At 65.4% G+C, this 55,587-nt stretch carries 55 protein-coding genes (2 of these 55 cut by a window edge); 27 read left to right on the forward strand and 28 right to left on the reverse strand.

The genetic code is table 11. The annotated features are described in order from the left end of the window. The 4 genes from mfnA to AV929_RS17740 all read right to left on the reverse strand — a co-directional run. Positions 1–893: the 5' portion of a tyrosine decarboxylase MfnA gene (mfnA, locus tag AV929_RS17725; RefSeq protein WP_064288876.1), read on the reverse strand. 160 nt of this gene lie to the left of the window's left edge; 893 of the gene's 1,053 nt are visible here — the first part of the coding sequence; it begins with the start codon at positions 891–893; the stop codon falls past the left edge of the window. Positions 894–1,037: 144 nt separating this feature from the next. Continuing rightward, positions 1,038–1,940 carry a chemotaxis protein CheY gene (locus AV929_RS17730; RefSeq protein WP_014041023.1) on the reverse strand — a complete coding sequence of 301 codons (903 nt, stop codon included), beginning with the start codon at positions 1,938–1,940 and terminating at the stop codon, positions 1,038–1,040. 58 nt (positions 1,941–1,998) lie between these two features. After that, complete coding sequence (ppsA, locus tag AV929_RS17735) at positions 1,999–4,308, reverse strand: phosphoenolpyruvate synthase (RefSeq protein ID WP_064288877.1); 2,310 nt, start codon at positions 4,306–4,308, stop codon at positions 1,999–2,001. Between the two features lie 121 nt (positions 4,309–4,429). Then, positions 4,430–5,341, reverse strand: coding sequence for a PhzF family phenazine biosynthesis protein (locus tag AV929_RS17740; RefSeq protein ID WP_064288878.1), 912 nt, complete (start codon positions 5,339–5,341; stop codon positions 4,430–4,432). Between the two features lie 142 nt (positions 5,342–5,483). Here AV929_RS17740 and AV929_RS17745 point away from each other — a divergent pair, with 142 nt between their 5' ends. After that, the gene (locus tag AV929_RS17745) at positions 5,484–6,233 is read left to right on the forward strand and encodes a 4-phosphopantoate--beta-alanine ligase (protein WP_064288879.1); all 750 of its coding nucleotides are present in this window, start codon (positions 5,484–5,486) and stop codon (positions 6,231–6,233) included. Further along, positions 6,230–8,779 (forward strand): AAA family ATPase, encoded by a 2,550-nt coding sequence (locus tag AV929_RS17750; RefSeq protein ID WP_064288880.1) that lies wholly within the window; start codon positions 6,230–6,232, stop codon positions 8,777–8,779. Before AV929_RS17745 ends, AV929_RS17750 begins: the two co-directional genes overlap by 4 nt. 7 nt (positions 8,780–8,786) lie before the next feature. On the opposite strand, the gene hutH is transcribed toward AV929_RS17750, so the two are convergent. The 4 genes from hutH to hutU are packed head-to-tail and all read right to left on the reverse strand — an operon-like array spanning position 8,787 to position 14,285. Continuing rightward, positions 8,787–10,361 carry a histidine ammonia-lyase gene (gene hutH / locus AV929_RS17755; RefSeq protein ID WP_064288881.1) on the reverse strand — a complete coding sequence of 525 codons (1,575 nt, stop codon included), beginning with the start codon at positions 10,359–10,361 and terminating at the stop codon, positions 8,787–8,789. Continuing rightward, entirely contained in the window at positions 10,358–11,620 is a 1,263-nt protein-coding gene (hutI, locus tag AV929_RS17760) for an imidazolonepropionase (protein ID WP_064288882.1), read from the reverse strand. Before hutI ends, hutH begins: the two co-directional genes overlap by 4 nt. After that, positions 11,617–12,540: a formimidoylglutamase gene (hutG, locus tag AV929_RS17765; RefSeq protein WP_064288883.1), complete on the reverse strand. Its 924-nt coding sequence runs from the start codon at positions 12,538–12,540 to the stop codon at positions 11,617–11,619. Before hutG ends, hutI begins: the two co-directional genes overlap by 4 nt. After that, positions 12,537–14,285, reverse strand: a complete 1,749-nt coding sequence (gene hutU, locus AV929_RS17770; protein ID WP_064288884.1) for a urocanate hydratase — start codon at positions 14,283–14,285, stop codon at positions 12,537–12,539. Before hutU ends, hutG begins: the two co-directional genes overlap by 4 nt. Before the next feature lie 81 nt (positions 14,286–14,366). On the opposite strand from hutU, the gene AV929_RS17775 reads away from it, so the two are divergent. Then, a complete protein-coding gene (locus AV929_RS17775) occupies positions 14,367–15,011 on the forward strand; it encodes a helix-turn-helix domain-containing protein (protein ID WP_050036910.1) in 645 nt (214 codons plus the stop codon). Here the strand turns inward: AV929_RS17775 and AV929_RS17780 are convergent. Beyond that, positions 15,006–16,427, reverse strand: coding sequence for a YjiH family protein (locus AV929_RS17780; protein ID WP_064288885.1), 1,422 nt, complete (start codon positions 16,425–16,427; stop codon positions 15,006–15,008). The genes AV929_RS17775 and AV929_RS17780 overlap by 6 nt on opposite strands. A gap of 155 nt (positions 16,428–16,582) precedes the next feature. On the opposite strand from AV929_RS17780, the gene AV929_RS17785 reads away from it, so the two are divergent. The 3 genes from AV929_RS17785 to AV929_RS17795 all read left to right on the forward strand — a co-directional run bounded on the left by AV929_RS17785 (position 16,583) and on the right by AV929_RS17795 (position 19,091). After that, positions 16,583–17,518, forward strand: a complete 936-nt coding sequence (locus tag AV929_RS17785) for a sulfide-dependent adenosine diphosphate thiazole synthase (protein ID WP_008312519.1) — start codon at positions 16,583–16,585, stop codon at positions 17,516–17,518. A 131-nt stretch (positions 17,519–17,649) separates the two neighbouring features. Next, entirely contained in the window at positions 17,650–18,138 is a 489-nt protein-coding gene (locus tag AV929_RS17790; RefSeq protein ID WP_064288886.1) for an HTH domain-containing protein, read from the forward strand. 191 nt (positions 18,139–18,329) lie between these two features. Continuing rightward, a complete protein-coding gene (locus AV929_RS17795) occupies positions 18,330–19,091 on the forward strand; it encodes a DUF7001 family protein (protein WP_064288887.1) in 762 nt (253 codons plus the stop codon). Here the strand turns inward: AV929_RS17795 and AV929_RS17800 are convergent. Then, positions 19,088–19,762, reverse strand: a complete 675-nt coding sequence (locus tag AV929_RS17800) for a helix-turn-helix domain-containing protein (RefSeq protein WP_023843374.1) — start codon at positions 19,760–19,762, stop codon at positions 19,088–19,090. The two genes, AV929_RS17795 and AV929_RS17800, sit on opposite strands and share 4 nt — an antisense overlap. An 89-nt stretch (positions 19,763–19,851) precedes the next feature. Here AV929_RS17800 and AV929_RS17805 point away from each other — a divergent pair, with 89 nt between their 5' ends. Further along, the gene (locus AV929_RS17805) at positions 19,852–20,919 is read left to right on the forward strand and encodes an ABC transporter ATP-binding protein (protein ID WP_064288888.1); all 1,068 of its coding nucleotides are present in this window, start codon (positions 19,852–19,854) and stop codon (positions 20,917–20,919) included. Further along, positions 20,916–21,788 carry an ABC transporter permease gene (locus AV929_RS17810; RefSeq protein WP_014041006.1) on the forward strand — a complete coding sequence of 291 codons (873 nt, stop codon included), beginning with the start codon at positions 20,916–20,918 and terminating at the stop codon, positions 21,786–21,788. Before AV929_RS17805 ends, AV929_RS17810 begins: the two co-directional genes overlap by 4 nt. Positions 21,789–21,871: 83 nt before the next feature. Here the strand turns inward: AV929_RS17810 and AV929_RS17815 are convergent, their stop codons facing one another. From AV929_RS17815 to AV929_RS17830, 4 genes are all read right to left on the reverse strand, one after another. Continuing rightward, positions 21,872–22,522 (reverse strand): methyltransferase domain-containing protein, encoded by a 651-nt coding sequence (locus tag AV929_RS17815; protein ID WP_064288889.1) that lies wholly within the window; start codon positions 22,520–22,522, stop codon positions 21,872–21,874. Then, on the reverse strand, positions 22,519–23,415 hold the full coding sequence (locus AV929_RS17820; protein WP_064288890.1) for a thiamine-phosphate synthase family protein: 897 nt from the start codon (positions 23,413–23,415) through the stop codon (positions 22,519–22,521). Before AV929_RS17820 ends, AV929_RS17815 begins: the two co-directional genes overlap by 4 nt. 32 nt (positions 23,416–23,447) lie before the next feature. After that, on the reverse strand, positions 23,448–24,035 hold the full coding sequence (dcd, locus tag AV929_RS17825; RefSeq protein ID WP_064288891.1) for a dCTP deaminase: 588 nt from the start codon (positions 24,033–24,035) through the stop codon (positions 23,448–23,450). A gap of 114 nt (positions 24,036–24,149) precedes the next feature. Beyond that, positions 24,150–24,872 carry a Yip1 family protein gene (locus AV929_RS17830; protein ID WP_230458906.1) on the reverse strand — a complete coding sequence of 241 codons (723 nt, stop codon included), beginning with the start codon at positions 24,870–24,872 and terminating at the stop codon, positions 24,150–24,152. Positions 24,873–24,970: 98 nt separating this feature from the next. On the opposite strand from AV929_RS17830, the gene pth2 reads away from it, so the two are divergent. From pth2 to psmB, 3 genes are all read left to right on the forward strand, one after another. Further along, complete coding sequence (gene pth2 / locus AV929_RS17835; RefSeq protein ID WP_004591375.1) at positions 24,971–25,309, forward strand: peptidyl-tRNA hydrolase Pth2; 339 nt, start codon at positions 24,971–24,973, stop codon at positions 25,307–25,309. 69 nt (positions 25,310–25,378) lie between these two features. Further along, entirely contained in the window at positions 25,379–26,113 is a 735-nt protein-coding gene (gene psmA / locus AV929_RS17840; RefSeq protein WP_008312539.1) for an archaeal proteasome endopeptidase complex subunit alpha, read from the forward strand. Then, entirely contained in the window at positions 26,113–26,805 is a 693-nt protein-coding gene (gene psmB / locus AV929_RS17845) for an archaeal proteasome endopeptidase complex subunit beta (RefSeq protein WP_014041001.1), read from the forward strand. The genes psmA and psmB overlap by 1 nt, the downstream gene beginning before the upstream one ends. Before the next feature lie 53 nt (positions 26,806–26,858). Here psmB and AV929_RS17850 read toward each other — a convergent pair whose 3' ends face one another. The 5 genes from AV929_RS17850 to tenA all read right to left on the reverse strand — a co-directional run bounded on the left by AV929_RS17850 (position 26,859) and on the right by tenA (position 30,392). Next, entirely contained in the window at positions 26,859–27,254 is a 396-nt protein-coding gene (locus AV929_RS17850) for a universal stress protein (RefSeq protein WP_050007034.1), read from the reverse strand. An 83-nt stretch (positions 27,255–27,337) separates the two neighbouring features. Next, on the reverse strand, positions 27,338–27,466 hold the full coding sequence (locus AV929_RS22835) for a hypothetical protein (RefSeq protein WP_014040999.1): 129 nt from the start codon (positions 27,464–27,466) through the stop codon (positions 27,338–27,340). After that, on the reverse strand, positions 27,463–28,971 hold the full coding sequence (locus tag AV929_RS17855) for a sodium:solute symporter family protein (RefSeq protein WP_064288893.1): 1,509 nt from the start codon (positions 28,969–28,971) through the stop codon (positions 27,463–27,465). Before AV929_RS17855 ends, AV929_RS22835 begins: the two co-directional genes overlap by 4 nt. Next, positions 28,972–29,736, reverse strand: coding sequence for a TenA family protein (locus AV929_RS17860; protein ID WP_044951964.1), 765 nt, complete (start codon positions 29,734–29,736; stop codon positions 28,972–28,974). It abuts the gene before it with no gap. After that, the gene (gene tenA / locus AV929_RS17865) at positions 29,733–30,392 is read right to left on the reverse strand and encodes a thiaminase II (RefSeq protein ID WP_064288894.1); all 660 of its coding nucleotides are present in this window, start codon (positions 30,390–30,392) and stop codon (positions 29,733–29,735) included. Before tenA ends, AV929_RS17860 begins: the two co-directional genes overlap by 4 nt. 196 nt (positions 30,393–30,588) lie before the next feature. Between tenA and AV929_RS17870 the strand changes: the two genes are divergently transcribed. Next, positions 30,589–31,512 carry a thiamine-phosphate synthase family protein gene (locus AV929_RS17870; RefSeq protein WP_064288895.1) on the forward strand — a complete coding sequence of 308 codons (924 nt, stop codon included), beginning with the start codon at positions 30,589–30,591 and terminating at the stop codon, positions 31,510–31,512. 21 nt (positions 31,513–31,533) lie between these two features. Here the strand turns inward: AV929_RS17870 and AV929_RS17875 are convergent, their stop codons facing one another. Continuing rightward, positions 31,534–32,505 carry a C-terminal binding protein gene (locus AV929_RS17875; RefSeq protein ID WP_014040994.1) on the reverse strand — a complete coding sequence of 324 codons (972 nt, stop codon included), beginning with the start codon at positions 32,503–32,505 and terminating at the stop codon, positions 31,534–31,536. A 159-nt stretch (positions 32,506–32,664) separates the two neighbouring features. Here AV929_RS17875 and AV929_RS17880 point away from each other — a divergent pair, with 159 nt between their 5' ends. Together AV929_RS17880 and AV929_RS17885 are read left to right on the forward strand one after the other, a co-directional pair. Continuing rightward, on the forward strand, positions 32,665–34,068 hold the full coding sequence (locus AV929_RS17880; protein WP_064288896.1) for a short-chain fatty acid transporter: 1,404 nt from the start codon (positions 32,665–32,667) through the stop codon (positions 34,066–34,068). A gap of 78 nt (positions 34,069–34,146) precedes the next feature. Further along, entirely contained in the window at positions 34,147–35,496 is a 1,350-nt protein-coding gene (locus tag AV929_RS17885) for an MFS transporter (protein WP_014040992.1), read from the forward strand. Between the two features lie 13 nt (positions 35,497–35,509). Here the strand turns inward: AV929_RS17885 and AV929_RS22840 are convergent, their stop codons facing one another. Continuing rightward, the gene (locus AV929_RS22840) at positions 35,510–35,638 is read right to left on the reverse strand and encodes a hypothetical protein (protein ID WP_255355537.1); all 129 of its coding nucleotides are present in this window, start codon (positions 35,636–35,638) and stop codon (positions 35,510–35,512) included. A gap of 146 nt (positions 35,639–35,784) precedes the next feature. Here AV929_RS22840 and truD point away from each other — a divergent pair, with 146 nt between their 5' ends. From truD to AV929_RS17905, 4 genes are all read left to right on the forward strand, one after another. Further along, positions 35,785–37,167 (forward strand): tRNA pseudouridine(13) synthase TruD, encoded by a 1,383-nt coding sequence (truD, locus tag AV929_RS17890; protein WP_064288897.1) that lies wholly within the window; start codon positions 35,785–35,787, stop codon positions 37,165–37,167. A 70-nt stretch (positions 37,168–37,237) separates the two neighbouring features. Then, positions 37,238–37,933, forward strand: a complete 696-nt coding sequence (locus AV929_RS17895; RefSeq protein WP_014040990.1) for a phosphoribosyltransferase — start codon at positions 37,238–37,240, stop codon at positions 37,931–37,933. A 398-nt stretch (positions 37,934–38,331) separates the two neighbouring features. Next, the gene (locus AV929_RS17900; protein WP_014040988.1) at positions 38,332–38,994 is read left to right on the forward strand and encodes a hypothetical protein; all 663 of its coding nucleotides are present in this window, start codon (positions 38,332–38,334) and stop codon (positions 38,992–38,994) included. 333 nt (positions 38,995–39,327) lie between these two features. Beyond that, complete coding sequence (locus tag AV929_RS17905; RefSeq protein ID WP_014040987.1) at positions 39,328–39,588, forward strand: hypothetical protein; 261 nt, start codon at positions 39,328–39,330, stop codon at positions 39,586–39,588. 284 nt (positions 39,589–39,872) lie between these two features. On the opposite strand, the gene AV929_RS17910 is transcribed toward AV929_RS17905, so the two are convergent. After that, the gene (locus AV929_RS17910; protein ID WP_008312566.1) at positions 39,873–42,125 is read right to left on the reverse strand and encodes an NADP-dependent malic enzyme; all 2,253 of its coding nucleotides are present in this window, start codon (positions 42,123–42,125) and stop codon (positions 39,873–39,875) included. 171 nt (positions 42,126–42,296) lie between these two features. After that, a complete protein-coding gene (locus tag AV929_RS17915; RefSeq protein WP_064288898.1) occupies positions 42,297–44,210 on the reverse strand; it encodes a methyl-accepting chemotaxis protein in 1,914 nt (637 codons plus the stop codon). Positions 44,211–44,338: 128 nt separating this feature from the next. On the opposite strand from AV929_RS17915, the gene AV929_RS17920 reads away from it, so the two are divergent. The 5 genes from AV929_RS17920 (at position 44,339) to AV929_RS17940 (ending at position 48,106) form a co-directional block, all read left to right on the forward strand. Beyond that, complete coding sequence (locus AV929_RS17920; RefSeq protein ID WP_014040985.1) at positions 44,339–44,827, forward strand: COX15/CtaA family protein; 489 nt, start codon at positions 44,339–44,341, stop codon at positions 44,825–44,827. A 64-nt stretch (positions 44,828–44,891) separates the two neighbouring features. Further along, complete coding sequence (locus AV929_RS17925) at positions 44,892–45,689, forward strand: basic amino acid ABC transporter substrate-binding protein (protein ID WP_050007031.1); 798 nt, start codon at positions 44,892–44,894, stop codon at positions 45,687–45,689. A 3-nt stretch (positions 45,690–45,692) separates the two neighbouring features. Beyond that, complete coding sequence (locus tag AV929_RS17930; protein ID WP_014040983.1) at positions 45,693–46,373, forward strand: amino acid ABC transporter permease; 681 nt, start codon at positions 45,693–45,695, stop codon at positions 46,371–46,373. After that, positions 46,370–47,122, forward strand: a complete 753-nt coding sequence (locus AV929_RS17935) for an amino acid ABC transporter ATP-binding protein (RefSeq protein WP_014040982.1) — start codon at positions 46,370–46,372, stop codon at positions 47,120–47,122. The genes AV929_RS17930 and AV929_RS17935 overlap by 4 nt, the downstream gene beginning before the upstream one ends. A 3-nt stretch (positions 47,123–47,125) precedes the next feature. Further along, positions 47,126–48,106 carry an amino acid ABC transporter permease gene (locus AV929_RS17940; RefSeq protein WP_064288899.1) on the forward strand — a complete coding sequence of 327 codons (981 nt, stop codon included), beginning with the start codon at positions 47,126–47,128 and terminating at the stop codon, positions 48,104–48,106. On the opposite strand, the gene AV929_RS17945 is transcribed toward AV929_RS17940, so the two are convergent. The 3 genes from AV929_RS17945 to AV929_RS17955 are packed head-to-tail and all read right to left on the reverse strand — an operon-like array spanning position 48,107 to position 50,282. Next, positions 48,107–49,633 (reverse strand): replication factor C large subunit, encoded by a 1,527-nt coding sequence (locus AV929_RS17945; protein WP_014040980.1) that lies wholly within the window; start codon positions 49,631–49,633, stop codon positions 48,107–48,109. Positions 49,634–49,676: 43 nt separating this feature from the next. Continuing rightward, positions 49,677–50,051 (reverse strand): PIN domain-containing protein, encoded by a 375-nt coding sequence (locus tag AV929_RS17950; protein WP_014040979.1) that lies wholly within the window; start codon positions 50,049–50,051, stop codon positions 49,677–49,679. Further along, the gene (locus AV929_RS17955) at positions 50,052–50,282 is read right to left on the reverse strand and encodes an AbrB/MazE/SpoVT family DNA-binding domain-containing protein (protein WP_014040978.1); all 231 of its coding nucleotides are present in this window, start codon (positions 50,280–50,282) and stop codon (positions 50,052–50,054) included. It abuts the gene before it with no gap. Between the two features lie 124 nt (positions 50,283–50,406). Between AV929_RS17955 and AV929_RS17960 the strand changes: the two genes are divergently transcribed. The 3 genes from AV929_RS17960 to AV929_RS17970 are packed head-to-tail and all read left to right on the forward strand — an operon-like array spanning position 50,407 to position 52,339. After that, on the forward strand, positions 50,407–50,976 hold the full coding sequence (locus AV929_RS17960) for a hypothetical protein (protein WP_014040977.1): 570 nt from the start codon (positions 50,407–50,409) through the stop codon (positions 50,974–50,976). A gap of 54 nt (positions 50,977–51,030) precedes the next feature. Continuing rightward, positions 51,031–51,579 (forward strand): type IV pilin, encoded by a 549-nt coding sequence (locus AV929_RS17965; protein ID WP_023843371.1) that lies wholly within the window; start codon positions 51,031–51,033, stop codon positions 51,577–51,579. Between the two features lie 52 nt (positions 51,580–51,631). After that, on the forward strand, positions 51,632–52,339 hold the full coding sequence (locus AV929_RS17970) for a helix-turn-helix domain-containing protein (RefSeq protein ID WP_064288900.1): 708 nt from the start codon (positions 51,632–51,634) through the stop codon (positions 52,337–52,339). A 611-nt stretch (positions 52,340–52,950) separates the two neighbouring features. On the opposite strand, the gene hmgB is transcribed toward AV929_RS17970, so the two are convergent. Together hmgB and AV929_RS17980 are read right to left on the reverse strand one after the other, a co-directional pair. After that, positions 52,951–54,288, reverse strand: coding sequence for a hydroxymethylglutaryl-CoA synthase (gene hmgB, locus AV929_RS17975; protein ID WP_008312608.1), 1,338 nt, complete (start codon positions 54,286–54,288; stop codon positions 52,951–52,953). 98 nt (positions 54,289–54,386) lie between these two features. Further along, entirely contained in the window at positions 54,387–55,073 is a 687-nt protein-coding gene (locus tag AV929_RS17980; protein ID WP_014040973.1) for a hypothetical protein, read from the reverse strand. A 181-nt stretch (positions 55,074–55,254) separates the two neighbouring features. Between AV929_RS17980 and AV929_RS17985 the strand changes: the two genes are divergently transcribed. Further along, positions 55,255–55,587 carry the start of a CAP domain-containing protein gene (locus AV929_RS17985; protein WP_064288901.1) on the forward strand. 417 nt of this gene lie beyond the right edge of the window, so the window shows 333 of its 750 coding nt (coding positions 1–333); the start codon lies at positions 55,255–55,257; its stop codon lies beyond the right edge, outside the window.

Raw genomic sequence — 55,587 nt, forward strand, 5'->3', positions numbered from 1 at the left:
GGAAGCTCGGGGCCGACCACGTCGTGGCCCCGCGCCGACAGCTGGTCGGCCAGCCAGTCGGCGTTGGCCATCGACGTTTCGTACTGCTGCTCGTAGCCAGCCGGCCACAGCGACTCCATCGCCGCGACGGCGGAGGCCACGCCAGCGCCCGAGCGCGTGCCGGTCAGCGTGAGCTGGTCAGTCGACTCCAGATATGGCGTTTCGACGGCGAGTTGATCAAGCAGTGATCGGTCGCGCGCGAGTAGCCCGCCGGCGGGGACCGCCGCCTGCCCGACCTTGTGCGGGTCAATCGTCATCGTGTCGATGTTCGCGTGGCCGAAGTGCCAGTCGTGGTCGGTGAAGGGGAGGTAGAAACCACCCCACGCGGCGTCAACGTGACAGAGTGCGTCGACCGTCTCGGCGAGGTCGGCGATGGCCGGAATCGGGTCGACGTAGCCGTACTCGGTCGAACCAGCGACGCCGACGACACACACCGTGTCCTCGTCAACGAGTTCACCCATCGCTTCCATGTTGGCGCGGTAGTCCGTCGCCGGCGCGGTCCGCAGTTCCACACCGAGTACGTCAGCGGCCTTGGTAAAGGAGAAGTGTGCGTGGACGGGCGCAACTATGTTCGGGTCGTCCGTATCGGCGCGGTTACGAGCAATACGTATCGCCTGGAGGTTGGCCTCCGTGCCGCCCGAGGCGACGTAGCCCGCGGGGTCCGAGAGCCCGGTGATGTCGCCGAGATAGTCGACGGCCTCGCGTTCCAGGTCGGCGATGGTCTCGTACGTACCGGGGTCCCCGGGGTTCGTCGCGAGGAAGCGTTCCGCCGCTTCGCGTGCCGACGGATGCGGCACCGTACACATCGACGAGAGGACGCGCTCGAAGTCCTGTGGCTCTGCCCGCTGGAGCATCTATCGCGAGTATAGAGGGGGAGCGGTTTAGCCGTTGTGCTCGGGCATGTCCGTTGTCTGCTGTTTATTCGCCCTGACGGCGAAACGGTGGCCAGAACGGGGCAGCCGTCCGTAGTTGGTCCTGTAGCGCTCGTCCCGACCGAATTACCAGTTCGACGGCCCGATCTTCTTCGTCGCCTTCGCTCGAAAGCCCGTGGGACCGATCAGCGACTCGAAGACGGTCTGGCGCTCGGTGTCGAGCGCGCCGCCGAAGGAGCCGACCCGCATCGTCCGGTACGTCTCGAACCCCTTGTCGTTGGAGTAGAAGTAGACGCTGCCGTGCAGCAGGCCGTGGATGAGTTCGTCCGAGCGCACGTCGCCCGCGGGCCGGTCGAGTTTGACGAAGGCCACGGTCCCCCAGTTGACGACCGCCTCCCGGAGCCCCATGAGGAACGCGATTTCGTGGTTCTGGGGCAGACCGAACTCCGTCGCTCGTTCGAGGTCGGTCAGCGAGTCGATGACGATGAGCGTCTCCGCGGCGTCGCTTACCCGGTCGCTGATGTCGGCGAGCAGTTTCTCGAAGGTCCCCTCGTCGGGCTCCGACTCTGGTGGCTCCGCGTCGGGCTGTTCGATTTCGGCGTCGCTCCGTCGCGCATCGAACAGCGGCTCCGGAACCGGCAACAGCTCCATGAAACGCTGGGAGAAGTCCGCGACGGTCATGTTGTCCGTGAGCGTGTCGAACTGATAGCCGTCGAGCACGGCGTCAAGTTCGCTGTAGACGTGTTCGCGGTCGTGCGAGAGCGTGATGTAGGTCACCGAGTCGGGAATCGCCTCGCTGCGCCGGGCAACGCTGTTCGGGACCATCTCGGGCCGGTGTTTCGCGAGCATCAGCGTCGCGAGACTCGTGTAGGTGAACGCATCGCCGCCCGCGTCCGACGCCCCGGCCAGCAGGACCGTGCTCCCGGTCGGAATCCCGCGGACCTGTCCGTCCAGTCCGGGGATGCCGAAGGGGATGTAGGACACACCGGAACTGATACTCTTGGCTTCCGGTGTCGATTCGGGTGCCATACCGCAACGAAGCGAACGGTGCAAAAAAATCTGCTGGCTACGTCGGGCGGCCGCGGCCTCAGCGGACCGATTCCAGCAGGAGGCGCTGCTCGACGCGCTTGACCTCGTGCTGGACGTCACGCACGGCGTCGATGTTCGGCGAGATAGAGGTGACTCCCTCGTCGACGAGGAAGTCGACCATCTGGGGCTTCGAGGCGGCCTGGCCACAGATGCTCGTGGCGACGTCGTGCTCGCGGCAGGTCCCGATGACCTGGCGCATGAGTTCGAGAACGGCCGGGTGAAGTTCGTCGAAGCGGTCGGCGACGTTGCCGTTGTTGCGGTCGACGGCCAGCGTGTACTGCGTGAGGTCGTTCGTCCCGAAGGAGACGAAGTCGATACCGGCCTCACAGATGTCTTCGATGGACAGCGCGCTCGCCGGCGTCTCGACCATGACGCCCCAGTCGCGCTTCTCGGGGTCGATGCCGACCTCCTGCATCAGCGCCTTCGCCCGCAGGATGTCCTCGGCGTCGGTCACCAGCGGGAGCATCAGTTCGACGTTGTCGTAGCCGAGGTCGTACAGGCGCTCGAACGCCCGGAGTTCGAGCTTGAACTCGCCGGGTCGGTCAAGCGAGCGCCGGATGCCCCGATAGCCGAGCATCGGGTTGTGCTCGCTCGGCTCGTCTTCGCCGCCCTGGAGCTGGCGGAACTCGTCGGATGGGGCATCGAGGGTCCGGACGCGGACCGGCCGCGGGTAGAACGCCTCGGCAACCGAGCGGACCCCCTCGACGATTTCGTCGACGTAGGCGCGCTCGCCGTGGTCCTCGACGTAGCGCGAGGGCGTCTTGTCCGTCGAGAGGATCATGTGCTCGATGCGCAGCAGGCCGACGCCGTCAGCCCCCGTCGCGGCGGCCCGTTCGGCGGCCTCCGGAATGGAGACGTTGACCTTGACCTCCGTTCCGGTCATCGGTTTGACGGGCGAGTGTGCCTCGACCGGCCCGGCATCCTCTTCCTCGCCGGTCGTCTCGGGAACCTTGGCCCCTTTCTCGACTGTGCCCTTGTCGCCGTCGAGCGTGACCGTTTCGCCGTCCCGGAGTTTCTGTGTCGCGTCCTCGGCACCGACGACGGCTGGAACGCCGAGTTCACGGGAGACGATGGCTGCGTGGCTGGTCATCCCGCCCTCGTCGGTGATGATACCGTTGGCGCGTTTCATCGCCGGGACCATGTCCGGCGTGGTCATCTCGGCGACGATGATGTCGCCGTCCTCGACCTTGTCGAGGTTGTCGAGTTTGTCGACGATGCGGACGACGCCAGTGACCCGGCCCGGCGCGGAGCCGATTCCGGAGAGCCGGACCGACTCCGACTGGCTCTCCATCGCTCCGCCGTCGGCGACACCCGATTTTGCCCCCGGCGGTTGACTCTCGGCTTCGTTGGCCGAGCCGGCGCTCCCTTCAGGATCGTCGATAGTGGTGATCGGGCGGGACTGCAGCAGGTACACCTCCCCCTCGTAGACCGCCCACTCCACGTCCTGTGGTGTATCGTAATGGTCTTCGACGCGCTCACCGATTTCGATGAGCCGGTGAATCTCGTCCTCCGAGAGGACGCGCTCGTTGCGCTTCTCCTCGGGGACGGAGCGCTCGATTGTCTCGCCGTCTTCTCCCCGAACACACATCACCTTCTTGTCGGCGACGGTCACCTCGTCGATGGTGCCCGTCTCGCGGTCGACGATGTAGTTGTCGGGCGAAACCGCACCGGAGACGACCGCCTCGCCCAGTCCCCACGCGGCCTCGGTGATGGCCGTCGGGCCACCGGTCGAGGGATGACTGGTGAACATGACGCCGGATTTCTCCGCGTCGACCATCTGCTGGACGACGACGGCGATGTCCACGGCGTCGTGTGCGAAGTCGTTCTCGTTGCGGTAGTAGATAGCCCGCTGTGTGAACAGCGAGGCCCAGCACTCCTTGACTCGCTGCAGGAGGTCCGCACGCGAGACGTTCAGGTACGTGTCCTGCTGGCCGGCGAAGGAGGCGTCCGGGAGGTCCTCGGCAGTTGCCGAAGACCGCACCGCAACGTCCTCGTCGCCCATCTCGTCGTATGCAGCCAGCAGGTCCTCGCGGACCGACGGTGGGGTGTCGGTTTCCAGGATCAACTCCTGAGCGCGTTCGGCTGCCTCGGCCAGCGCCTGCGAGTCGTCGCTGTCGACATCGACGGCCTCGAACAGCGGCTCGTCGATTCCAGTTGCTTCGATGAACGACCGATACGTGTCGGCGGTAACGACGAACGCCGACGGAACGGGCAGGCCCGCTCCGGTCAGTTCTCCGAGAGACGCCGCCTTGCCGCCGACCCGCGCCAGGTCGTCGGCACCGATTTCGTCGAGCCACAGTGTTGGCATGGACTCATTCGTACCATCTTCAACGACAATTAAGGATGTTCCGGTTGCAACCAGTGAGAGATCGCTCTTCACTCGATTTCGAGTGAATTAGGCGGTCAGGCTGCCGGTGCGGTGTGGACGGTCACGCTTCGATAATATCGTCGTCGTCAACAGCGGGGACAGTTACCGTGCCGTCCAATGCGGTCACGCCGCGACCGCCGACCCACACCTCGGTCCCGTCGGTATCGACTGACACCGTCCCGGGTCGGTCGCGGAAATGCCCGCCCTCGGCGATGATCTGTTCGACGGTGTCATCGAGCGCCCCGTAGCGGCGGACGAACGCCGCGCAGGCCCCCGATGCTGCCGCGCTTACCGGCTCTTCTGTCCGGCTCCCCGCGCGGAAGGCTCGCCCGTGGAACGTCGACCGGCGCGTTGCGTCGCCGCCAATGGTGTCGAAGGTGAACGGGTACACGCCGACTGCGTCCGCGCGGTCACAGAGCGAGGCGACGGCGGTCCCATCCACGGCGAGGGTGCTCAGATGCTCGAAGTAGTTGACCGGGACCATGAGCCACGACTCACTCGCGTCGGCTGTCACGAGCGGGAGGTCCGCGCCCACGTCCTTGAGCGTGGCCGCGTCGAGTCCGAGCGCGTCCGCGACATCGCTGTAGGGGATATCGACCTCGGTGATGTCGGCTCGGCCCTGCTCGACCCAGACCATGCCGTTCGGTTTGGTTTCGATGGCGATTTCGCCTCCAGCTGTGGCGACCGTTAATTCGGCGGCGTCGACTTCACCACGCTCGTAGAGCGCCGCGTACGCGGCGATTGTCGCCGTCTCTGCCTGCGCCAGTTCCTTTGTTGGCGAGAAACAGCGAAGCCGGCGGTCGGCGTCCGCCGCCGGCAGGACAAAGGCCGTCTCGGTGGCCCCCAGTTCGCTGGCGACGGCCTGCATCTGGTCGTCGGTCAGTCCGTCGGCTTCAGGGACGACGCCGGTCGGTGTGCCCGCCGTCGGCTCCGCGGCGAACGCGTCGACAAGCAACGCCTGTCGGGTATCCATGGCACGGAGTTGTGCTGACCCGCAGATAATCTTTTCCGGAGCTAGCCATCGTCGTCCGGTGATCGGTTCCGGTGAGACACGCAACAACGCCCGGGACGCGCCTGACGGACGACTTTAGTACAGGGAGCTATCACTGGAACGTATGAGTGAGGACGTCGACCTCCCTGAAAGCCACCCCCGCTACGAGTCGCTTTTGACCCGCCACCGAATCGAGGCGGGCGTCGACCGCGGTATCACCTCCCGCCAGGGCCTCATCGCACAGGGCCGCGGCGAAGCCTTCGACTACCTGCTTGGCGAGCGCACCATCGACAGCGCCGACGACGCCGAGCGTGCCGCCGCGGCACACCTTCTGTCCGCCGAGCACGCCGTCGTCTCGGTCAACGGCAACGCCGCCGCCCTCGTGCCCGGCGAACTCGTTGAGCTGGCCGAAGTGACCGGCGCTGACCTCGAAGTGAACCTGTTCAACCGGACCGAGGAGCGCATCGAGGCCATCGCCGACTACCTTCGCGAGCACGGGGCGACGGACGTGAAGGGGCTCACCGCCGACGGGCGCATTCCCGGCCTCGACCACGAGCGCGCGAAGGTCGACGCCGACGGCATCGGCGCGGCGGACGTGGTGCTCGTCCCGCTGGAGGACGGCGACCGCGCCGAGGCGCTGGGCGAGATGGGCAAGACGGAGCTGGTCATTGACCTCAACCCTCGAAGCCGCTCTGCCGAGGTGGCGACAGTACCCATCATCGACAACATCATCCGCGCGATACCGAACATCACCGAGCACGCCCGTAATCTCCGCGGTGAACCCGATACCCAGCGGGACGCTATCGAGACGTTCGACGCCGATAGCGCCCTGACTGCCGCCGAGCACACGATTCGGGAGGGGGACCTCGAATGAGCCTGCCGCCGTACATCTACGCCGACCGGCGGGTCCCCGACGAGGAAACCGTCAGGGAAACCCTCGACCAGCGGACGATGACCGCCTTCGGCGATACCGAGCGACTCGAACGGCTCCACCGGGTGTTCTATCCGGTGTTCAAAGTCGACTACGAGTACGAGACCGGCGAGGGGAAGCTGTTCGGCACGACGACGCGATCCGAGACCGCGTTCCTCGACGGTCTCTGGGCAGACAACGACCGGGCCGTCTCGCAGTACGTCGAGGACACTGATTCGGTGGTCCGCCGGCCGACAGGCGACTACGACTTCGGCCGTAGCGACCCGGCGCTTGGCCGCTCTGTCCTGCTGCAGTTCCAGGTCACCGACGACGACGCCCGGTCGCTACTGCCCCAGCGTGTCGCGGAGTACCGCGAACAGCAACACGACGCCGCGGGCGCGGCGAACGTGTTCCTCCGGAAGCTTCGCGAGTCCTACGGGCTCCCCGGGGATTTCGACCCCGACGGATTCGACGGCGTGACCGGCGTCGAGCGCCTGTATCTCCCCTTCTGGCTCGCCGAGTTCCACTCGCCCGACAGCACGGACGTCAAGCTCGTCACGTTCCGGGACCCAGACGCCTCGACCGAGGAGCTACAGCGCCACGGCTGGCTCGCGGAGTTTTTGAGCGCCGAACCCCGCCGGCTGGCCGAGTACGGCTACGAGGTCAACCCGGACCGCCTCGAACGGAACATCCGGGAGCGGATCGACCAGTCCGACGAATCCGGCACGGCCGGGATGGGCGGCGATTCTGGCTCCGACAGCACCGACGGCCCGCCCTCGATAAACCGCGAACGACCCTCGGACGACGGGACGGTGGTCCAGCCCGACGGCGTCGATATGCAAGCCGACGGGCTGGTCGACCCAAACCCGTCCCGGAGCTTCGCCGATGTCGGTGGGATGTCCGAGCTACTTGAGACGCTCAACCACAAGGTCGTCCGGCCGTTGCAGGACCCCAGCGCCTTCGAAGAGTACGGCATCGGCGTCGTCAACGGCGTCCTGCTGCATGGCCCGCCCGGCTGTGGGAAGACACACGTCGCAGGCGCACTCGCGGGCGAGGTCGACCACGCCTTCATCGAGGTCACGCCCGCCGACGTGACCAGCAAGTACATGGGCGAACCCGCACAGAAAGTCGAGGAACTGTTCCAGATCGCCCGCGCGAACGCCCCCTGTATCCTCTTCATCGACGAAATCGACGGCATCGCCGGCGCACGCGACGGCGACAGCAACATGAACAGCAGCGAGCAGCAACTGGTCAACCAACTGCTCACCGAACTCGAAGGGATCGCCGACGAGGACGTGGTGGTGCTGGGCGCGACGAACCTCGTCGAGGACGTGGACGACGCGATCCGCCGCTCGGGCCGGTTCGACGAGCGCGTGGAGGTCCCGCCGCCGGACCCCGCGGCGCGAACGCAGATTCTGGAGATTCACCTCGCCGGCCGGCCGACAGCGGCCGACATCGACCTCGACCCCGTGGTCGAGGAGACGGCCGGCTTCGCGGCCAGCGACATCGAACTCCTTGCCGAGGACGCCGCCCGAAAGGCGTTGCGGGCCGACGCCCCGATTGGGACGGACCATCTGCTGCAGGCCGCCACAGAGACCGACACCAGCATCCCGGACTGGGTCGACCCCGAGATGGTCGCCGAGAACGGCGTCGTCCAGCCCGACGGCGTCGACCTGCAGGCCAGTTCGCTCGTCGAGACTGACGCCGGACGCGACTTCGCCGACGTGGGCGGGATGGGTGAACTGAAGGACCGACTTGAAGACACGGTCCTCGATCCGCTTGAGAACGCCGAGGAATACGAAACGTACGGCATCGACGTGCTTTCCGGCCTGCTGCTGTACGGTCCGCCCGGCTGCGGGAAGACCCACCTCGCCGGCGCGCTCGCTGGCGAACTCGACCACAGCTTCGTCGAGATCAGCCCCGCAGACGTGACTAGCAAGTGGATGGGCGAGCCGGCCCGCAACGTCGCCGAGGTGTTCGAGGTGGCCCGCGCGAACGCGCCCTGCGTGCTGTTCATCGACGAAATCGACGGCATCGCGGGCTCGCGGCGCGGGTCGATGAACACGAGCGAGCAGCAACTGGTCAACCAACTGCTCACCGAACTCGAAGGCGCGGCGGCCGACGACATCGTCGTGGTCGCCGCGACGAACTTCGTCGAGGACATCGACGCGGCGCTGCGGCGCTCGGGCCGCTTCGACGAGCGCGTGGAAGTCCCGCCACCGGACGCCGAGGCTCGCAAACAGATTCTGGAGATTCACCTGCAGGACCGGCCCGTCGCCGGTGACATCGACTGGGACGCCATCATTGAACCGACGGCTGGCTACGCCGCCAGCGACCTCGAACTCGTCGCCGAGGACGCGGCGCGGCACGCCCTGCGAGACGGCTCGGAGATAACACAGGAGCATCTCGAAATCGCCGTCCGGGAGACCCATTCGAGTATCGCCGACTGGGACGACCGGGAGCGCTATCAGGGGGCTGAAGGGACCGCGGACCTGGGGCTTGGGTCCTGAGGCCGGGTCACTCTAGCCCTTCGTCGAGCGCCGCAGCAACCCGCTCGATGAAGGCCGGCGACTCGACGAGCGCGCCCGCGGCCTCGATGTCCTCGTGGATGGGTCGGTCCGCCGTTAGCTTCGGGACCACTGCACGGACGGCGTCGTAGGCCTCGGCCGACCCGACGCCCAGTTCGAGGGCGTCGTCGACGAAGTCGGCGGCTTGCGCCCCACAGCACAGCTCGACGCCGAGAATCGCGGCGGCGTTTCGGGCTGCTTTTCGGGCCAGATAGGCCGACTGCGCGCTCATGCTGACGTGGTCCTCCTGATTGCCGCTGACGGGCGTGTTGTCCATCGAGGGCCGGCCGAAGGACCGACATTCGTTCAACAGTGCGGCAGCAGTGTACTGTGCGATCATGTAGCCCGACCGGACGCCGCTTCGCTCGGTGAGAAACGGCGGGAGGTGTGGCTCCTGCAGATTCGGATTGAGCATTCTGTCCGTCCGGCGCTCCGAGATGGCCGCGAGTTCGGTGAGCGCGTTCGTCAGATAGTCGAGGCGCATGGCGAGCACCGCGCCGTGGAAGTTCCCGCCGGACAGCACGCCTGCGCTGTCGGACCCGGAGGCCCGGTCCCCCACCGCCTCACGGGGGAACACCAGCGGATTATCGGTCGCGCTGTTGAGTTCCACCTCGACGGCCTCCCGGAGGTGGGCGACGGCGTCGCGGACCGCGCCGTGGACCTGCGGCAGACAGCGCATCGCGTAGGCGTCCTGTACGCGGTCGCAGTTTCGGTGGGACTCGACCACGTCGGAGTCGGCCGTCAGCCGCCGGACGTTTCGCGCACTCGCGGCCTGGCCGGCGTGGGGCCGGACGTCGGTGATGGCTTCGTGGGACGGTACTGTCGAGGAGAGGGTCACCTCCGTCGTGAGCGCACCGGCGATGTCGGCGGCGGCGACCAGCCGTTCCGCGTCGGCGAGGAGGAGTGCGGCCACGCCGACGGTCAGTTGTGTCCCGTTGATGAGCGCCAACCCCTCCTTGGCCCGGAGCGTCACCGGTTCGAGGCCGACTGCGTCGAGCGCCTCGTCGCCGGGGAGTCGGTCCCCTTCGACCTCGGCTTCCCCCTCCCCGATGAGCACCAGCGACATATGTGCGAGCGGGGCGAGGTCACCGCTCGCACCGAGGCTGCCCCGCGACGGGACGACCGGGTGGACACCCGCGTCGAGCATCGCCACCAGCAAATCGACGACGGACTCACGGATGCCTGAATACCCCTTCGCCAGCGTGTTCGCCCGCGTGACCATCATCGCCCGGACTTCCTCGGTCGTCAACTCCCGTCCGACCGCGGCGGCGTGGCTCCGGAGAAGGTTCCGCTGGAGGTCGTCGAGGTCCGCGTGTGGGATGCGCTCGTCGACGAGATCGCCGAAGCCGGTAGTGACGCCGTACACCGCCTCGCCGCTGTCCAGCACGCTCTCGACGCGTTCGCGGGACTCACGGATTCGCTCGCGGGCGGTTTCGGCAACCGTGACGGTCGCGCCGTTCCGGGCGACAGCGACCACCTCGGCGGGCGTGAGCGACTCGCCGTCGAGGACAACTTCGGCGGTCATGGTTGCATATCCCGAGCGTATGACTCATGCGTTGGGGTGCTGACGACCGAGCCGTCTTTCAGGACGGTGTCGACGACGTTGGTCCCGTACTGGTAAGGAATGTGGACGTGACTCGGCGCGGCAAGGACGGCGACGTCACCGGGCGTGCCCTCGCGGAGCGTCCCCAGCCCATCGGTCCTGTCCAGCGCGAGCGCGGCGTGTTTCGTTCCAGCGACCAGCGCTTCAGCCGGTGGCAGCCCCATCTCGACGCAGGCCAGCGACAGCGCAAAGCCCATGCTGTGGCTGTGGCAGTTCGGATTGAAATCCGTCGCCACCGCGACGGGCGCACCCCGGTCGCGGAACGCCGTCGCGTCCGCGTACGTTGCGCCGAGACCGAACGCCGTTCCGGGGAGCAACACCGGCGTCACGGCAGCGTCGACAAGCGCGTCGATGTCCTCGCCGGTCGCGTGCAGGAGGTGGTCGGCACTGGCCGCGCCCACGTCCGCCGCCAACTGCGTCCCGCCGATATGGGCCAGTTCCTCGGCGTGGACCTTCGGTGTCAGCCCCGCGGCCGCGCCTGCTTCGAGGACCCGTCGGGACTGCGAGACCGAGAACACCCCTTCCTCGCAGAACACGTCGCAGAACTCGGCGATGCCCTGCGATTCGACAGCCGGAAGCTGCTCGTCGACGACCGCCGCGGTGTAGTCGTCGGCGTCCCACCCCTCGGGAACAGCGTGTGCGCCCATGAACGTCGGGACCACGTCGACGGGATGGACGTCGTCGGCCCTGTCGATAACTCGGAGCATCCGTAGCTCCGTCTCCGTGTCGAGTCCGTAGCCGGACTTCACCTCGACTGTCGTCGTCCCGTGAGCGAGCATGGTGTCAAGATGGGCCAGCAGGTTCGACAGTAGCGTTTCCTCGTCGGCTTCCCTGACCGCTCGGACCGTTCTGAGGATGCCGCCGCCTTCGGCGAGGATGTCCTGATAGGACTTCCCGCGCAGTTTGGCGGCGAACTCGTCCGAGCGGTCGCCGGCGAACAGCGCGTGGGTGTGGGGGTCGACGAAGCCCGGAACGACGGCCTGACCGTCGGCGTCGACAGCGTGGTTGGCACTCTCCGGCGGGTATTCGGCGGTCACCTCCGCGGTCGGACCGACAGCGGCGACAGTGCCGTCCACGATGGCGACTGCGCCGTCCTCGTAGGTCTCCAGTCCGCGGCCGTCCGCCGCCGGGCCCGCGACGAGTTCGGACGCGCCGTAGACCACCGCATCGAGGGTTGTCATCGGTCACCTCCCAGGCCACTGAGGAAGTGTGCGACGGCGCGGGCACCGGCGCGGGCGGTCCGGTTCCCGGCGTCCAGCGGCGGCGCGCACTCGACTATCTCGAAGCCGGCGATACGGTCGTCGGACGCCATGCGGCCCAGCATCCGGAACAATTCTCGCGTCGAGAGGCCGCCCGGCGTCGGCGCGCTCACGCCCGGCGCGGCTGCGGCGTCGAGCACGTCGAGGTCCAGACTCACGTAGACGGCGTCCACGTCGCCGAGCGCGGCGAGCGCATCGTCCACCGCGCCGGCAGGGTCGCCGGCCACCGACGCCGGCGGCAGGACTGTCCCGCCCTGCTCGGCGAGGTAGTCGTGGTACGCTGTCGAGGTTTCGAAGTGGCGCGCGCCGACAACGGCCAGTGCGTCGAGGCCTGCATCGTGGAGCTGTCGGTACGGCGTCCCGCTCGTCGGCTCGTCCCGAACGGCGCGGCAATCGAGGTGGGCGTCGAAGCTGACTGCGCCGACCGTTTCGTGAGCCAACAGCGGCGCGGCGTTCGGGAACGTCAGTGAGTTGTCGCCACCGAGAAACACCGGCACTGCGCCCGTTGCGTGAATCTCGGCCGTCATCGAGCGGACAGCGCTCTGGACCCGTTCGACGCCGCCGGCCGGAATCTCGATGTCGCCGAGGTCGGCGACCGAGCGGACCGGTCCGCGTTCGATGTGATGCGTCTTCGTTCCGCCGAGTTCGCGTCGGAGAGCCGCCGGGCCGGCACGCGCGCCCGGCCGTCCGATGACGGCCCCGTCGTACGGCTCGCCCACCAGCACCACGTCGTACTCGGCAGCGGTCGCGAGTGTGGCCGTTTCGACGACGTCACCGAACTGCTCGTCGTTCGGGTCGTCGGACGAGCCGGTCCACGGTGACGGGTCTGTCAGGTCGGTCATTGGTCGCGGTTGCGGTCGTGCATCGGGACCGCGACATCGTTTTCGTCGGCGATGTCCTGTGCGACCTCGTAGCCGGCGTCGACGTGGCGAATAACACCCATCCCGGGGTCGGTCGTGAACACACGGCGGGCCTTCTCGGCTGCGAGATCAGACCCGTCGAGGACGACGTGGTTGTTCGTGTGCAGGGAGTTGCCGATGCCGACACCGCCGCCGTCATGGACGCTGACGATGTCCGCGCCGGCGGCGCAGTTCAGCAGGGCGTTCAGAATCGGCCAGTCGGCGACGGCGTCAGTCCCGTCTTTCATCGCCTCCGTTTCGCGGTGTGGCGAGGCGACGCTCCCGGCATCTAGGTGGTCCCGCGTGACGACGATGGGTGCCGTAATCTCGCCGTCGGCGACGAGTTCGTTGATGCGGAGCGCGAGGCGGGCGCGCTCGGTCAGCCCATCCTCGGTCGCGTACCCCAGCCAGCACACTCGCGATGGCAGGCCCTGGAAAGACACCTGCTCCTGGGCGAGGTCGATCCAGCGATGGAGGTCGTCTTTCTCCGGGAACAGCTCCTTGACCGCGTCGTCTGTCCGGTGGATGTCCGCGGGGTCGCCCGAGAGCGCGGCCCAGCGGAACGGTCCTTTGCCCTCACAGAACAGCGGGCGGATGTATGCGGGCACGAACCCCGGGAAGTCGAATGCTGTGTCGAGGTCGCGCTGGTCCTCGACTTGCCCCCGGATGTTGTTGCCGTACTCGAAGGCGATGGCTCCCCTGTCCTGCAGTTCCAGAATGCCTTCGACGTGGCGCTTCATCGTATCGAGACTCTCCGCGACGTACGTCTCGGGGTCGCGTTCGCGGAGCCGGTCGGCTTCCTCGACAGTGTAGCCAGCGGGGTAGTACCCTTCGAGTTCGTCGTGTGCGCTCGTCTGGTCGGTCACTACATCGGGGACGAACCCCATGTCCAACATCTCCGCGAGCATGTCCGCGGCGTTCATGTGGACGCCGACGCTGTAGGGCTCACCGTTCGCCGCGGCCGTCTGTGCGCGTTCGATGGCCGTCGCGAGGTCGTCGGTTTTCTCCTGGCAGTACCCCGTTTCGATGCGCCGGTCGATACGGTCCTCATCGACTTCGGCCGCGATACAGACGCCGTGGTTCATCGTCACCGCGAGCGGTTGCGCACCGCTCATTCCGCCGAGGCCGCCGGTGACGACAATCTTCCCGCGGAGCCCGTCGTTGTCCGGGTAGTGTTCCCGGGCGAGCGCGGCCAGCGTCTCGTAGGTCCCCTGGATGATGCCCTGCGTACCGATGTAGGCCCACGAGCCGGCAGTCATCTGGCCGTACATGATCTGTCCCTTCGCTTCAAGTTCGTGAAAGTGCTCCCAGGTGTCCCACTTGCCGACGAGGTTCGAGTTCGCGATGAGGACGCGCGGGGCTTTCTCGTGGGTCTCGAACCGACCGACCGGCTTGCCGCTCTGGACGAGGAGGGTTTCGGTGTCGCCGAGTTCACGGAGTTCGTCGACGATAGTATCGTAGGCGTCCCACGACCGGGCCGCACGCCCCGTCCCTCCGTACACGACTAGCTCCTCCGGTTTCTCGGCGACGTCGGGATCGAGGTTGTTGTTCAACATTCGGAGCGCGGCCTCCTGTCGCCACCCTTCACACTCGATGCCGGTGCCGGTGGGTGAACCCTGGTACTCGCGCCACTGTTCCGAGGGCGTCCCGACGTCGTGGTCGGTGTCTGGGGAAGACTGCTGTGCCATACCACACCATTAGTGGAGAACCGTGTTAGCAGATCGTCACCGTTCGGAACTGTTTTTATATATCCTTGTGCACCGCTAGCTATGTACGAAGTACTGTTCCGTGTCTACGGCGACGGGGCCTACGAGGCGGCAACCGACGGGACCGGCACCCGCATCGAGCTGTGGTGTAACGACCACAGCGACCTTCTGCACGTTAGCGGCGGGGACGTCGGGGACGTTATCGAGCAGGTCCGCACCACCGTCGGTATCGGTGAGCGGCTGGAAAACGGCGACGAGCAGGTGCTGGTCACTGAGGAGTGTCTGAAAGCACAGCTCGACAACAACGTCGAACGCTTTCTGGCGAGTGAAGGCTGTCTGCTCGTCCCGCCGCTGAAATACGCCAGCGGTGGTAAGCTCGTCCGGGCACTCGGTCTCAGCCCCGACGCACTGGCCAGAGTGTACCAGTCCCTGGCAGGACAGTTCGACGTTACCGTCGAATCGAAACGTGAGATTACCTCCGTAACGCCGGACGCACCGCTTTTGACCGTCGATGCTATGCTCCCCGATCTGTCGCCGCGGCAGCGTGAGGTGTTCCTGACGGCCTACGAGCAGGGGTACTACGAACTGCCCCGCGAGACGACAACGGCGGCTATTGCGGAGCAGGTGGGCGTGGAGCGCCGAACCGCGGAGGACCACTTGCGGCGGGCGGAGAAGAAACTGGCTGAAGCGCTGGTCGAATACCTATAGGAGGCCCAGCGCGGCGAGGGCGTGAGTAATGCCGGCAATGAGTGGCACGAGGAGCACCGTCCGCATGATGAACAACGCCACGAGGTCCCGAAACCGGATGGGGACGTCACTGAACATGTCCATCATCATCGGGCCGACGCTGGAGAAGAAGATGAGTTGAGAGACGGCCAGCACGCCGACGAAGAACTTTGCCTTCGTCGCTGTCTCGCTCACGAGCAGGACGGGGACGTACATCTCGGTGATACCGACGATGGTCGCCGGCGCGACCACCTCTGCGTTCGGGATTCCGAGCGCAGCGATGACCGGCGTCAACGGGCGACCCAGAATGTCGAAGACTGGGGTGTGTGCCGAGAGCAGCGTCGCGGCGAGTCCAACAGCGAGGATGGTTCCCAGGATGAGACTGGTGAGCTTCAGGCCGTCGACGAAGCCTCGTTTGGCTGCCTGTGCGAACGTCTCGCCGTCCTTGGCCTTGCCGACGGCCTCGCTGACCGCCAGCCGGACGTAATCCGACGGCGTCCCGGAGAAGGCGAGTTCCGGGTCGGGTTCAGCGATGTACTCCTCGGGAATCCTGGAGATAGGCGGCACCCGGACCAGAATAACGCCGGTGACGACGACACAGAAGAAGTACGCCCCGAAGATGAGCGGGAACTTCGGGAGCATCCCGAGCGTGGCGGCGACGACGCCGACGAAGCCGATTGACACCGTCGAAAAGCACGTCGCGATGGTAAACACGTCGCGCTTGTGGTAGCCGCCGTCTTCGAAGACATTGCGGGTGACGTACAGGCCGACGCTGTAGGAGCCGACCCACGATGCGAGACTGTCCAGTGCGGCCCGCCCCGGGACCTTGAACAACGGTCGCATTATCGGCCTCGCAAGCGTTCCGACGAACTCCAGCCCGCCGAGTTCGACGAATATCGTGATGAAAATGGCCCCGATGGGGATGATGACGCCGACGCTGTACACCAGCGTCCCCCACATCAGCCCGCCGGTGCTGGGTGTGTGGAGCCACTCTGGACCGAGTTTGAAGAACATCACTGGCGCGACGAGCACGCCGGCGACTCGGAGCGCCCAGAAGACTCCCGAGGTTTCGAAGGATGACAGGTCGTACCCCGCGACCTCGCCGTCACTGGCCATCGCGAGCGTCGTCAGTATCCCGCCGGCGAGGATGATCGCCAGTGAGTAGACGCCGATGACGTTCGGGAACGCCCCGGTTATGTTGCTGACGACGATGTCGAACGGGACTGTTACCTCGCCCTGGTACGGGACCGGCAGAAGAAAGAACACCCCGCCGATGAGAAACGCGATCAGGAACTTCAGCACCGGCCGCGTTTCGTATTCGTGCAGGTCGATATCGTCGATGTCTCTTGCCGCCGGTTCAGTGTCGACCGTGTACGTGTTGCCTGTTTCGGTAGACATTAGCACACAATACTCTCATTTGATAGTTAGTCCTGAAACCACCGTGCGGAACCATTTTTATTACTGCCTTCCACGCCAGCGGCCGTGCGCGAGATTCAGCAAACAGACGAGGCATCAGAACGACTATGTACCACCAAAGAATACCACTAGGTGGTATGAGCGATTCAGATTCATTCGAACAGTTCAGCGACGTTGGCGAAGCAGAGGTCACACGCGCAATCGGGCAGGAGTGGACCGAGGAGTTCATGGACTTCTCGGACTCCGACGTCATCATCGTCGGCGGCGGCCCATCGGGGCTGATGGCCGCAAAGGAACTCGCCGAGCGCGGCGTGCAGGTGATGGTCGTCGAGAAGAACAACTACCTCGGCGGCGGCTTCTGGCTCGGCGGCTTCCTGATGAACAAGGTCACCGTTCGGGACCCGGCCCAGCAGGTGCTCGATGAACTCGATGTCGACCACAAGCAGTCCAAGGACAGCGAGGGCCTCTACGTCGCTAACGGACCGGAAGCGTGTTCGGGCCTCATCAAGGCCGCCTGCGATGCCGGCGCGAAGATGCAGAACATGACGGAGTTCACCGACATCGTCATCCGCGAGGACCACCGCGTCGGTGGCATCGTCATGAACTGGACGCCAGTCCACGCGCTGCCACGGGAAATCACCTGCGTCGACCCCATCGCCGTCGAGGCTGACCTCGTCATCGACGCGACGGGCCACGACGCGATGGCCGTCAAGAAACTCGACGAGCGCGGCGTCCTGAACGCGCCGGGCCTCGAAGACGAAGCCAGCGGCATGGACCAGACCGACGACGACACCTACGGCGCACCCGGCCACGACTCGCCCGGTCACGACTCGATGTGGGTCGGCGAGAGCGAGGACGCCGTCGTCGAACACACCGGCCTCGCCCACGACGGCCTCGTCGTCACCGGGATGGCCACCGCGACGACTTACGGCCTCCCGCGTATGGGGCCGACGTTCGGGGCCATGCTCGTCTCGGGCAAGCGCGCCGCCCAGGTCGCCCTGGACGAACTCGAAGTCGACGCCGAACCGGTCGATGTCACGAGCCGCGACGCGGCCTCCCCTGCTGACGACTGAAACCCTCCCACGCTCCTCTGGTTTTTAACCGACTGCTTTTCCTCTAGTTAGTTGCCCATTCAGGCCGAAATATCGCGCTGAAACCAACAATTAAACAAGAGTGGTGTTAATATGTTAGTGATTGACAATCAATGTCAGAAGAGATGCAGCGGAGCGACGAACACAGGTCTGACGAGTTAGTCGGTGGCAAGGTCGCGGTCCAGCTCTGGAGTCGGCGGCCGGTCTGTGGCCCCAGAACGACAGCTATCGACCAGTTCACGGAACTCGCCACAACGGGGGCTATCGACGATTTCGATGTCCAGACATGGCCCGAGGAAATTCCGGTGTCTCAGGAGGGCGAGCACGGTGAGGTGCTGGCGACTGTCGACCAGTACGAACAGTGGGCAAAAGAGCGCGGGCTGAGTCTTCGACCGCCCTTTGAGACGCGGACCTCGTCGCTTCTGGTCGGCGGCAGTACGGAGGTGCTGCGGCTCCCGATGATAGCCGTCGCCGTCTACGCGGACGACGATCTGGTCGGCGTGTATCCGTGTACAGACGGGGAGACGACGTGGTCCGTCACCGATTGCATCGACGCGCTCACTGCGGACTCGACGACGCTCCCGCACGAACCGGACCAGTGATTTTCACTGGACTGGCTCAGTCCGTTCGTTAGTGGCGTCCTGTACAACACTGTGGTGGGGTGTCCGCCTCCCGCCTGAAGCACCAGACTGACCTGTCTGTTCTAGTTCTCCACTCCGACAGCCCATCTTCCAATACGCGAGAGTCCCCGAGACACAAACGGTATTACTGGCTGGTACCACTAGCCAATACAATGGAGTCCGTCACGCTGTACCGCGCTCCGACGACGGTCGCCGACGCCGATGCCATCGCCGACTGGCTCGACGCGCGGGTCGAGGCCACTGTCTCCGTCCGGGACCGGTTTCTCTCCGAATATACGGATTCGACCCTGGCGGAGTCGTTCGCCGAGGCGCGGGTGCTCTCGCCGTACGACCGCGAGACCGGGAACACGATGCTGGGTATTGTCCGGTACGAGGAACGAGCGCTGGAGTCCCCAGAGCGAGGCGGCGGCGTCATCTACGACGGGCTGGCGGTCCAGCAGGCACTTCACGAGCGACTCCCCGAGTCAGAGCGGTCACTCGACCACCTTCACGTCCCGTTGCTGGACCGCGTCGTCGGGACCTGGGGCGACCACGACGGCCGCTGGCACAAGCGCGTAAACGTCCTCGGGCAGTCCGCAATCGTCTCGGTACCGGGACTCTACGAGGCCCCCGCAAAGCCCGAGCAGTACTACAAGGAACAGCAGAAACACGCCCTGTTCGGGGGCGGCGCACCGCCCCGAGAAGTGCTGGAAAACGAAGTCGAGGGCGAGTTTCTCGTCGAGGACGACCCGCGGACGACCGACGCTATCAAGGGATACGTCCTGCAGGCGTACCACTACCTCGACACCGGCGAGGCCTTCTGCGACGACGAGGGCTGTCGACTCCACAACCCCCACCGACAGCCCGGCGTCGTCGACGCCCAGTTACGGGGCACCGAGTTCTGTCCCCGCCACGCCGAGCGCTATCGGCGCTAGACCGTCGGACCGAAGTCGTCCATGACGGCGCGGACGAGTTTCGCCTCGGCGCGCTGGAGGTGGTCGCTGACCGTCGCGGGGGCACACCCCAGCTCGGCGGCCACGTCCTCGTGGGTCGCACCGCGAGGCCGGTCGTAATATCCCAGAGCGAGGGCCGTCCTCACGGCCTCGCGCTGACGCTCGCTGAGTTTGGACGACGGTCGCGCTAGGCCGTCGCTGACGGCGCTGATGCTGTCCAGCCGGACGTCGATGGGCGCTGGCGCGTCGTCGAGGGCATCCTGCAGCGGCCCCGCTTCGCCGACCACGCGACAGGAGACCGTGCCGTCGCGATAGATGAGCGGCTTGAGAACGACGATACCGAGCCGAGTGCTGGCGTCGTGTATCGCGTCGAACATCGGCATCGACAGCGGCCGGTTCTCGACGAGTGCGTACGTCCGTCGCCGCTTGGCCCCCGAGAGCGTCACCGATTCGACGCCGGGCGTCGAGGGCGCGCGGTCGACGAACCGGGTCGCGTCGCCGTCGATGGCGAACAGCACGGTATCACACCCTTCGGGGGTGCGGTTCCAGTCGACGATGCGCGACTCCTCGATTTCGGGGTCGTTCGCCAGCAGGTCGAAGAACTCCGGCGCGTAGTCGGGCGGTATGCGAGCGGTGACCCGGAGGTGTTTCATGTCCGATGTGTGCCGGAACCGCCACATAAACCCACCTCTCATACGTCACAGAACGCTCTCGGTACCGGCGAGCGACCACTCTGACGGCGATGACGAAACCGAAACAGCGACGTGTCGCGAACGATCCCGACCGGCCGGCCGCCGTGTCGACGGCGGCGATACGCGTCGACGGCCTCCGCGTCACCTACGCGGACGGAACGACGGCCGTCCGGGACGTGTCGCTCACCGTCCCTCGCGGTGAGTTCTTCGGGTTCCTCGGGCCGAACGGTGCTGGCAAGACGACCGCGGTAAAGGTGTTGGCGACGCTGCTGGAACCGACCGAGGGCGAAGTCGTCGTCAACGGTCACGACGCGACCGCGGCGCAGACGGCGGTCAGGGAGACCATCGGATACATGGCACAGGACGTGAGTGTCGACGCGGAACTGACCGCGCGGGAGAACGTCGCGTTCGCCTGCGAGGCCTACGGCGTCCCGCGTGGTCGGCGAGCAGAGCGAATCGAGGAACTGCTCGAACTCGCGGACCTCGGTGACGTCGCCGACACGCCCGCCAAACGGTTCTCCGGCGGGATGAAGAAGCGACTCGACGCCGTGACGGCCCTCGTCCACGACCCGGACCTCGTCTTCCTCGACGAACCGACGACGGGGATGGACCCGAAGGCGCGAAACCGCCTGTGGGACCACTTCCGCCGGCTCAACGAGACGGGGACCACGATATTCCTCACGACCCAGTATCTCGAAGAAGCCGACGCGCTCTGTGACCGCGTCGCGGTCCTCCGGGACGGCCGCATCGCCGCGACGGGGTCGCCCGCCGAACTGAAGCGCCGCGTCGGCGGTCAGATCCTCGAAGTCGACGTGGACGGCGGCCGTGAGACCGCCGAAACGGCGGCCGACGTGGCCCGCGAGGGAACGCGCTTCGGTCCGGACGCGACGGTCGAAACCGTCGACGACACGGTTCGGGTGACGACGACGGACGCCGCCGAGCGCGGCACGGACTACCTGCTTGCGCTCCGCGAGGCGGGCGTCGCCGTGACCGGGTTCGACGTGGACGAACCGACGCTCGACGACGTTTTCTTCGCCATCGCGGACGGGCGAACCGACGGCTTCACCGCTGGGGACGACGGCGAAACCGGGCCGGGGCCGTCCGGAGGGACACGATGAGTTCCGCGGGCGTCGACGCCGGTCCGTCGCGGTCAGCCGGAAACTCCCTCGTCGGAGACATCTGGGTCAATTTCAAGCGGTGGACCCGGAAGGCGATTCGGAATCCGACCGTCGTCTTTCTCGAACTCTTCATGGCGGTGTTCTCCCTGCTGATGTTCACGGCCGTCTTCGGCGACGTCGGCACTCTCGCTCTCGAACGGGCCGGATTCGAGGGCGTCGGCTACCTCCCCTTCGTCCTCCCCGCGGCCGTCGTCCAGGTGTCGATGTCGTCGTCGCTCTCCTCCGGCCTCGGACTGGTCGAGGACCTCCAGACGGGGATGTTCGAGAAGGTGACCGTCTCGCCGATGCGCTGGACCGCCGTCTTCGCCGGCAAGGCCGCCGCCGAACTGTTCCGCCTCGTCTGTTACGTGTTCGTCATCTTCGGCCTCGGGCTGGCGATGGGCGCCACCGTCGAGACCGGACTCGTGGGGCTGTTCGGCATCGTCCTCGTCTGTGTCCTCTTCGCGCTCTGGTACATGGCGCTCTCGAACGCCGTCGCGGTGGCGACCCGGGACGAGGAGACGCTCGACGCGGTCGGGAACCTCCTGCTGTTCCCGCTACTGTTCCTCTCCTCGGCGTTTCTCCCCGCGTCCTCGCTGCCAGAGTCGGTGCAGGTGGTCGCCACGGTCAATCCGGTCACCTATGGCGTCGACGCGATTCGAGCGCTGGTCCTCGGTCGGGACGTGCTGACAGTCGTCGAGGTGACGGCGTTCGGCGGCGTCTACGACACCCTCGTGCCGGCGCTCGCGGTTCTCTGTGCGCTCGATGTCGTCTTCGGTGCCGTCTCCGTCTGGCTCATGGGCCGTGCGACGGGGTCCGAGGTGGCGTGACCGGGCCGCCCTGCCCCCTCTCCGCCCGCCGAATCCGCTGGAAGCGTTTCGGCCCTCCCGGTGCCCGCCGGAACCCGCGTGCGCTACGCGACGGTCCCGCTGAGCAGGCCGACGAACCCGCCGGCCATCGTCTCGTAGCGGCGCGCAACCGTCCGCTCGGTGAGCCGTTCGCGGGCCGCCCGCACCCGTCGCTCGAACGCGCTGACGTGTGACTGTCTGGACAGGCGCGTTCCCGGCGCGGAGAGGCGGACGAACCCCTCGAACGCGAGGTTCAACGGTGCGGCGAGAGCGCTGGGGCTTCGCTGGAAGTTCAGCAGGGCGACACGGCCGCCCGGGCCAACGCTGTCACACCACGCGTCGACGGCCGAAGCGGGGTCTTCGAAGATACCGGCAACGAATGTCGCCAGGACGGCATCCGCCGCTCGAACTGGCGGGCGGGCGGCGTCGGCCTGCACGTAATGAACGGTCTCGCCGGTTCTCGCGGGCCGTTCGCGTGCGCGGTCGAGCATCGCTCGGGTCACATCGATGCCGACGACCCGACCCGACGGCCCGACTCGCTCGCGGAGGGCCGGCACGTTCGCCCCGGTCCCACAGCCCATTTCGACGACGGTATCGCCGAGCGCGAGCGCCAGCGAGTCCGCCGTCCGGTCGCGCCAGGACGCCACGCCGGGGGCATTCGCTACCCAGTCGTACACTCGCGCCCACCGGCCGTAGAATGATTGCGCGTCGGTCACAGGATTTCGCGCGCCGTTTCAGCGACCGACACAGCGTCGTCCCCGAGCAGGTACACCACCGGCTCGATACCCATCGCGCCGGTGTGGTAGAGCACGTCGGCCGCTGGGTCGTCAGCCAGCGCGGCCGCGACGGCGGGCTCGACGCTCTCCTCGGCGTCGAACTCGACCACGGTCCGACCGGCATCTCGTAGCGCGGTCACGACGCCGTCGTCGTACCGGACGTTCAACACCGCGCGGGCGTCGCTTCCGGCGGCCCGCGCCGCCAGCAACAGCGACGCGACGTGCTCGCTGACGCCGAACTCCGGGTCCGCCGGAATCGTTGCCCGTCCTTTCACGTCGAGAATCCGCCCCGGGACGGCGGCCACGTCCTCGATGCTATCGGCCTCGGGGAGACACTGGACGAGGTTCGACCCGACCGCCGGAATGAGCGTCGCGAACCCGCTGGTGTTTTCCAGCACGCTGAGCCCCCGCCGCACCGACGCGAGCGTCCGCTCGGCCGACCGGAGCTGTGAGTCCGGGTCGTGGACGGCGAACTCGTCGTCGTACGCGCCGAGTTCCGGAACCGCATCCTCGTGTAACTGCGCGAGGACGCCGCCCTGTTCGAGTTCGCGGATGAACACTTCTGTTTCGACCAGCGCTTGTACCGGACTCATATCGCCGTCCGCCAGCCCGTCAGCCAGTCGCTCGACCAGTTCCTCCAGCCCGCGGTGGGCCAGCAGGTCCTCCTGACGCGCCACGTCGCCGTGGACGTACTTCGAGACCGCACTCTGGCTGATGCCCAGCAGGTCAGCGACTTCGGACTGTGTCAGCCCGCGCTCTCTGAGGGCGTCGGCCAGCAGCGAGCGAAACGTCGGCAGGAAGTCGTCGACGACGATTTCCTCGATGAACCGCATCTATCGCCGCCCTCCACCGTGAGCCGTCCCGTTCATTGGTCGCCCCCGAATTCTCTATCTCCCTGTATCTTGCTCGCCTGCGGTCCGGACTGGCCCTGGTACTTCGAGCCGCGTTCGGCCCCATACGGGCGGTCGGCGGGTGTCTTGAGTTCGGTAAAGGTGAGCTGCGAGATTCGCATTCCGGGCGTGAGCGCAACGGGCGCAGTGCCGAGGTTCGACAGTTCGAGGGTAATCTGGCCCTCGTAGCCGGGGTCACACAGGCCGGCCGTCGCGTGTACCACAATCGCAAGTCGGCCCAGCGAGGAGCGCCCTTCGACGTGGGCGATGAGGTCGTCGGGGATGGCGACGCGCTCGTGGGTCGTCCCCAGCACGAAGTCGCCGGGGTGGAGGATGAACTCCTCGTCTTCCTCGACGACAGTCTCCTCGACGTAGTCAGAGACTTCGTCCTCGGAGTTCGGATGAATACAGGGGATGTTGGCGTGCTGGAACTCTAGGAACTCATGTCCGAGACGGAGGTCGACGCTGGCCGGCTGAATCTGGATGTCCGGGTCGTCGAGCGGTTCGACGACGAGGTCACCCTGTTCCAGCCGTCGGAGGATGTCCGCATCAGAGAGTATCATGAGAGTGGCGTGTGCGGCCGGAAGCCTAAACTCCCCGATTCTCATACTGTCGGCTGTAACTATTGTAAGATATTCGCGGTGGCGTAATTCTTGACAGACTTACAGCTGACAGTGTCAGGAGGCTATCACGGGGAGCGTCGCGGCGATGACGGCGATGGCGACCGCCGCGTACCTGCTAATCTCGTGGACGACTCGGAGCCCGCCAGCCCAGACGTACGCCTGCCAGGCCGCTGTCCCGACCTGTATTGCGAGAAATACGAGCCCGGAGAGCCCGTTCTGTAGCTGCCGAACCTGTTCGAGGAGCAGTTCCGGCGAGGACGCAGAGAGGTCGGTGCTGGTGGCGAAGAAGACGAGTGCGGTACCACCGGCGACGACGCCGACAACGGACGGGAGCAGTCCCCAGGCGGTGATCTCTACCGTCTCGCCGAACCGCCCGGAGCCGCCGGCTAGCTTTGCGCCGACATACAGCCCGATCATCAGTCCGATCCAGGCGATAATCAAGCCGAAAAACAGTCTTGGAAGGGCCCTAGTCGCGTAGTTCCAGATGAACGACCCGACTTCGACGGTCTGTGTCGCCGGTTCGTCACAGCCGGACACGGTTATTCCGCCGACGCCGCCGTCTTCGCACAGCTGTTCCGGCGGCCGGGCGGGGTTGTCTCGCTCGACGGTGCCGGTGAACTGGTCAGCGAACAGCCGGAGCGCGACTCCGAGAACGATTGTGACGACGACAGCGATGCCGAGAGCGAGGCCGCCGCCACGGAGTCCGTTCAGCCGGTCACGTCGCTGTTCGAAGAACGCACCCGGTCGCAGGAGGAACGTTCGGATGATGGAGGGCATCTCCGGGGTGTGCTCGGCCACGGCGTATGTACTCTGTGGTATGTGCAACCGTGGAGGGAGTCCGACGGGCGTTTAAGTACGGGTGGCCATGTAATCGTATGAAGCAGGCTATCGTCGCGCGGGCCGACATCGGCATGGGCGAGGGCAAGCTCGCCGCCCAGGTTGCCCACGCCTCGCTGTCGGCCTACGAGGACGCCGGCCCGAAACCCCGCAAAGCCTGGAAGGGCGCGGGCCAGAAGAAAGTCGTCCTGAAAGCCACAAGCGAGTCCGAACTGTTCGAACTCGCGGACGTGGCCGAGCGCGAAGGCCTGCCGCATGCGGTCGTCCGAGACGCCGGCCACACACAGCTCGACCCGGGAACCGTCACGGCACTCGCCGTCGGCCCCGCCGAGGACGAGCTGGTGGACCGCGTCACCGGCGACCTGCCGCTGTTCTGAGGGCAGCGGTCCGCGATACGGTTATATAAGAGCAACCCTAACCTCAGGTGAACAACAACACGATACATCATGCAAGGAAACGAACAACAGGCCTACGACCGCGGGATTACCATCTTCTCCCCGGACGGACGCCTCTATCAGGTCGAGTACGCACGAGAAGCCGTCAAGCGCGGAACCGCGAGCGTCGGGGTCCGCACCGAGGACGGCGTGGTCATCGCCGCTGACCGCCACGCCCGGTCCCCGCTCATCGAGCGCGACAGCATCGAGAAGATCCACGAGATCGACTCCCACGTCGGCGTCGCCAGCGCGGGCCACGTTGCCGACGCGCGCCAGCTCATCGACGTGGCGCGCCGCCAAGCCCAGGTCAACCGCCTGCGCTACGACGAGCCGGCTTCTGTCGAGTCGCTGACGAAAGAGATTACGGACTACATTCAGCAGTACACCCAGACCGGCGGCGCACGTCCGTTCGGTGTGGCGCTACTCGTCGCCGGTATCGAGGACGGCGAACCCCGGCTGTTCGAGACAGACCCCTCGGGAACGCCCTACGAGTGGCAGGCAGTCGCCATCGGCGGCTCCCGCGAGGACATCCAGACGTTCCTCGAAGACGAGTACGCCGAGGAGATGGACCTCGAAGCCGGCATCGAACTCGCGCTCCGGGCGCTGGCCTCGGTCAACGAGGACGGCCTCGACGCGACCGGCGTCGACATCGCCACTATCGACGTGGAGACCGAGCAGTTCCAGAAGCTCTCGGAAGAGGACATCGCCGAACGTCTTGAAGAGTTCGAACTCGGAGGTGAGAACTGATGTACGACCCCGAGAACCGACTGACCGACGCCTACGAACCCGAGGTCGGCAACCTGCCGAACGAGGATGGCGGCCGCGACGAGGAGAACGTCGTCAAGACCGGGACGACGACCGTCGGCATCTCGACGGAGAACGGCGTCATCATCGCGACGGACCGCCGCGCCTCCCTCGGTGGCCGCTTCGTCTCGAACAAGCAGGTCCAGAAGGTTGAGCAGATCCACCCGACGGCCGCGATGACGCTGGTCGGCAGCGTCGGCGGGGCCCAGTCGTTCATCCGCTCGCTGCGCGCCGAGGCCGACCTCTACGAGGTCCGCCGCGACGAACCGCTCTCGATTCACGCGCTGGCGACGCTCGCGGGTAACTTCGCCCGCGGTGGCCCGTACTTCGCCATCAACCCGATCGTCGGCGGCGTCGACGAAGAAGGCAGCCACGTCTACAGCGTCGACCCAGCTGGCGGCGTGCTCGAAGACGACTACACCGTCACCGGCTCCGGGACGATGGTCGCGACGGGGACCATCGAAGGGCAGTACGACCCCGAGATGAGTCTCTCCGAGGCTCGCAATCTGGCGATTCGCGCGGTCAACGCCGCGGCCGAGCGTGACACCGGGTCCGGCAACGGTGTCGTGCTGGCTGAAATCACCGACGAGGGCGTCGAGATCGACGCCTTCGACGACTACGAGTCGGCCGAATAGCGCGGCTGTCTCGGTCTTTGCTTTCTCTGCGGTCCGTTACCGGCGGCCAGTCGCTACTCCCGCGGCACGACCCGCATTGGGTAGTTCGACTGCCGCATGATATCTTGGGCGACGCTCCCGAAGATGAGCCGGTCGGTCTGGCTCCGCTTGCGGACGCCGATGACGAGTTCGTCGGCATCGACTTCCGCGGCGATGTCGAAGATATCTTCAGCCGGGCTGTTCCCCCGGATTATCTGGTAGGTCTCGACGGACACCTGGTCGCCCAGACGGTCCGAGACGACTTCGAGTGCGGCCTTCCCGTCGGCAACCGCATCCGGTGGCGTCCTGTCTCCGCCCGGTTGTGAGTTGACCGCGTATACGCTGTCGTCCGGGTCGAGGACGTCTTCGAGGTATGAACACAGTGTCTGGCTGACTGTCTCGGAATTGGTTGCGAGCACGAAAGTCTGCATATGCGACGTTCCTCACCCATCATGATAAGTATGTGTCTTGTTACCACGAAACGCCGTATATCCGGACTCTCACGGTCGCCGGACTACTCGGTCAGGACCAGCCAGCCGACGGCGAGAAAGACAGCGAGCACCAGCAGAATCGACCCCCAGGCCAGCACCGCGAACGCCGTCGACCCGAGTGCGGCGAGGGGGAGGACGGCTGGTAGCGTCATTGCTCGGACCCCCCGTCGGCCACCGGATCGTCAAGCGCACGGACCTCCCGGCCGAGGCTTTCGAGGTCGGCGTCGGCCCCGCCGAGAAGCGTCGCAACCACGGTGAGGGCGGCCGAGACGAGCGTCGCGCCAGCGAAGGCAATGAGGAACGACGGCGCTGGCAGCATACTCCCGACGCCTGGCACGGCGGCGACGAGGCCACGGAGCGACGGGAAGTAGGCGAACCCGACAAGTAGCCCCGCAATGCCGGAGACTAACGCACCCGGCCCGGTGAGCCGCTCAGTGTAGAGACCGGCGAGGAAGGGCACGAAGACGCCAGCCGCCAGCAGGTCGGCAGTCAGGAACAACTGGAGGACGCTGTACCCCTGCGCACCGATGAACATCGCGGCGAGCGCGACGGCGACCGTCAGCCCGCGCCCGCCCAGCCACAGGGTCCGCTGGTCGGGATCGTCGAGCAACCGGGCGAGGTCGGCCGTAACGACGCTGGCGATAGCGTTGAACATCGTATCGGCGGAACTCATCACCAGCAATACGGCGAGGACAACGATGGCGAGGGTCACCCACGTCGGGAACGCCTCCGCCACCACGAGGAAGAAGGCGATACTGGCGGAACCGGATTCCGTGAGGCCCAGCCCCGCGGCGGCGATGCCGAACAGGCCGGCGAGCAGGAGCATCGGCACGACGACGACGGCGGCGATGCCCATTCCGCGACGGAGAGCGCCCTCGCCGTCGGCGGCGTACACCCGCTGCCAGACGCCCTGATTCAGCATATTCGCGCCCAGAAGCGCGAAGGCGACGTACAGCCCGAACTTCAGGCCGGGACCGAACGTCGGGTCGAGCAGCGCCGGGTCGGCCGACACCACTGTCGCGTGGAACTCGCTCGTGCCACCAAGCGAGAGGAGTGCGCCGCCGAAGCCGACGGCTAGCAGTGGGAGGATGACCAGCGTCTGGACGGTGTCGGTGACGATGCTGGCGAGCAGCCCACCGTAGGTCGTGTAGACGAGGACGAAGCCGCCGATGAGCAGCGAGGTCTGCCAGAGCGGCACATCTGCGACGAGCGCGAGCGCGCCGGCGATTCCGGTCATCTCCGCGGCGAGGAAGATGAACATGTAAAACACCGAGACGAGCAAGACGAGCAGGTACATCCCGGAGCCAAAGCGAGCGTAGGCGAACTCCGTCAGCGAGTGGCCTGCGGGCATCACCTCGCGGATGCGAGCCCCGACCGGAATAAAGAGGACGAGCGGAATCGCGCTGCCGATGGCGTAGCCCAGCACGGCGGGAAGCCCACCGAAGGCAGCCCCCGCCTCGGCCGGACTTAGCAGAATCCAGACGCCCATCATCGACGCGATGACCGTCGCAGCGAGGGTCCCACTACCGGCCGAGTCACGGGCCGAGATGTACGTCTCCACCGAGTCGATTCGGCCGCGGGCGGCGAAGAGGCCGATGCCGGTGAACACGAGAACGGTCGCCGCGGTCAGACCGAGAACGATAGCTGAGGATACCATCTACGGGCTCACCTCGTGGTCGGGCGTCTCAGCGGTTTCCTCGTAGGCCGTCTCGAAGAACTGCTGTTCAAGCGTGACCGTGCGGTCGAACAGCGACGCGACGCGGGCCTCCCGGCGGGGCGAAAGCGTCGGCCCGACGGCGTCGAGTTCGCCCCGGAGCCAGTCGACGAACGCGACGAAGGAGTCGACGGCGTGGAGATCGACCCACTCGGCGAAGTAGAACGGCAGTCCCATCCCGGAGCTGGGGAGGCCGTCGCTGTCCGGGTCGCCGTGGGCCGCGGCGGCCGCCGTCGCCCACGACTCGTATATCCACTCTGCCGGGACGAGGACGGCCAGCGTCTCGGCGTAGCCCCCCTCTCGGGCGGCACGAGCGAGCAGGTCGATGAACGCCCTCGTCGCCGGCGTCTGCTCGGGGTCTTGCCAGCGCGAATCTTCGACGCCGAGTGCGGCAAAGGAGCGCTCGAAGTAGTCGTCTTCCTCGTCGGTCACGGTATCGAGGAACTCCACAAACTGGCGTTTGGCGGCCATATCGGGGGCCTGCCCGACCGCGTGGCCGAACGTCCCGACGAGTTCGTCGACGAACGCGTAGTCCTGTACCAGATACTCGGCGAACGCGTCTTCGTCGAGCGTGCCGGCCCCGAGTTCCTCGACAAACCGGTGTTCGACGGCGGCGTCCCAGTCCGGTTGACTCTGCTCCCGGAGCCAGTCGGTGAATCGGGGGTCTGTGACGCGGTCGGCGTACGCCGAGTACGTCTCGCCAGTCATAGCTCCCACCCCTCCTGCGTGTAGGCCATCTCCCAGAACCGGTGTTCGAGTTTCGCGCTCGTGCGAAATGCCGCTTCCATGGCGTCGTGCTGGCCGGGATAGCGCTCGCCACAGCGGTCGACGTACGCCCGACACCAGCCCGTCGCCTCGCGGAAGTCGTCGCTGGTGTACATCTCGATAAAGGGCGTGTACCGGTGCTCGCCGTCGGCCAGGTCGGCCATGTGTTCGGCCACGTCGAGGTACCCCTGCATACAGGGGTACAGCGCGGCGGCGATCTCCGCCTCGTGGCCCTCATAGGCCGTTCGGACGAGGAAGTTCGTGTACGCCAGACAGGTCGGAGCTTTCTCGGTAGACTCCAACTCACGACGCGAGATGCCGTAGTCCGACGCGAACTCCCGGTGGAGGTCCATCTCGGTGTCGAGCACCTGATGGGCGACCCCGAGCAGGTGCGTCATCGTCGATTCGTCGTTTGCCGTCGCGCCGGCGAGCGCGAACAGCCGCGCGTAGTCCTGCAGGTACCGGTAGTCCTGTTTCACCCAGTGCTCGAACGCCGCTTCGTCGAGTGTCCCGTCGGCCAGTTCGCGGACGAACGGGTGGTCCTTCTGTGCGTCCCAGATGTCTTCGCCGATGTCGAGCAGGTGGTCGCTGAACGCCATTGGTGGCCAACACAACAACCTCCGACGTATTATATCCTGCTAATACAACCAAGTTGTAACAAGGTAATCCGTGACGCACACGGCGAACTCCGAGTACGAGCGGGCCCCTCCGGCTGTCTGCTTCCAGAACGCCGCAGTCGACCAGCAGCTTTCGTAGTCCAAACTGCTAAACGAACTACGGCCCTCACTTCTGGCAATGACACTGCAGTTGCCGAGCGAAATCGTGGTCGAGCGATTCCTCCCGACGGCCCGGGCGATGCTCGCCACGAGACTCGACGAGAAGGGGTGGACCCAGCAGGAGATCGCCGACCAGCTCGGAGTGACACAGGCCGCAGTAAGCAAGTACGGCAGCGGCTCGGTCACCGTAGAAGAGCGGTTTCGAGAGGACGCCCGGATGCAACAGACTATCGAGCGGATCGCCGACGGACTGGCCGCGGGCGAGATGGACGAGTTCGCGGTGCTTGGCGAACTGCTCGCCCTGGTACGGGAGTTCGAGGATAGGGGGCCCATCTGTGCAGTCCACGAGGAGGAGATGCCGGCGCTACAGGGGATGGGCTGTGACCTCTGTGTTCGGGGAACAGATACCGCCGTGAAAGCGGAACGGGCCGTGCTGTCGTCGGTCCGGCGAGCCACGCGACTGCTGGCGGACAGCGCCGTCGTCGTCGACGCCATCCCGAACGTGGGGATGAACGTCGGCATGGCGCTGCCGGACGCCGGGGACGCCCTCGACGTGGCGGCGGTCCCCGGCCGGATTCACGATCTGCGGGGGCGGGTCAACGTCCCGTCGAACCCCGAGTTCGGCGCGTCGGAACACGTCGCGGGGACGATACTGGCGGCGATGGCCGTCGACCCCTCGCGCCGGGCGGCGCTCAATCTGAGCACTGACGAGGCGGTCCTCGACGCCGCCCACGAGCAGGGCATCGAGCTGCTGGAGTTCGACGCCGGCTACGAGGACCGGGACGAGCGGCTCGAAGCCGCCTTCCGCGAACGCGGCGGCGTCCCCCGTGTCATCTACCACAGCGGCGCGTTCGGCATCGAACCGATAACCTACGTCTTCGGCGAGTCGGCGGTCGAGGCGGCCGAACTTGCGGTCGAACTCCTCGCCGACGCCGACACATAACCGTCTCGGCCGCCGAGACCGTCAGAACCAGCCGGTCTCGGGGTCGACGGGGTTCTCCGGCTCCTCGCCCCGCAGTACCCGGATGACGTCTTCGGCCACGGTCTGTGTCAGTTCGACCCGGGACGCTTCGGAGTACCACGCGACGTGGGGGCTACAGACGACGCTGTCGAGGTCGTGCAGCGGCGAGTCACCGGGCGGTTCCGCCTCGCGAACGTCCAGTCCGGCCCCGCCGAGGTCGCCGCCGGCGAGCGCGTCGTACAGCGCCGTCTCGTCGACGAGCCCGCCCCTGGCCGTGTTTACGAGCAGCGCGTCGTCGCGCATCTGGTCGAGCGCGTCCGCGTCGATCATCCCCCGAGTCTCGTCGGTCAGCGGCGCGTGCAGCGAGACGATGTCGGAATCGGCCAGCAGCGTCCCGAACGTGACCGACTCGACGCCGAGGTCGCCCATCCGGTACTCGGGAACGTACGGGTCGTAGGCGACGACGTCCACGTCGAACCCCCGGAGCTTCGCGGCGAACCGGCTGGCGAGCTTGCCGAAGGCAACGAGGCCAACGGTGCTGCCGGCGAGGCGACGGACCGGCTGCCCGACCGACCACTCCCACTCGCCGCGCTTGACCGAGCGGTCGAACGTGGGTATCTTCCGCAGGCAGGCGAGTACGAGCGCGAACGTGTGGGTCGACACCTCTTCGACAGAGTACTCTGGGACGTTGACGACCGCCACGCCGGCCTCGACTGCCGCCTGGACGTCGATGTTGTCCACGCCGATGCCGGCCCGGCCCACCACTTTGAGCGAGTCGGCGGCGTCGATGACCTCGGCCGTGACCTGCGTGCCGGCGTCGACGATTAACGCGTCGGCGTCTTTCACTGCGCGTGCGACTGCCGCCGGCTCTTTCGCCGTTATCGTTTCGACAGTCGCGTCGACCGCGTTCAGCACCGCCGCCCGTGTCTCCCCGTCCATCACTTTGGTGTCAGAGACGACGACTTTGTATGACATACTCTGACTTGCTTCGGACCCGAGATAAAATCATCTGTCAGGATCGGTCCGGTCGTCGGAATCGCGTCACAGGACTGTGGCTGCACAGCGGTGACTAGCGGAGAACTGACAGAATAGCAGCAAACTTTTATGATATATTCGCGAGGAGGTGGCAACAGTATGTCGGCTGGTAACACAGATGAAAATTCCCTCGAACGTATCGGCTATCGACTCTCCGCGTGGGTGGAACGGTGGATGCCCAGTCCGTTCCTGTTCGCGCTCATCCTCAGCTACGTCGTGTTTCTGGCCGGCGTCGGCCTCACCGGGTCCGGCCCTGTCGAGATGGTCGGGTTCTGGTACGATGGCTTCTGGGCCTTCCTGACGTTCTCGATGCAGATGGTCCTCATCCTGATGACGGGCTTCGTCGTGGCGTACCATCCGCGTGTCAACGCCGGTATCCGCCGGCTGACGGAGCTTCCCAACACCGGGAAACAGGCAGTCGTTCTCGTCGGCCTGCTGACGATGCTGCTTGGCTGGGTTCACTGGGGACTGAGCCTCATCCTCGGCGCGATCTTCGCCCGGGAGATGGGCAAGACCGCCCACGAGAACGACATCGACGTTCACTATCCGGTCCTCTGCGTGGCCGGCTATCTCGGCCTCGGCCTCACCTGGCACTGGGGGCTGTCCGGGTCCGCACCGCTCCTCCTCGCAACCGAGGGCAACGAGTTCATCCAGCAGGGCGTCATCGACGTTGTCGTCTCCGCCTCGGAGACCATCTTCCACCCCTACGGCCTCATTCTGACCGGGCTCTCGATAGCCTACGCCCTCGTCGTCCTCTACGTCATCACGCCGACCGGCGACCAGGCACGGGGCATCACGCACTACATCCCCGAAGACGACCTGTTCGAGTCCGCAAGCGACGGCGGCGTGGAAGCGACTGCGACATCCAAGCAGGTCCCGGCCGAGCGCATCAACCACAGCCGCGTTCTCGGTGGGATTATCGGCCTGACCGGCATCGCGCTGGTCGCCTCGCAGTTCGTTCAGTCCGGCATCGACGCGCTCGGACTGAACATCGTCAATTTCGGCTTCCTGACGATTGGGATCTTCATCTACATGGACCCACAGACCTATCGGGAGAAGTTCGGCGAGGCGGCGACCGCCGCGTCGGGCATCGTCTTGCTCTTTCCGTTCTTCGCCGGCATCCAGGGGATGATGGCCACCTCCGGGCTGGCGCAGTTGATGGCCAACGCGCTCATCTCGGTCTCGTCGCCACAGACGTTCCCGGTCATCGCCTGGCTCACCGGCGCGACGGTCAACATCTTCGCTCCCTCCGGCGGCGGCGAGTGGATCATCCTCGGGCCGCCGATTCTCGAAGCCGCCCAGAACCTCGGCGTCCCGGTTGGCCAGGCGACGATGGCCTACGCCGTCGGCGACGCCCACACGAACCTCCTGAACCCCTTCTGGGCGCTGCCGCTGCTCGCCATCACCCGCATCAAGGCCCGGGAGATGTTCGGCTACGCTATCGCGATGATGCTCGCGCTCACGCCGTTCCTGGCGGTCGTGCTGTTCGTCTTGCCGTACTGAGCAGGGACCCGGCGGGACAGCCGAGGCTGATTGCCTCTTCTTCGAGCGTTAAGTTGTTAGAGAAACTGCACTCCGATAATGGCAACCGAGACGGGAGCCGAGGAGGACGTGGACCTGCTCGACTCCTTCCGGCAGTTCTTCGCGCTGGAGCGGGACGTGCTCGTGCTGTCGCTGTCCATGCTGGCGTTCAGCCTCGCGTTCCAGATGACCAGCCGTTACATCCCCGAGTACATGCGGCTGTTGGGGGCCAGCGCCGGCGTCATCGGCCTGTACGGGAGCGTCGGGAACCTCATCAGCGCGGTGTATCCCTATCCGGGCGGCGCGGTGTCGGACCGCATCGGCTCGCGGCTGGCACTGACTGCCTTCGCGACGCTGGCGACGGTCGGCTTCGGTATCTGGTATCTCGCTTCGGTCGTCGGCGACATCACGCTCGGCGCGACGACGCTGCCGGCGTGGACGCTCGTGTTCGTCGGGCTCTTTCTCGCACAGGCCTGGAAGTCCTTCGGGCTGGGTGCGACCTTCGCCATCGTCAAACAGAGCGTCCCGTCACAGCGGCTTGCGATGGGGTTTGCCAGTACGGAGATGTTCCGCCGCATCGGCTTCTTGCTCGGGCCCCTCGCTGCCGCGGCGCTGCTCGCGACGACGGCAACCTTCGTCGATGGGTTCCAGCGCGTGCTACTGGTCGCGCTGGCCTGTGGTCTCGTCGCCACCGTTGCACAGCACTTCCTCTACGACGCCAGCGAGGACACGCTCGGAAAGTCCTTCGAGGGCATCGACCAGATACTCGCCGACCTGCGGACGATGCCGGCGACACTCCGCCCCCTTCTGGTCGCCGATACGTTCGTCCGCTTCGCCAACGGTATGGTGTACGTGTTTTTCGTCATCGTGGTCACGGAATTTCTCTCGGTGGGGTTCACCGGCTTTGGCGTGGAGCTACGGCCCGACGCCTTCTTCGGCGTCCTGCTCGGCGTCGAGATGGTCGTCGCCATCATCTCGATGGCTCCCGTCGCAAAGCTCACCGAGTGGGCCGGCCTCAAGCCCGCCGTCGCGCTGGGCTTTCTCGTCTACGCCGTGTTCCCGCTCTTGCTCATCTTCGCGCCGGGCAACCAGTGGGTGCTGGTGCTCCTGTTCGCGTTCTCCGGCCTGCGCTTTGCCGGCCTGCCCGCCCACAAGGCGCTCATCGTCGGCCCGGCAGAACAGGACGCTGGCGGCCGCGTCACCGGGACGTACTACCTGCTTCGGAACACGCTGGTCATCCCGAGCGCCGCGCTCGGCGGCTGGCTCTACGGGAGCGAGTGGGCAGTGCCCGTTGGCGATGTCGTCATACAGGCCGGTCCGGAACTGGCCTTCGGCGTCGCTACGGTCGTCGGCCTCGTCGGCGTCGTCTACTTCGCTATCTTCGGCCGGGAGTTCGAGGCCTACAGATAATCGCCGTGCCGGCCTACCACTCGTCGCGCGGCGGGAACTCCTCGCCACAGCGTGGACAGTACCGCATCGGCGCGCGGGACTCCTGACCGTCCCTGTCGAACGTTATCTCTCGTCCGCAACTCTCGCATGCTAGCTTTGGCATCGTGGTGCTCTCCGGTCGCCCGCATAGCCACGACCTGTAAACAGCTAGATTGTGTGTCGTGATAACACTAGGTGCGAGGAACGGCGTAAAACGAGGGTGCGTCCGCAAACGCCAGCCCTAAGCGCTGACCCGCAAACAGCCACACAATGCAAGCGGCCCACCCAATCGAGCGAGCGGTCGGTATGGAGTACTACGTCAGCGACGCCGACGGGGTGGGCGGCCACCTCCGCGCTTCCCCTGCGGACTTCCGGGTTCGGGAACTGGAGGCGTTCGGCACTGAACCGGTCGACGCCGACACCGGGGCGTACCCGCATCTCGTCTTCCGGGCGGAGCTTCGTAACTGGGAGACTAACGACTTCGCCAGCAAACTCTCCGACCGGCTGGGCATCTCCCGCGAACGGGTGTCGTGGGCGGGAACGAAAGACAAGCGCGCGGTCACGACCCAGTTGTTCTCGGTAAAGGGAGTCGCAGCCGAGGACCTGCCGGAGATCGGCGGCACGGATATCGAGGTCATCGGCCGCGCCGGCCGCCCGATTCTCTTCGGCGACCTGGCGGGCAACGCCTTCGAGATTGTCGTTCGTGACACCGAGAACACCGACAACGCCGCCAGCGTGGTGGCCGACCTGCAGGCGTTCGCCAGCGGAGAGGACCCGACGGGGGACAGGGCCCGGTCCAGCGACGCCACGCTGCCAGACGGCGACACGACGGTCGGCGTCCCCAACTACTTCGGCCAGCAGCGGTTCGGGTCTCGCCGGCCGGTCACCCACGAGGTCGGGCTGGCCATCGCCCGCGGCGAGTGGAAGAACGCAGTCCTCGCCTACGTCGGAAACCCGGATGAGCGCGAACCGGAGTCGACGCAGGAGGCGCGAGCATACGTCGACGAAACCCACGACTGGGCCGGCGCGCTGGACAGGCTGCCCGGCGCGCTGGGCTACGAGCGCTCCATCTGTCACCGGCTGGTCGAGAACGGAGCCAGCGAGCCGGCGGACTTCCGCGAGGCGCTGGAGGCGCTGCCGTCGAACCTCCAGTCGCTGTTCGTCAACGCCGCCCAGTCCTACGTCTTCAACCGCATCCTTTCCGAGCGGCTGGACCGCGGGCTCCCCTTCGACCGGCCCGTGGAAGGCGACATAGTCTGTTTCCGTGACAGCGACGCACCCGAGGCCTTCCCGATTCCGGACGCCGACCGCACACAGCAGGTCACGGAAAAGCGGCTGTCGACCGTCGAGCGCCACTGCGAGCGCGGGAGAGCGTTTGTCACCGCGCCGCTGGTCGGGACCGATACCGAGCTGGGCAGTGGCGAACCGGGCGATATCGCCCGTGAAGTCCTCGACGACGTGGGCCTCGAACAGGGCGACTTCGACCTTCCCGGCGCGTTCGACAGCGACGGGACGCGGCGGGCCATCCTGCTCCGAACGGACCTCGGTGTCGAGCGCGACGACGCCGACCTGACGTTCTCGTTCTCGCTGCCAAAGGGGAGCTACGCGACAGTCCTCCTCCGGGAGTTCCGGAAGGGCGACCCCGACACGTAGCGGTTCAACCGTGCTCGGCAACTGATGCGGAATATGCAACGGTTAAGTCCGGCCACACACGCCATCTCGTATGGGCGAGCTACCGGACGAGTTCTCGTGTACCATCACCGACTGGGAATACATCTACGGCCTCTGTCGAGACGTGGCTGACGACGTGAAGGCCGCCGAGTTCGAACCCGATGTGGTCGTCGCGCTGGCACGGGGCGGCTGGTTCGGCGGGCGCTGTCTCTGTGACTTCCTCGGGCTGGACGACCTGGCGAGCCTGAAAGTCGAACACTATGTCGGGACCGCGGCGAAAGGCGAGGAGGCGCAGGTGAAATACCCGCTGGCCGACGGCGCGGTCGAGGGGAAGGACGTGCTGGTCGTCGACGACATCGCCGACACTGGCCAGTCCATCGAAACGGCCGCCGAGTGCGTGCGCGACCGAAACCCGAGCAGCGTCCGGACAGCGACGCTCCAGTTGCTCCAGACCAGCGACCACGAGCCGGAGTTCGTCGGCGAGCGCCTTGAGGAGTGGACCTGGGTCGTCTACCCCTGGAACTTCGTCGAGGACATGGTCGAACTCGTCGCAGGCGTGATGGAAAAGAGCGACCAGCAGACCCATAACGAAGACGACATCCGTCAGCTACTGCGGGAGTACCACGGCGTCAGCCGCACGAATTTAGAGATCGCACAGCCGAATCGACTGGGCGAGGTCACGACCGAGATGGAGCGGCGCGGCGTCGTCGAATCGGTTGGCGACGGCTGGCAACTCACCGACGACTGAACCGGGCCACAAAGTGGCCCAACAGGTATCGCTCAGATCCGCTAGTCTCGTCGCTCACCATCGCTAGGCCCAGTACGCGCCTCCGCTAGCCAGGATAAAAATACGGTTAGCGACGCGTGCGACCGTCGTCCCGGACGTACTCTAACGCGCTGACGAACTGCTCTTTGTCGACCCGGCCTTCTGCCTCTTCGAGTCGCTCACGAATTTTCGTCGGAGTCATGTGTGTTGGTAACATGGAACTGTGTAGATATAACTCTTTCTCACCAGCTAACAGATTCGACACGGGGTGCGGGTCTGAAGTAGAGAGTAGCCCGTCCAGTAAGCCGTCAAACCGCTGTACTGAGACGAGAAGTCTGTCGAGGGAATATATTTAATACCCTGCTTACCCAACGGAAACTATGGCCGCTTACGGCCGGCCGTCACTTCGAGACCTGTTCGATGAATCACCGACGCCGCACATCGCGCATCCGCCGCGGAGTCACCATCGAGACTTCTACGTTGCCACAGACGGGTCGTTCAGGCCCCACGGCGGCACGACATCGCCCGACAGCGATTCGGACAGCCCGACAGGCGGGCTGGGTGTCGTCGTCGAAACGCTCGACGGTGAGCGCGTCGTCAGGCTGTCTGTCCCAGACACCTGCCCCGACAACAACGTCGCGGAGTACCGGGCGCTCCATCTGGGGCTCGACGTGCTTGCGAGACGGGCCCCGCCCAACGCCCGCGTCGGCCTGCTCATCGACCACGACCAGCTCGCCGAGAACGTGAACGCGGAGGTGCTGGCCTCCCATGGCTCCGCTTACGACCCGCCACACTCCGTGTCGGTCCCGCCGGCAACGGGACTGCACTGGCGCGGAATCCAGGCACGTATCAACGGGTTCGGCGAGGTCCGTGCCGCACGGATCTCCGGCGACCGTAACCCCGCTCATCCGCTGGCGAACGCACCCGACCAGTACGCTCACGTCAACGGCGAGCCGGACCGATGTGTCCTCCCTGACGCGCCGACGGTAAACGAACGCGTCCCGCCGCCATCACGCGCGGAGCGTGGCGGCGCATCTGACTGACGGAGCGCACCGGCACCCCTGCCGGCCACGGTATCCCATTCTCTCACGCCGCTGCCGACAGTAGCACGTAGCCGTACCAGCCCTTCGACCGGCACACAGCTGTCGTACCTGAAATATCACATACGACCGCGATTCTGTGGATAAATCTGACCACAGCCAGAAAACATCGTAACTGGTGGTTCCGAGGCTCTCTGTCAGTCACGTTTCACAGAAGATAATCGCTATAAGTTATGTAGATAGTTGGAACCATTCTAGCGTACGTTTGGGGAACGTCACACAGACCAAATTTTATATATTAGAAATGAGATAGTATGCAGTGGGAGGTGAGCAACGTTGAGTACCAGAACTGACGGACCGGACGGTTTCAGCGGACAGTACGTCGAGCAGCTGTTGCCGCGTCAGTCGCCGACGCGGCACGACCTCGTTCTCGCCGTCATCCCCGCGGTGTTCGTCCTCACACTCGTCGCCGCGGTCGTTCTGGGCCTCTCGATGCAGGTAGCGATCGCTGGCGCATCAGTTGTCGGTGCTGTGGCGGTCATTGACGCACTCTTCGTCCACCCACCGACCCGCGGCCGACGGCGAGGCGATACGTGACATCGCGTTCCGGCGACAGGCCTGAACGCTACGTTTTTTGATGGATGATTCCGACCTAGCTCGAAAAAAGCAGTCGCTAGTCGCTACTCCTGCTGTGCGTCGACGACAGCGACGCCCGCGAGGTTCACGATGTCGCTACCACCTTTTTCAGCTCGGGTGTGCTCGCAGCACTCGCACACCACTCCTCGAAAAACGTGGTTCTCGTGAGCGGAGCGAACGAGGGCTCGAAAGACGAGGGCAGCGAGTCTTTCGGCGGCGAAAAACGCTCGCCACGCTCGCGTCTGTTACTCCTGTTGAGCGTCGACGACGGCGACGCCCGCGAGGTTCACGATATCCTTGACCTCGTCGCCGCGCTGGAGGACGTGGACCGGCTTGTCCATGCCGACGAGCATCGGCCCGATGGCCTCAGCGCCGCCCAGTCGCTGGAGGAGCTTGTAGCCGATGTTCCCGGCTTCGAGGTTGGGGAACACGAGGACGTTCGCGGGGTCGTCGAGTTCGGAGAACTCGTAGGTGTCTTGCAGGATGTCCTCGACGACGGCGGTATCGGCCTGCATCTCTCCGTCGACCGGGAAGTCCACGCGGTCGTCGTCCTGCAGGCGCGAGACCGCCCGGCGGATCTTCTTCGTCCCGGGGTTGTCGACGCTCCCGAAGTTCGAGTACGACAGCATCGCCGCTCGCGGTTCGACGTTGAACCGACGGGCCAGTTCCCCGGTGTGACGGGTGACCTCCTCCAGCACGTCCGTGTCGGGGTCCTGATTGACCGTGGTGTCCGCACAGAAGATGACGCGGTTCTTGAACGTCAGCATGTACACACCGGCCGCGTAGTCGGCGTCGTCGGCCGTCCCGATGACCTGCAGCGGCGGGCGCAGGGCCGAGGGGTAGTGGTGGGTAAGCCCGGTCAGCATCGCGTCGGCGTCACCCATCTCGACCATCACGCTGCCGAGGTAGTTCCCGTCCCGAATGAGTTCGTCGGCTTCGCGGCGGGTGATGCCTTTCCGCCGGCGGAGTTCGTACAGTCGGTCGGCGTAGTCTGCCACGTCGGCTGTCTCGGGGTCGACGACGACGGGGTCGAACTCCAGGCCGAACTTCCGGCGCGTGGACTCGATGCGGTCGGCGTCACCGATGAGGACCGGCTCGGCGATTCCTTGTTCGACCAGCTGGTAGGCCGCGCGGATCATCTTCTCGTCGTGGCCCTCGGCGAGCACGACCCGCTGGGGGTCGCTCTTGGCCTTGTTGAGCACGACGCGCATCATCTCGCGGGACTTGCCCAGCCGCGCTTCGAGCTCTTCGACGTAGGCCTCCGTATCGATATTCGTCCGTGCCGCGCCGCTCTCGATGGCGGCCTCGGCGACGGCGGGGGTCACCTCGAACAGGACCCGCGGGTCCAGCGGTTTCGGGATGATGTAGTCCGGGCCGAACTGCAGGGGTTGGTCGCCGTAGGCCTTGACGACCTCGTCGGGCACGTCCTGCTTGGCGAGGTCGGCCAGTGCGCGGGCCGCTGCGACTTTCATCTCCTCGTTGATTTCGGTCGCCCGCACGTCGAGCGCGCCGCGGAAGATGAACGGGAACCCGAGGACGTTGTTGACTTGATTCGGGTAGTCCGAACGGCCGGTCGCCATAATGACCGTGTCGTCGCGGGCGGCCTTGGCCGACTCGTAGCCGATCTCCGGGTCCGGGTTCGCCATCGCGAAGATGATGGGGTCGCTGGCCATCGACCGCACCATCTCTTGGTCGACGATGCCGCCGACGGAGAGCCCGACGAACACGTCGGCCCCGTCCATCGCGTCGGCGAGGTCGCCCTCGGGGATGTCGCGGGCGAACTCCTGTTTGAATCGGTTGAGTTCCTCGTGGGTCGCTCGTTCCTCGGTGATGATGCCCGAGGAGTCACACATCGTGATGTTGTCCTTCGAGACGCCAAGCGAGACGTAGAACTTCGCCGAGGCGATAGCGGAGGCTCCGGCCCCGGAGAAGACGACCTCCAGCTCCTCCAGGTCCTTGTCGGCGATGTCGGCCGCGTTGACCAGCGCCGCGCCGGAGATGATCGCGGTCCCGTGTTGGTCATCGTGGAACACCGGGATGTCGAGTTTCTCGCTGAGTCGGCGCTCGACCTCGAAACACTCCGGGGCGGCGATATCTTCGAGGTTGATGCCGCCGAAGGTCGGCTCCATCGCCTCCACCGTCTGTATCATCGCCTCGGCGTTGTCCGTGTCCAGCTCCACGTCGAACACGTCGATGTCAGCGAACCGCTTGAACAGCACGCCCTTCCCCTCCATGACCGGCTTCCCGGCTTCCGGACCGATGTCGCCGAGGCCGAGCACGGCGGACCCGTCGGAGACGACGCCCACGAGGTTCCCCTTCGCGGTGTACTCGAAGGCCTTCTCGGGATCTTTGTCGATCTCCTCACACGGTGCGGCCACGCCGGGCGAGTACGCCAGCGAGAGGTCTCGCTGTGTGTTCGTCGGCTTCGTCGTCGCAATCTCTATCTTCCCCGGCGGCTTGCTCCGGTGGTACTCCAGTGCATCCTCGTCAAGTCCCATATCCGGATGTCGAACCCTACTGTAAAAAAGACAAGTTTACCGTCAACGGACGAGCGGTACAACGACGGTTGTCGAATGTCGGCTTGTTGCAGCGGTTTTTGCCCCGGTCGTGTCCCATCAATTGGAAAACAGCCGCCGCCGGGGACCCGCCCGATGGACCGGCCGCGGACCTCAGTTCGTGTTGGTGAGTTCGCCGACCCGGTCGGTCAGTTCGGTGACCGCCTCTTCCTGTCGGTCGGTCGCTTTGACGATCTCTTTCGTCGCCGTTTCGGCCTCCTGAGCGTGGTTCTGTGCGTCTTCGACCATCGAAGTCACGTTCTCGATAGCGCTCGCCTGATCGTCGTTGGCGTCGGCGACCTCCTGGATGCCTCGCGTCGCTTCCTCGACGGCGTCGGAAATCTCGTCCAGCGCATCCAGGGCGTCCGCGATCTCGGATTCCGCGTGCTCGACCTGCTCGTGTGACGTCTCGACCATTTCGGCTGTCTCGGACGCCTGGTCCTGAATCGTGGTGATACTCGTCGATATCTCGGACGCGTACTCGCTCGTCTCGTTAGCGAGCGTCTTCACCTCGTCAGCCACGACAGCGAACCCGCTCCCGCTTTCGCCGGCTCTGGCCGCCTCGATGTTGGCGTTCAGGGCGAGCATATTCGTCTGCTCCGCCACGTCGGCGATTATCTCGACGATCTCACTCACTTCGTCCATCTGGTCGTCGAGGTCTGTGACGGTGTCCACGAGGTCTTCGCTCGTCTCGGCGAGCCCGTCGGTAACGTCCATGACAGCTTCGCCGGCGTCTGACCCGTCTTCCGCGGCCGCCTTCGCACGCTGTGCTGCCGACGCCACTTCGCTAGACGTCGCGGCGACCTCTTCCATCCCAGCCCCGATATCCTGGATGTTGTCGGCCGCCTGGGTAAGGGAGTCGGTCTGTTCGGTAACCCGGCTTTCAACGGCCTCTGCGGACGAATTCGCCTGCTCGATAGTGGTCGCAAGTTGTTGCGCCTGTGCGTCCACCTGGTCCGCCAACTGCTCGACCTGTTCGGCCATATCGTTGAGCGAGCCGACGACTTCGTACAACTGGTCGTCGACGTACTCGCCGCCGTCGGTCCGGTCGAACGACGCCCGGGCGTCGAGGCGGCCGTTCTTGAGCGCGGCCATGGTCGATTTGATCTCATCGACCAGACTCGTCACGGCCTCGTGGCGGTTGGCCTCGTCAGTCCGGTCCTGGACCATTTCGACGACTGCGATGAGTTCGCCGTCGTCGTCGTAAATCGGGGCAGCGCTAAAGGAGATGTGGCGTTCGTTCCCGTGCTGGTCGGCCATCACGCTTGTGTCGCGGTACAGCGTGAACTCCTCGTCCTCGACCTTCGGCACGTCGTACTCCGTATGGGTGGTCTCCGGGGCGTCGAGAACCTTGTCGGCGAGGGTCTTCCCGCGTCGGCCGTCCGGATAGAACGCCATGCTCGCCATCTCCATCTCCTTTGCTTCGGCCTCGGAGACGCCGGTGAGGTTTTCGATCGAACGGTTCCAGCTGAGGATATCACCGTTCGTATCCAGAATAAAGAGCGGTGTCCCGATGTGATGCAACACGCTGTGGTAGTCGAGTCCCGTGCCGGAGCCACTGTCCGCCACAGAGTCGGTGAACGCATCGACACCGGCCTGTGAGACAGACTGTGTCGTTTCCAGCCTTTCTTGGAGCTCCGCCTCGACGGAGTCGATAGCGGCCTGTGCATCCGGGCCGAGTTCGTCCCGAAGCTGCTCGAACGCGCCTTCGACGAGCGAGTCGGTGACGAAGCCCTGGGCCGCAATGAACTCACTCTGGCTGATTCCGGCGGTTTCGTATTCGTCGATCAGCGCTCGGAGTTCGTCAGGTTCGAGTTCGAACTGCCGCTCGACGTGTTGGGTCCCGATAGCGGCCTTATCGGAGTCGTCGAAGCGGTCGTTGAGGCGTGGCGAGTCCGGGTCGATGGCGTCGGCCAGAAAGCGGGTCTGCCCGTCACTCGCGACGAGGCCTCCGTCCGCCCGTCGGGCCGCAGCGTCCGAAGAACGGGACCCCTGGCCGTAGATGTAGGTGCGGATCTGTTCGAACATAAGGTAGCTATGTTACATTCCAGAACACCTGTAGATAAAGATGACTCCGAGAATATCAGTAAAGATAATGGTGCTCGCTGGCAAGGCGCGAAAAGAGAGCATAAGTACGTGCAACCGAAGATATAGGTATGACCACCCGTTTCCGCCGACTGGTGGCGACGACGACGGTGCTGACGTTCGCACTCATCCTGCTTGGCGTGTACACCGGGGCTATCGGCGCCGGGCTGACCTGTGAGGCACGCTGGCCGTTCTGTGACGGCTGGATGGGTCTGTTCCCCGCAAACTGGGCGAGTTTCGTCGAGTGGTTCCACCGTTTAGTCGCGATGATCACCGGCTTCGGTATTCTCGGTTCGACAATCGCCGCGTGGCGCGGTGAGTACAGCCGGCGGATCAAGCTCGCAACAGGCGTCGCCACGGTCGTGCTCCCGGTGCAGGTCCTCCTCGGCGCGAACACCATCTTCAACTTCGGTGCCACGGCGCAGGTCCTCCACCACGGGGCTGCACAACTCATCTTCGGCGCGATGGTCGCGGCGACGGCGTGGGCCTACACCGATACGGCGGAGTCGCCGTCGGTGCAATCAGCCGACAGCCAGCACACGGCACGCGCAGACGATTGAACACGAGTACCACCCCCGTGGTTAACACGTAAGATATATTCCGGTCTGTCGTGTGGTGGGGATTATGTCAGACGACGGCCTTTCACGACGCCAGTATCTCTCCACGGTCGGTGGAACTGCAGTGACCGTATCGCTCGCCGGCTGTTTCGGCGGCGGCGGTGGCGGTGATGACGGCACTACCGAAATCACTGCCGGAACTGCACCGGGCTTCCCCCCGTTCGAGATGAAGCAGGACGGCGAACTCGTCGGGTTCGACATTGACCTGCTTGAAGCGGTCGTCGACGAGACCGACTACACCCTGGCCGGCTGGGAAGAGTTCGAGTTCAAGTCCCTGATTCCTGCGCTGACCAACGAGAACATCGACGTGGTCGCCGCAGGGATGACTATCAATGACGAGCGCGACGAGACCATCGACTTCACCGACCCGTACTACAGTTCCAATCAGGCAATCGTCGTCCGTGAAGACGGCGACTTCTCGCCGGAGTCTCTGTCGGACCTCTCCGGACGCCCCATCGGCGCACAGAAGGGGACAACTGGCGAGAGCACGGTCCAGTCAGAGCTCATCGAACCGGGGAACCTCGACGAGTCGAACTACAACTCCTACGGCAACTACGTGTTGGCTGTCGAGGACCTCCAAAACGGCAACATCGACGCCGTCGTCATCGACGAGCCGGTCGCACAGACATTCGCCGCCCAGCGCCCGGTCACCATCGCCTTCACCTACGAGACGGGCGAGAACTTCGGCTTCGGCGTCCGCGATGGCGACGACGAGTTCACGCAGGCACTCAACGACGGCCTGTCCACCGTCAGGGATGGCAGCACCTACCAGGACCTGACGAACAAGTGGTTCGGCCAGCAGTAACCGATGCCACCCCTCCCGTTGCAGAGTGACTGGGCGTTCGTTGTCGGGAACCTCGACCTGCTACTCGTCGGTACGGGTGTCACGGTCGCCCTGACAGCGGCGAGCATCCTGCTTGGCTTTCTGCTCGGGTTCCCGGCGGGCGCCGTCGAGGTGTACGGCCGCGGCCCACTCAAACGCGCCGTCGAGACGGCCGGTGTCGTCCTCCGCGGGACGCCACTGCTCGTCATCATTATCCTGCTGTTCTTCGGTCTCTCGGTGTCGAGCAGCGCCTTCGTGACGGCGACTATCGCGCTCGGACTCCGGAGCGCCGCGTATCAATCACAGATATTCCGTGGCGCGCTCCAGAGCGTCGACGAGGGGCAACTGGAAGCCGCTCGCGCCGTCGGCATGGGCCGACTGCAGGCGATCCGCAGCGTAGTCGTCCCGCAGGCGCTGCGCCGGAGCGTGCCCGGCTTCCAAAACGAGTTCACGATCGTCCTGAAAGACACGAGTATCGCCATCGTCATCGGCCTCGGCGAACTGCTGACCGTCGGCCAGAACCTCTATCAGGGCGGTCAGAGCACGGCCGCGCTTGAGATTTTCCTGACTGTGAGCCTCATCTACTTCGTTCTCACGTTCGTGACGAACCGTTCGCTCGACTACGTCGACGATCACTTCAGCATCCCCGGCGGTGAGCGTGCATGAGCGATCCGCTGCTGGAACTCGACGACGTGTACAAGTCCTACGGCGAGGAACAGGTGCTCTCCGGGGTCAGCTTCGAGATGGACGCCGGCGACGTCGACGTGGTCATCGGTCCCAGCGGCAGCGGCAAATCCACGATGCTGCGCTGTGTGAACCGTCTCACCGAGATTAACGGCGGTGCCATCTACCTCAATGGTGAGTGCGTCACCGATGCCGACACCGACGTGAACGAACTCCGGAAACAGGTCGGCATGGTGTTCCAGGACTTCAACCTCTTCGCCCATCTCACCGCGCTGGGGAACGTCACGCTCGGCCTGCGGAAAGTCCGCGGCATGGACAAGGCGGCGGCTCAGGAACAAGGCTACGAACACCTCGAACAGGTCGGGTTACTGGATCAGGCTGACTCCTACCCCGCCGAACTCTCAGGCGGCCAGAAACAGCGGGTCGGCATCGCCCGCGCGCTCGCCATGGACCCGAAGCTCCTGCTGTTCGACGAGCCGACCAGCGCGCTCGACCCGGAACTCGTCGGGGAAGTCGTCGAGGTGATGCGCGACCTCGCCGCCGAGGGCATCACGATGCTCGTCGTCAGCCACGAGATGGGGTTCGCGCGGTCGGCGGCGTCGGACATCATCTTCCTCGACGACGGTGAAATCGTCGAACACGGCCCGCCGGAACAGCTGTTCGAGAACCCGCAGGCGGCCCGAACCGGCGAGTTCCTCAGTCGCCTGGAGACGACCCACGAGGGGGAGTGACCGATGGGGACGCCGGAGTCCACGACGACCGGCCGAACGATCCGCGCCCGTGCCGCCGGACTGACCGACCAGCCGCTGACGCTGCTGACTGTCGGGGCTTTCTGGACGTGGCTCGTCGTGCGCTGGACGAACGACTTTCTGCTAGACGGCGCGCTCATTGAGCGCAACACGTCGTTTTTCCCGACGGCACCGTTCGAGGCGGCCGCGTCGACACTTGGCGGTCTCGCGGAGAGTCTCGGGCCGGTCGGGTTTCCCGTCGGCTGGGTCGCCGGCTTCTTCGAGTTCCTGGCGGCGTCGATCCCCTACCTGCCACCGCTGGCGACCGGCGTGTGGGCGACGATACTGCTGACGCTGCTGGGTATCGCCCTCGGGTTCGTCATCGCCGTCCCGCTCAGCGTCGCCCGAGTGTACGGCGGGAGCGCCACCCGCTCGGTCGCGCTGGGGTACACCGAACTGTTCCGCGGGACGCCGTTGCTCGCTCAGCTGTTCGTCCTCTACTTCGCGACGCCGCTGACGACGATCATCCGCGAGCTACCCACCGTCGGGACCGGATTCATCCCCGCCCAGGCGTTCTGGGTGGCCGTCATCGCGTTTACCCTCAACAGCGCGGCCTACCAGTCCGAGTACATCCGCTCGGCGCTGAACTCCGTCCCGGAGGGGCAACTCACCGCCGCGCGCGCTATCGGCCTCTCGAAGGTCGATGGAATCCGGCACGTCGTCCTGCCCCAGGGCCTGCGCTACGCGATTCCGGGCTGGTCGAACGAACTGGTGTACCTCATCAAGTACTCCTCGCTCGCGAGTTTCATTACCGTCCGCGAACTGTTCCAGCGAACCGACTCTATCGCCAGTGAGACCTACCGCTACACGGAGCTGTTCGTCCTCGCCGGCCTGCTGTATCTAGCACTGGTCATCTCGGCGTCACTGGTGATGGAATACGTCGAAGACCGGGTCGCGATTCCGGGCCTCGGCACGACCGGACGGTGACTACATAAAGTCAGAGAGGCCGGACTGCTGGTCGTCGTCTTCGGCCGCCTCGCTCGCGGATTCGGTATCGTCGCTGTCAGCCGCATCGCTTGCTCCGGTGTCATCGGACCCTGCTTCGTCGTCGGCCGCAAGCGTTACTTGCTGGTCGCCGTTCTCCTCGTCAGCGTCGGCGGTTTCGTCGCCATCCGCCACACCCGCTCCGTCACCGCCGTCCGCACTCGCCCCCTCGAAAACTCCGCCGGAGTGTTCGACGGCGGCTTCCTCCTTGAGCGCCTCGGCGTCAGCGACGATGTCTTGCACCTTGTTCGTGTCCTTGCCCGATCCGGTGACGAAGGAAACGTGTTCGGCCTCCATATCGTAGGTCGCCGCCATCGCCACCGTTAGCTCGCGGTTCCGACAGTGGTGGGTCATCGTCGAGAGGAAGGGCATGATCTCCCGGCGGGCGGTCCGCATCGAGACGCCGTCGATGGCGGCTATCTGCTGGGCGACGTAGTCCCGTGTGTTCCGGGTTCCTTTCGACCGACCGAGTTTCGACCAGTAGCTCGGCGGTCCGTAGCGGGTCCAGCCGCCCTTGGTCCCGTCCCGCGCCGCGGCGACGCCCGCGGTCATGTTGTCGCCGGCGTAGCGCCAGAACGAGTAGTTCTGTGTCTCGCGGACGCGGCCGAGCCACTGGTCGGCGTTCGAGAGGAACTCGTAGGCCCGGGTCAGTTCGGCCCCCTCGTAGTCTTTGGGCATGTTGTCCTCGATCCAGTTGATGAGGTCATCGGGCGTCTCGTCCACGTCGTAACTGGCCTCCAGCGCCTCCTGCGCGCCGGCTTCTTTGAGTACCACGTCGAGGTACTCGAAGATGCCCTCGGTCGTGTCGCGCTCGCCGGTCACCACGTCGTCGGCGGTCAGGCGCTCCGTCGTCTCGGCGATAGCTTGGAGGTCCTTGACCGCGCCCCGCAGGTCGCCGCTGTTTTGCTCGGCGAGTTCCTGCAGCGCGTCGGACTCGTACTCGACGCCCTCCTGGCGACAGAGATCGCGGAGGACGGGGACGATAGAGCGGGGCGAGACGTCCCGGAACTCGATGTCCTGACAGTTGTTCCGCAGGCCGTTTGACATCTCGTAGTACTCGTTGGCGATGAGAATCATCGGCTGGCTGGCCTCCTTCACCAGCGCGGTGATGGCCCGCGCGCCGCCGCGGTCGGCGTTGCCGTGGATGTTGTCCGCCTCGTCCATGATGACGAGTCGACGGCCGCCACCGCCGGCGGTCAGCGTGCCGGATTTGGCGGCTTCGCCGGCCACCCGATTGATAACGTCCTTGGTCCGGGAGTCGCTGGCGTTGAGTTCGATGGTCGGCCACCCCATATCGTTTGCCAGCGCGTGGGCGGCCGAGGTCTTCCCGATGCCCGGGGACCCGTGGATGATGACCGCCTCGCGGTGGTCGTCCCACGTGTCCGCCCACTTCTTGAGTGCGTCGCGGGCCTTGTCGTTGCCCCGCACCTCTGACAGCGTCGTCGGGCGGTACTTCTCCGTCCAATCCATTGGATCGTGATTGGCGCGACCGGCGTTTAGGGATTGCGGAGCGCTATTCTTCGTCCGCCGTCTTCAGGTCGAGATGTGGCGCGACCGACTCGTACGTCTCGTCGCTGGAGACGATCGTGTCGCCGTCGGACTCAACGAGATGGAGCGCGTCGAAGGGCGTGAAACCGTGGTCCTCGACGTACGTCGCGGCTGCTACCACTGTGTCCACGTCGCCGCGCACTTCCACCAGCGCGGCGGCGTTCGTGACGACCCGCTCGGTGTTGCGCTCCTCACGATAGGCGACCATGAGGAGTTCGATGAGCGTGAACTGTGACGTCCACAGTTCGTCTCGGTGGTCCCGGTACACCGATTCGGCGGCATCGCCAAGCCAGTCCTCGTCCTTGATGAGGGCGAGCAAAAAGTCAGTCTCGACGTACATTCAGCGTCCAGCCTCATCTACTGCCGCGTCACGCGCCCCTTGACGGAGTTCCTCCGCTGTCTTTTCGACATCTGCGAACTCGTCTCGGAGCGCATCGAGGGGGGTCTCTGCAACCGGAACCAGTTTGATTCCGTCGTGGAGTTCGACGATGTGGTAGCGGTCGCCGTAGCGCTCGCGCAGCTCTTTGGGGAGCGTCAGGCGGCCACGGTCATCGAGCGTCGCCTCGGACATATTCGGGTAAACGATGGGAATACTCAAGAAAGTTCCCCGAAGTAGGGCAGAACCCATCAAAACTGGTTCTCTCTCCATCGCAGCCAGAAGACATATCCCCGTTACTGGCCGCGGGCTAACCGTCATGAGTGACACAGCCCGTCAGCGCTACGCGGTCGGTGCCCTCGCCGGTGCCGCGGCGTTCGTTCTGGCGTACGTCCTCGTCTACGCCCTGAGCATCTCCACCGTTCAGGACGCGCTGCTGACGAACATCGCCGAGTCGTTCGGCGACGACCGGGCGGCCTGGAAAATCGTCGGCTGGGTGTTTTTCAACGCCCAGTTCGTGACAACGACAGTTACGGTCAACATCCCCTTCCTCGGCGGGACGTCGGCGGTCAACTTCATCGCCGAGAACGAGTCGCTGTCGCCGATCCTGTACCTGCTCCCGCCGGCAGTGCTGACGGCCGCAGGGATCGCGACGGCTCGTATCGACGGGACAACTGACCTCAGCCGTGCGGTCCGTGTCGGTCCCGCTGTCGTCCTAGGCTACCTCCCGCTTGCGGCGCTCGGGGTGGTGCTGTTTACTGTCAGCGCCGGCGATTCCGGACAGGGCGCGCCGACGCTGCTGACGGCAGTTGTCCTCGCCGGCATCGTCTACCCGGCCGTCTTCGGGACTGTCGGGGCCGCAATCGCGACCGCGTTCGGGGACTCATAGCGGGCCCCCACTCCTGAGACTTTTGACCGAAAAGGAGGACAGTACGTCCCAGTCGTGTATTCCTCCAGCCTCAGCCGAGACCGTCGCGGCGTCAGCCCCGTCATTGGCGTGGTGCTCATGCTCTCGGTCACCGTCCTCTTAGCCGCGACAGTCGGTGGGTTCGCACTCACTGCGACTACCGACCTGGACCAGCGGACGCCCACCGTCGCCCGCTCGACCGGAAACTTCGTGACTGACCCGTCGGGGGGATGCGGCGGGAACACAGTAGCGATTCGACACGCCGGCGGCGACCCGGTCCCGGCCGACGAACTGGCAATCGCTGTTGCACTGCCAGACACCGACGCCCGCATCGTCGACTTACCGGTTTCCGGAACGGCGCTGTCAGCGAGCAACACCGACGACTCCGACAACATCGTCTACGACTACTGTGTCGGCGGTGTCATCGCCAATGGCGGCAAGCGGTGGTCAGCGGGCCGGGCCATCACTTTCCAGTTGAACGCCGGCGGCGGCACTGTCGACCCGGGCGATAGCATCGAAGTGCGCGTCGTTCACGCTCCCACAAACGGCGTCCTCGCTGCGGTCGAACTGACCGCCCGCCGGTAAGCGCCCGTGGTTCCGATACCCTTTTATTCGCGACCCTCCAGCGTGTGAACTAATGGCAGGGGGCGCACGCGACGACCTCGCGGAGAAAATGGCGGGTGAGGTGGCACTGAGCGACGACCCAGGGGCGACCCTGCGGAAGTGGCGCACTGACTTCGACGTTGCACAGACCGAACTCGCCGATGAACTCGACGTCTCTCCGTCCGTGGTCTCGGACTACGAGAGCGGGCGGCGCGACAACCCCGGTATCGGCGTGGTCAGGCGACTCGTCGTTGCGCTGCTCAACATCGACGAGAATCGCGGCGGCGACCACATCCGCCAGCACGCCCGCGTGCTCTCGGCCGGGTTCGACAGCGACGTTGTCCACGACCTCCGCGAGTACTCCGCCAACGTCGGCGTCGAGCGCGTCTACGACGCTATCGACGCCGAAGAACTGTTCCGGGGCAGTCAGGACACCGTCGCGGGCCACACCGTCATCAACTCCATCGCCGCCATCACGCGCCTCTCCTCGGACGAGTTTTACCAGCTATACGGGCAGTCGACGAACCGCGCCCTCGTGTTCACGAACGTGACCCGCGGCGAATCCCCGCTGGTCGCGCTCCGGGTCGTCTCGCCGACGCCCAACGCGGTTATCCTCCACGGGCTTGACGACGAGGCGGTCTGGGAGCACGCACAGGACCTCGCCCGCATCGACGACTTCTCCCTTGCGATCACCGATATCGATCTGGAGGACCTGCTTGGCGGGCTGCGGAGTCTTCCCTGAGCGCGCCGGTTCCGGCCGTGCTGTTTCGCGCCCGTCGACGTACTCTCTGGAAAACGACTGTTGTCGTGACTGCGATCTCTTTGTTCACCGGACAGCGTGACACAACTGCTCCGCCGGACTGCAGAGTTTCTAGGGAGAACTACTTTGATACCGAGGTGTCATGTCCACGCATGGTGCAATTGGACTATCTTATCCTCTGGGCGTTCGCCGGCTTTGGACTTCTTGTTGCTGCCTCATTCGTCGGGACGATGCTTGCGCTTCAATACTACAACAGTGGGGGAACCCTCTCTGTGTCTCTCGACGACAGTATTAGCCGCCTCAACAACGATAAGCCGTAGTCGGGTAGTGTATACTGTCCAGTGCAGCACAAATAGAATTCCACGTATCCACGACAATAGATGGGATACCCCTCGCTGCTCACGGGTCACTCCGTTCCCCGTTCGCATTTCGAGGTTCTCGCTCGTGCTGCTCGCTCCGAACCTCGCTATTCTCGCGGCTGCGCCGCTCGTCTGTACGAGACCCCTCGCTTCGCTCGGGCTCTCGCTATTCTCCACGGCTCCCTGCGGTCGCCGTTCCGACTCGAGAGCCACTCCCTTCGGTCGTGCCTCTCGCTACTCCACGTACCGATATTTCCGCTCACCCATCCGGCCCCAGCCGTCGAAGGCGAACTCGTCTTCGGGCGCGGTGAACTCCTCGACATCGGTCTCGGTCTCGTGATTATGGACGTCGTGGACCTGTTCGTACTCGGCGAAGGAGAGGTCGTAGCGGTTCCGTATCTGCTCGTCGATGTTGAGCGCGCCGATTTCCTCCTCCCACCCGGGGACGATGGTCTCAGCGTGGACTTCCGCCTGTGCGCCGGACCCGTAGGAGGCAACTAACAAACGGGCCTCGTCCAGATCCAGTCCGCTCTCGCGGGCGTGTTTCAGGCCGGCGGCGCGGGCGATGTGGACGGAGCCGGTGTACCAGTTGCCGACCTCGCGGGAGATCGCAAGCGTCGGTTCGATGGTGTTAGCGTACCAGTCCTGATAGCGCTCGGTTTCCGTGAGTGCGTCGGTGTACTCCTTGATAGCGGCGTGGAATTCGTCGTCGGTCTCGAAGTCCGCGCGCATGGGCTGGTGACCGATTTCCTCGGCCATCAGGTCGCCCACGTCGGTGCCGCGGATGATGTGTCGGTAGCCGAGTGCCGCGGCCTTCCGGACCATCCCCGGGAACGGCGTGTGGAACGGAATCATCTCGTAGTCGCCCGGGTGGATGTCGCCGGCCACCTCCGCGAAGTCCTCCAGCGCCTCGCGCATACGGGCGAGGTAGACGTTCACCGAGCGCTTGCCGTCGACGGACGGGAACTGCTGATTGGGCTTGAGGAAGTCAGTCTCGTCGGCGCTGCCGTACCCCTGTTCGGTCGAGAGTTCGACCAGATTCGGATCTTCATCGACGAGCATCGCCACCGCGCCGGCCCCCTGCGTGGCCTCGCCGGGGTCGTCGCGGGCGTACAGTGCGGTGTCAGTTGCGATGACGAGTGCGGCTCGGCCGCGGTTCCGTCCGGCGCGGATCCAGTTGTAGGCGTCGTCAAGGCTCTGTGTCCCCGAGATACAGGCGAACTTCCGCTCGCCCTTGTTGGCGTGGTGGAAGTTCTCGTCGTACACCTGTTCGAGACAGCCCGCGATGTACGTCGAGACAGGCTTCGAGTTGTCGAAGGCGCTCTCGGTCGCCACGTCGATCCGGCCGATGTCCTCGGGCGTCAGCCCCTTGCGCTCCATCAGGCGATGGGCCGCGTTCGCCCCCATCGTGACGATATCCTCGTACACGTCCGGGAACGACGACGCGCGCAGGCCGAGCCCCTTCGTGTACTTCCCCGGGTCGTCTCCTTGAGCCGGCGCGAACGTCTCCGCGAGGTCAAGTTTGAGCTTCCCGGTCCAGATCTCCATGGCGTCGATACCGACTGCAGTCATGAGTCTAGCGTCAGCGTGGATGTATATGGGCTTGTCGACTGGCTTTTCGACGGTTGACTAGTATTGCGCCGATGGGCCGCGAACTCTCTGTGGGACAGTTACTCGCTGGTCGCCGGTTCCGTACTAAAAGAGAAATCGACCATGCATTCGCCTTCGAGAACGTCGTACGGCTCATCCGGTGACGGAACGGCACGCGACCAGTCGGTGTTGTTGACTACGAGCCGATACGTCCCCGGCGAGATGGTGATCCGCTTGTCGCGGATGTTCGTCTCGTGAAACCGCGACACCTCACCGGCGTATCTGGCCCGGTAGCGGCTCTGGAACGCCCGGTACTCTTCCTCGGTGAACAGCATGACATCGACGGCCGGGCCACGCCGAACGATGAGGTCGTAGGTGAGCGTCGTCTGGCCGGTCGCCTCGACCGTGAAATCCTGGTACTCGTCTTCCTCCAGCCGGAACGTCGTATCGACCGACCGGTGGTTCGGCTCGGGTGTCGGCGTCGGTGTCTCGGTTTCGACCTGCAGCCGTGCCGACGTTTCCGTCGAGCTATTCGTCTGCGACGCCTCGGCGCGCTGTGCTGTCGGGGGGTCCGCTGAAGCCGCAGCACTGTCCGCCGCTGGCGTCGAGGCAGCCCCGGCGTGGTCAGTTGTAGCAGCACGCTGTGACGCTGTCGGTTCCGGAACTGGCGTCGTCTCGGACTCCTGTGTCGGTCGATTCCCGAGACAGCCGGCGGAGAGCGCGGCGAGCACCGAGGCCCCGAAGCCGCGCCGCGACAGGTCACCCATACCTCAGCACACGCAGCCACAGTAAAGATGTTTACGGGCAGGTTTTCGTCGCTGGTAATCGGAACGCCGATTCTGTCCAAACATATTTGTGGAGAGAGAGCCGAATCTACGCCGTTCGACCCAGTCCCGAGAGAACTGTATCTCAGCTATCATCTCTCGGAACAGGACAGGAACGTTTCACATGAACAGATCGGTCATCACATTCGGATTGATTGTTCTGGCGGCACTCAGTGTCTCGGGACTCGCAGGAGTAGCAGTCGAAGGGACGCTTGGTGCAGACGCGACCGAGTCAGCGCCGGCGGAATCCACGGAGCCGTCACTGGCAGCGACGCCCAGTGCAGAAAGTGCGTCACCGGTGACGCCGAGTACCGAGGCGACTGCGGCCGGAGTGACGCAGTCCGCAGAACCGACCGCGACCCCGGACGCGGCACAGACCACGCCAGCTGATTCGGGGACGGCTATCGATACGGTCCGCCTCGAAGACCGACTTGTGGCGGCGATCAACGACCGACGC

Origin of the sequence: Haloarcula sp. K1 (genome assembly GCF_001647155.1) — an archaeon.
Lineage (GTDB): Archaea > Halobacteriota > Halobacteria > Halobacteriales > Haloarculaceae > Haloarcula > Haloarcula hispanica.

Excerpts from the sequence above, each read along its gene's own strand:
- hutI (WP_064288882.1), bottom strand. The coding sequence starts at position 11,620 with ATGACAACCCTCGATGCGGTGGTCTACGGCGCGTCCGAACTCGTCGCG.
- AV929_RS17930 (WP_014040983.1), top strand. The coding sequence starts at position 45,693 with ATGCCACCCCTCCCGTTGCAGAGTGACTGGGCGTTCGTTGTCGGGAAC.
- AV929_RS17915 (WP_064288898.1), bottom strand. The coding sequence starts at position 44,210 with ATGTTCGAACAGATCCGCACCTACATCTACGGCCAGGGGTCCCGTTCT.
- AV929_RS17950 (WP_014040979.1), bottom strand. The coding sequence starts at position 50,051 with ATGTACGTCGAGACTGACTTTTTGCTCGCCCTCATCAAGGACGAGGAC.
- AV929_RS17980 (WP_014040973.1), bottom strand. The coding sequence starts at position 55,073 with ATGGGTGACCTGTCGCGGCGCGGCTTCGGGGCCTCGGTGCTCGCCGCG.
- dcd (WP_064288891.1), bottom strand. The coding sequence starts at position 24,035 with ATGATACTCTCTGATGCGGACATCCTCCGACGGCTGGAACAGGGTGAC.
- AV929_RS17790 (WP_064288886.1), top strand. The coding sequence starts at position 17,650 with ATGTCAGAAGAGATGCAGCGGAGCGACGAACACAGGTCTGACGAGTTA.
- AV929_RS17820 (WP_064288890.1), bottom strand. The coding sequence starts at position 23,415 with ATGCGGTTCATCGAGGAAATCGTCGTCGACGACTTCCTGCCGACGTTT.
- AV929_RS17940 (WP_064288899.1), top strand. The coding sequence starts at position 47,126 with ATGGGGACGCCGGAGTCCACGACGACCGGCCGAACGATCCGCGCCCGT.
- hmgB (WP_008312608.1), bottom strand. The coding sequence starts at position 54,288 with ATGACTGCAGTCGGTATCGACGCCATGGAGATCTGGACCGGGAAGCTC.
- AV929_RS17740 (WP_064288878.1), bottom strand. The coding sequence starts at position 5,341 with ATGGATACCCGACAGGCGTTGCTTGTCGACGCGTTCGCCGCGGAGCCG.
- ppsA (WP_064288877.1), bottom strand. The coding sequence starts at position 4,308 with ATGCCAACACTGTGGCTCGACGAAATCGGTGCCGACGACCTGGCGCGG.
- AV929_RS17745 (WP_064288879.1), top strand. The coding sequence starts at position 5,484 with ATGAGTGAGGACGTCGACCTCCCTGAAAGCCACCCCCGCTACGAGTCG.
- AV929_RS17810 (WP_014041006.1), top strand. The coding sequence starts at position 20,916 with ATGAGTTCCGCGGGCGTCGACGCCGGTCCGTCGCGGTCAGCCGGAAAC.
- AV929_RS17885 (WP_014040992.1), top strand. The coding sequence starts at position 34,147 with ATGGCAACCGAGACGGGAGCCGAGGAGGACGTGGACCTGCTCGACTCC.
- AV929_RS17780 (WP_064288885.1), bottom strand. The coding sequence starts at position 16,427 with ATGTCTACCGAAACAGGCAACACGTACACGGTCGACACTGAACCGGCG.
- AV929_RS17955 (WP_014040978.1), bottom strand. The coding sequence starts at position 50,282 with ATGTCCGAGGCGACGCTCGATGACCGTGGCCGCCTGACGCTCCCCAAA.
- AV929_RS17785 (WP_008312519.1), top strand. The coding sequence starts at position 16,583 with ATGAGCGATTCAGATTCATTCGAACAGTTCAGCGACGTTGGCGAAGCA.
- AV929_RS17875 (WP_014040994.1), bottom strand. The coding sequence starts at position 32,505 with ATGTCATACAAAGTCGTCGTCTCTGACACCAAAGTGATGGACGGGGAG.
- psmA (WP_008312539.1), top strand. The coding sequence starts at position 25,379 with ATGCAAGGAAACGAACAACAGGCCTACGACCGCGGGATTACCATCTTC.
- hutG (WP_064288883.1), bottom strand. The coding sequence starts at position 12,540 with ATGACCGACCTGACAGACCCGTCACCGTGGACCGGCTCGTCCGACGAC.
- AV929_RS17935 (WP_014040982.1), top strand. The coding sequence starts at position 46,370 with ATGAGCGATCCGCTGCTGGAACTCGACGACGTGTACAAGTCCTACGGC.
- AV929_RS17795 (WP_064288887.1), top strand. The coding sequence starts at position 18,330 with ATGGAGTCCGTCACGCTGTACCGCGCTCCGACGACGGTCGCCGACGCC.
- psmB (WP_014041001.1), top strand. The coding sequence starts at position 26,113 with ATGTACGACCCCGAGAACCGACTGACCGACGCCTACGAACCCGAGGTC.
- pth2 (WP_004591375.1), top strand. The coding sequence starts at position 24,971 with ATGAAGCAGGCTATCGTCGCGCGGGCCGACATCGGCATGGGCGAGGGC.
- AV929_RS17945 (WP_014040980.1), bottom strand. The coding sequence starts at position 49,633 with ATGGATTGGACGGAGAAGTACCGCCCGACGACGCTGTCAGAGGTGCGG.
- AV929_RS17900 (WP_014040988.1), top strand. The coding sequence starts at position 38,332 with ATGGCCGCTTACGGCCGGCCGTCACTTCGAGACCTGTTCGATGAATCA.
- AV929_RS17920 (WP_014040985.1), top strand. The coding sequence starts at position 44,339 with ATGACCACCCGTTTCCGCCGACTGGTGGCGACGACGACGGTGCTGACG.
- AV929_RS17895 (WP_014040990.1), top strand. The coding sequence starts at position 37,238 with ATGGGCGAGCTACCGGACGAGTTCTCGTGTACCATCACCGACTGGGAA.
- AV929_RS17880 (WP_064288896.1), top strand. The coding sequence starts at position 32,665 with ATGTCGGCTGGTAACACAGATGAAAATTCCCTCGAACGTATCGGCTAT.
- AV929_RS17800 (WP_023843374.1), bottom strand. The coding sequence starts at position 19,762 with ATGAAACACCTCCGGGTCACCGCTCGCATACCGCCCGACTACGCGCCG.
- AV929_RS22840 (WP_255355537.1), bottom strand. The coding sequence starts at position 35,638 with ATGCCAAAGCTAGCATGCGAGAGTTGCGGACGAGAGATAACGTTCGAC.
- AV929_RS17910 (WP_008312566.1), bottom strand. The coding sequence starts at position 42,125 with ATGGGACTTGACGAGGATGCACTGGAGTACCACCGGAGCAAGCCGCCG.
- AV929_RS17870 (WP_064288895.1), top strand. The coding sequence starts at position 30,589 with ATGACACTGCAGTTGCCGAGCGAAATCGTGGTCGAGCGATTCCTCCCG.
- AV929_RS17960 (WP_014040977.1), top strand. The coding sequence starts at position 50,407 with ATGAGTGACACAGCCCGTCAGCGCTACGCGGTCGGTGCCCTCGCCGGT.
- AV929_RS17970 (WP_064288900.1), top strand. The coding sequence starts at position 51,632 with ATGGCAGGGGGCGCACGCGACGACCTCGCGGAGAAAATGGCGGGTGAG.
- AV929_RS17850 (WP_050007034.1), bottom strand. The coding sequence starts at position 27,254 with ATGCAGACTTTCGTGCTCGCAACCAATTCCGAGACAGTCAGCCAGACA.
- hutH (WP_064288881.1), bottom strand. The coding sequence starts at position 10,361 with ATGACCGCCGAAGTTGTCCTCGACGGCGAGTCGCTCACGCCCGCCGAG.
- AV929_RS17730 (WP_014041023.1), bottom strand. The coding sequence starts at position 1,940 with ATGGCACCCGAATCGACACCGGAAGCCAAGAGTATCAGTTCCGGTGTG.
- AV929_RS17830 (WP_230458906.1), bottom strand. The coding sequence starts at position 24,872 with ATGCCCTCCATCATCCGAACGTTCCTCCTGCGACCGGGTGCGTTCTTC.
- AV929_RS17925 (WP_050007031.1), top strand. The coding sequence starts at position 44,892 with ATGTCAGACGACGGCCTTTCACGACGCCAGTATCTCTCCACGGTCGGT.
- AV929_RS17750 (WP_064288880.1), top strand. The coding sequence starts at position 6,230 with ATGAGCCTGCCGCCGTACATCTACGCCGACCGGCGGGTCCCCGACGAG.
- hutU (WP_064288884.1), bottom strand. The coding sequence starts at position 14,285 with ATGGCACAGCAGTCTTCCCCAGACACCGACCACGACGTCGGGACGCCC.
- AV929_RS17775 (WP_050036910.1), top strand. The coding sequence starts at position 14,367 with ATGTACGAAGTACTGTTCCGTGTCTACGGCGACGGGGCCTACGAGGCG.
- truD (WP_064288897.1), top strand. The coding sequence starts at position 35,785 with ATGCAAGCGGCCCACCCAATCGAGCGAGCGGTCGGTATGGAGTACTAC.
- AV929_RS17855 (WP_064288893.1), bottom strand. The coding sequence starts at position 28,971 with ATGGTATCCTCAGCTATCGTTCTCGGTCTGACCGCGGCGACCGTTCTC.
- AV929_RS17860 (WP_044951964.1), bottom strand. The coding sequence starts at position 29,736 with ATGACTGGCGAGACGTACTCGGCGTACGCCGACCGCGTCACAGACCCC.
- AV929_RS17805 (WP_064288888.1), top strand. The coding sequence starts at position 19,852 with ATGACGAAACCGAAACAGCGACGTGTCGCGAACGATCCCGACCGGCCG.
- AV929_RS22835 (WP_014040999.1), bottom strand. The coding sequence starts at position 27,466 with ATGACGCTACCAGCCGTCCTCCCCCTCGCCGCACTCGGGTCGACGGCG.
- tenA (WP_064288894.1), bottom strand. The coding sequence starts at position 30,392 with ATGGCGTTCAGCGACCACCTGCTCGACATCGGCGAAGACATCTGGGAC.